General features: G+C 72.2%; 57 protein-coding genes, 1 tRNA gene and 1 riboswitch (2 of these 59 running past the window's edge). Of the genes, 34 read left to right on the top strand and 24 right to left on the bottom strand.

Annotated features, from left to right (window positions below):
- The 4 genes from AB0E91_RS19975 to AB0E91_RS19990 all read left to right on the top strand — a co-directional run.
- A protein-coding gene (locus tag AB0E91_RS19975) for an MFS transporter (RefSeq protein ID WP_361783272.1) crosses the window boundary here: on the top strand, window positions 1–994 show its 3' portion. 752 nt of this gene lie to the left of the window's left edge; only the last 994 of its 1746 coding nucleotides appear in the window; its start codon lies beyond the left edge, outside the window; its stop codon occupies window positions 992–994.
- A gap of 103 nt (window positions 995–1097) precedes the next feature.
- Complete coding sequence (locus AB0E91_RS19980; protein WP_361783275.1) at window positions 1098–1745, top strand: class I SAM-dependent methyltransferase; 648 nt, start codon at window positions 1098–1100, stop codon at window positions 1743–1745.
- 57 nt (window positions 1746–1802) lie between these two features.
- Window positions 1803–2711, top strand: coding sequence for an N-acetylmuramoyl-L-alanine amidase (locus tag AB0E91_RS19985; RefSeq protein ID WP_361783278.1), 909 nt, complete (start codon window positions 1803–1805; stop codon window positions 2709–2711).
- An 83-nt stretch (window positions 2712–2794) separates the two neighbouring features.
- Window positions 2795–3589 carry a hypothetical protein gene (locus tag AB0E91_RS19990; RefSeq protein ID WP_361783281.1) on the top strand — a complete coding sequence of 265 codons (795 nt, stop codon included), beginning with the start codon at window positions 2795–2797 and terminating at the stop codon, window positions 3587–3589.
- A gap of 82 nt (window positions 3590–3671) precedes the next feature.
- Here the strand turns inward: AB0E91_RS19990 and AB0E91_RS19995 are convergent, their stop codons facing one another.
- Window positions 3672–4217, bottom strand: coding sequence for a hypothetical protein (locus AB0E91_RS19995; protein ID WP_361783284.1), 546 nt, complete (start codon window positions 4215–4217; stop codon window positions 3672–3674).
- Window positions 4218–4388: 171 nt separating this feature from the next.
- Here AB0E91_RS19995 and AB0E91_RS20000 point away from each other — a divergent pair, with 171 nt between their 5' ends.
- The gene (locus AB0E91_RS20000; protein ID WP_026248484.1) at window positions 4389–4679 is read left to right on the top strand and encodes a hypothetical protein; all 291 of its coding nucleotides are present in this window, start codon (window positions 4389–4391) and stop codon (window positions 4677–4679) included.
- A 464-nt stretch (window positions 4680–5143) separates the two neighbouring features.
- Here AB0E91_RS20000 and AB0E91_RS20005 read toward each other — a convergent pair whose 3' ends face one another.
- The 3 genes from AB0E91_RS20005 to AB0E91_RS20015 are packed head-to-tail and all read right to left on the bottom strand — an operon-like array spanning window position 5144 to window position 8381.
- Window positions 5144–6214 carry a prenyltransferase/squalene oxidase repeat-containing protein gene (locus AB0E91_RS20005; RefSeq protein ID WP_361783287.1) on the bottom strand — a complete coding sequence of 357 codons (1071 nt, stop codon included), beginning with the start codon at window positions 6212–6214 and terminating at the stop codon, window positions 5144–5146.
- Complete coding sequence (locus AB0E91_RS20010; RefSeq protein WP_161179124.1) at window positions 6211–6951, bottom strand: class I SAM-dependent methyltransferase; 741 nt, start codon at window positions 6949–6951, stop codon at window positions 6211–6213. Before AB0E91_RS20010 ends, AB0E91_RS20005 begins: the two co-directional genes overlap by 4 nt.
- Window positions 6945–8381 (bottom strand): glycosyltransferase family 4 protein, encoded by a 1437-nt coding sequence (locus AB0E91_RS20015; protein ID WP_361783291.1) that lies wholly within the window; start codon window positions 8379–8381, stop codon window positions 6945–6947. The genes AB0E91_RS20010 and AB0E91_RS20015 overlap by 7 nt, the downstream gene beginning before the upstream one ends.
- Window positions 8382–8690: 309 nt before the next feature.
- Window positions 8691–8766: riboswitch (cobalamin riboswitch) on the top strand.
- A gap of 132 nt (window positions 8767–8898) precedes the next feature.
- Here AB0E91_RS20015 and AB0E91_RS20020 point away from each other — a divergent pair.
- The 7 genes from AB0E91_RS20020 (at window position 8899) to AB0E91_RS20050 (ending at window position 16044) form a co-directional block, all read left to right on the top strand.
- Entirely contained in the window at window positions 8899–10125 is a 1227-nt protein-coding gene (locus AB0E91_RS20020; RefSeq protein WP_361783294.1) for a prenyltransferase/squalene oxidase repeat-containing protein, read from the top strand.
- A complete protein-coding gene (locus AB0E91_RS20025; protein WP_361783297.1) occupies window positions 10122–10772 on the top strand; it encodes an SCO2322 family protein in 651 nt (216 codons plus the stop codon). Before AB0E91_RS20020 ends, AB0E91_RS20025 begins: the two co-directional genes overlap by 4 nt.
- Window positions 10765–11844: an energy-coupling factor transporter transmembrane component T gene (locus AB0E91_RS20030; protein ID WP_361783300.1), complete on the top strand. Its 1080-nt coding sequence runs from the start codon at window positions 10765–10767 to the stop codon at window positions 11842–11844. The genes AB0E91_RS20025 and AB0E91_RS20030 overlap by 8 nt, the downstream gene beginning before the upstream one ends.
- Complete coding sequence (locus AB0E91_RS20035) at window positions 11841–13517, top strand: ATP-binding cassette domain-containing protein (protein ID WP_361783303.1); 1677 nt, start codon at window positions 11841–11843, stop codon at window positions 13515–13517. The genes AB0E91_RS20030 and AB0E91_RS20035 overlap by 4 nt, the downstream gene beginning before the upstream one ends.
- The gene (locus AB0E91_RS20040; RefSeq protein WP_361783306.1) at window positions 13514–14389 is read left to right on the top strand and encodes an ECF transporter S component; all 876 of its coding nucleotides are present in this window, start codon (window positions 13514–13516) and stop codon (window positions 14387–14389) included. Before AB0E91_RS20035 ends, AB0E91_RS20040 begins: the two co-directional genes overlap by 4 nt.
- Window positions 14390–14753: 364 nt before the next feature.
- Window positions 14754–15167, top strand: a complete 414-nt coding sequence (locus AB0E91_RS20045) for a transglycosylase SLT domain-containing protein (RefSeq protein ID WP_361783309.1) — start codon at window positions 14754–14756, stop codon at window positions 15165–15167.
- A gap of 181 nt (window positions 15168–15348) precedes the next feature.
- Window positions 15349–16044, top strand: coding sequence for a YoaK family protein (locus AB0E91_RS20050; RefSeq protein ID WP_361783312.1), 696 nt, complete (start codon window positions 15349–15351; stop codon window positions 16042–16044).
- 230 nt (window positions 16045–16274) lie between these two features.
- Here AB0E91_RS20050 and AB0E91_RS20055 read toward each other — a convergent pair whose 3' ends face one another.
- Both AB0E91_RS20055 and AB0E91_RS20060 read right to left on the bottom strand, forming a co-directional pair.
- Window positions 16275–17762, bottom strand: a complete 1488-nt coding sequence (locus tag AB0E91_RS20055; protein WP_361783315.1) for a hypothetical protein — start codon at window positions 17760–17762, stop codon at window positions 16275–16277.
- Window positions 17763–17774: 12 nt separating this feature from the next.
- Window positions 17775–19838 (bottom strand): bifunctional glycosyltransferase 87/phosphatase PAP2 family protein, encoded by a 2064-nt coding sequence (locus tag AB0E91_RS20060; protein ID WP_361783318.1) that lies wholly within the window; start codon window positions 19836–19838, stop codon window positions 17775–17777.
- A gap of 393 nt (window positions 19839–20231) precedes the next feature.
- Here AB0E91_RS20060 and proP point away from each other — a divergent pair, with 393 nt between their 5' ends.
- Both proP and AB0E91_RS20070 read left to right on the top strand, forming a co-directional pair.
- The gene (gene proP, locus AB0E91_RS20065) at window positions 20232–21605 is read left to right on the top strand and encodes a glycine betaine/L-proline transporter ProP (protein WP_361783321.1); all 1374 of its coding nucleotides are present in this window, start codon (window positions 20232–20234) and stop codon (window positions 21603–21605) included.
- A 165-nt stretch (window positions 21606–21770) separates the two neighbouring features.
- Window positions 21771–22442 carry an O-methyltransferase gene (locus AB0E91_RS20070; RefSeq protein WP_361783324.1) on the top strand — a complete coding sequence of 224 codons (672 nt, stop codon included), beginning with the start codon at window positions 21771–21773 and terminating at the stop codon, window positions 22440–22442.
- Window positions 22443–22545: 103 nt separating this feature from the next.
- Here the strand turns inward: AB0E91_RS20070 and AB0E91_RS20075 are convergent, their stop codons facing one another.
- Window positions 22546–22938 carry an FHA domain-containing protein gene (locus tag AB0E91_RS20075; protein ID WP_161178470.1) on the bottom strand — a complete coding sequence of 131 codons (393 nt, stop codon included), beginning with the start codon at window positions 22936–22938 and terminating at the stop codon, window positions 22546–22548.
- A 97-nt stretch (window positions 22939–23035) separates the two neighbouring features.
- On the opposite strand from AB0E91_RS20075, the gene AB0E91_RS20080 reads away from it, so the two are divergent.
- Both AB0E91_RS20080 and AB0E91_RS20085 read left to right on the top strand, forming a co-directional pair.
- Window positions 23036–23452: a DUF1992 domain-containing protein gene (locus tag AB0E91_RS20080; protein WP_361783327.1), complete on the top strand. Its 417-nt coding sequence runs from the start codon at window positions 23036–23038 to the stop codon at window positions 23450–23452.
- A gap of 58 nt (window positions 23453–23510) precedes the next feature.
- On the top strand, window positions 23511–24014 hold the full coding sequence (locus tag AB0E91_RS20085) for a GNAT family N-acetyltransferase (RefSeq protein ID WP_361783330.1): 504 nt from the start codon (window positions 23511–23513) through the stop codon (window positions 24012–24014).
- Window positions 24015–24026: 12 nt separating this feature from the next.
- On the opposite strand, the gene AB0E91_RS20090 is transcribed toward AB0E91_RS20085, so the two are convergent.
- Window positions 24027–26066, bottom strand: coding sequence for an MDR family MFS transporter (locus tag AB0E91_RS20090; RefSeq protein ID WP_361783333.1), 2040 nt, complete (start codon window positions 26064–26066; stop codon window positions 24027–24029).
- Between the two features lie 128 nt (window positions 26067–26194).
- On the opposite strand from AB0E91_RS20090, the gene AB0E91_RS20095 reads away from it, so the two are divergent.
- The gene (locus AB0E91_RS20095; RefSeq protein WP_361783336.1) at window positions 26195–26482 is read left to right on the top strand and encodes a type II toxin-antitoxin system prevent-host-death family antitoxin; all 288 of its coding nucleotides are present in this window, start codon (window positions 26195–26197) and stop codon (window positions 26480–26482) included.
- A gap of 78 nt (window positions 26483–26560) precedes the next feature.
- Here AB0E91_RS20095 and AB0E91_RS20100 read toward each other — a convergent pair whose 3' ends face one another.
- The 3 genes from AB0E91_RS20100 to AB0E91_RS20110 form a co-directional block, all read right to left on the bottom strand.
- Window positions 26561–27280 carry a hypothetical protein gene (locus AB0E91_RS20100; RefSeq protein WP_361783339.1) on the bottom strand — a complete coding sequence of 240 codons (720 nt, stop codon included), beginning with the start codon at window positions 27278–27280 and terminating at the stop codon, window positions 26561–26563.
- Between the two features lie 240 nt (window positions 27281–27520).
- A complete protein-coding gene (locus tag AB0E91_RS20105; RefSeq protein WP_361783342.1) occupies window positions 27521–28189 on the bottom strand; it encodes an HAD-IA family hydrolase in 669 nt (222 codons plus the stop codon).
- A 320-nt stretch (window positions 28190–28509) separates the two neighbouring features.
- Window positions 28510–29091 (bottom strand): TMEM165/GDT1 family protein, encoded by a 582-nt coding sequence (locus tag AB0E91_RS20110; RefSeq protein WP_361107516.1) that lies wholly within the window; start codon window positions 29089–29091, stop codon window positions 28510–28512.
- A gap of 418 nt (window positions 29092–29509) precedes the next feature.
- Between AB0E91_RS20110 and AB0E91_RS20115 the strand changes: the two genes are divergently transcribed.
- Window positions 29510–30154: an HNH endonuclease family protein gene (locus tag AB0E91_RS20115; protein WP_361783568.1), complete on the top strand. Its 645-nt coding sequence runs from the start codon at window positions 29510–29512 to the stop codon at window positions 30152–30154.
- 299 nt (window positions 30155–30453) lie between these two features.
- Entirely contained in the window at window positions 30454–30915 is a 462-nt protein-coding gene (locus AB0E91_RS20120; protein ID WP_361783345.1) for a DoxX family protein, read from the top strand.
- A 252-nt stretch (window positions 30916–31167) separates the two neighbouring features.
- Here AB0E91_RS20120 and AB0E91_RS20125 read toward each other — a convergent pair whose 3' ends face one another.
- The gene (locus AB0E91_RS20125) at window positions 31168–31704 is read right to left on the bottom strand and encodes a superoxide dismutase family protein (RefSeq protein WP_361783348.1); all 537 of its coding nucleotides are present in this window, start codon (window positions 31702–31704) and stop codon (window positions 31168–31170) included.
- 312 nt (window positions 31705–32016) lie between these two features.
- On the opposite strand from AB0E91_RS20125, the gene AB0E91_RS20130 reads away from it, so the two are divergent.
- On the top strand, window positions 32017–32634 hold the full coding sequence (locus AB0E91_RS20130; RefSeq protein WP_361783571.1) for a VTT domain-containing protein: 618 nt from the start codon (window positions 32017–32019) through the stop codon (window positions 32632–32634).
- Between the two features lie 173 nt (window positions 32635–32807).
- Here AB0E91_RS20130 and AB0E91_RS20135 read toward each other — a convergent pair whose 3' ends face one another.
- Window positions 32808–33041, bottom strand: coding sequence for a DUF2277 domain-containing protein (locus AB0E91_RS20135; RefSeq protein WP_361783351.1), 234 nt, complete (start codon window positions 33039–33041; stop codon window positions 32808–32810).
- 139 nt (window positions 33042–33180) lie between these two features.
- Between AB0E91_RS20135 and AB0E91_RS20140 the strand changes: the two genes are divergently transcribed.
- The 3 genes from AB0E91_RS20140 to AB0E91_RS20150 all read left to right on the top strand — a co-directional run bounded on the left by AB0E91_RS20140 (window position 33181) and on the right by AB0E91_RS20150 (window position 35351).
- Window positions 33181–34086, top strand: coding sequence for a 2-dehydropantoate 2-reductase (locus AB0E91_RS20140; RefSeq protein WP_361783354.1), 906 nt, complete (start codon window positions 33181–33183; stop codon window positions 34084–34086).
- A gap of 166 nt (window positions 34087–34252) precedes the next feature.
- The gene (locus AB0E91_RS20145; RefSeq protein ID WP_361783357.1) at window positions 34253–34591 is read left to right on the top strand and encodes a hypothetical protein; all 339 of its coding nucleotides are present in this window, start codon (window positions 34253–34255) and stop codon (window positions 34589–34591) included.
- A gap of 97 nt (window positions 34592–34688) precedes the next feature.
- A complete protein-coding gene (locus AB0E91_RS20150; RefSeq protein ID WP_361783360.1) occupies window positions 34689–35351 on the top strand; it encodes an HAD family hydrolase in 663 nt (220 codons plus the stop codon).
- On the opposite strand, the gene AB0E91_RS20155 is transcribed toward AB0E91_RS20150, so the two are convergent.
- Window positions 35332–36531: a helix-turn-helix transcriptional regulator gene (locus AB0E91_RS20155; RefSeq protein ID WP_361783363.1), complete on the bottom strand. Its 1200-nt coding sequence runs from the start codon at window positions 36529–36531 to the stop codon at window positions 35332–35334. The two genes, AB0E91_RS20150 and AB0E91_RS20155, sit on opposite strands and share 20 nt — an antisense overlap.
- A 212-nt stretch (window positions 36532–36743) precedes the next feature.
- Between AB0E91_RS20155 and AB0E91_RS20160 the strand changes: the two genes are divergently transcribed.
- The 5 genes from AB0E91_RS20160 to AB0E91_RS20180 all read left to right on the top strand — a co-directional run bounded on the left by AB0E91_RS20160 (window position 36744) and on the right by AB0E91_RS20180 (window position 40601).
- Entirely contained in the window at window positions 36744–37136 is a 393-nt protein-coding gene (locus AB0E91_RS20160; protein ID WP_361783366.1) for a hypothetical protein, read from the top strand.
- Between the two features lie 660 nt (window positions 37137–37796).
- Window positions 37797–38093, top strand: coding sequence for a putative ATP-grasp-modified RiPP (gene tgmA / locus AB0E91_RS20165; RefSeq protein ID WP_361783369.1), 297 nt, complete (start codon window positions 37797–37799; stop codon window positions 38091–38093).
- The gene (gene tgmB, locus AB0E91_RS20170; protein WP_361783372.1) at window positions 38093–39058 is read left to right on the top strand and encodes an ATP-grasp ribosomal peptide maturase; all 966 of its coding nucleotides are present in this window, start codon (window positions 38093–38095) and stop codon (window positions 39056–39058) included. The genes tgmA and tgmB overlap by 1 nt, the downstream gene beginning before the upstream one ends.
- Window positions 39058–40194 (top strand): protein-L-isoaspartate(D-aspartate) O-methyltransferase, encoded by a 1137-nt coding sequence (locus tag AB0E91_RS20175; RefSeq protein ID WP_361783375.1) that lies wholly within the window; start codon window positions 39058–39060, stop codon window positions 40192–40194. The genes tgmB and AB0E91_RS20175 overlap by 1 nt, the downstream gene beginning before the upstream one ends.
- Before the next feature lie 65 nt (window positions 40195–40259).
- Window positions 40260–40601 carry a DUF6087 family protein gene (locus AB0E91_RS20180; RefSeq protein ID WP_361783378.1) on the top strand — a complete coding sequence of 114 codons (342 nt, stop codon included), beginning with the start codon at window positions 40260–40262 and terminating at the stop codon, window positions 40599–40601.
- Between the two features lie 93 nt (window positions 40602–40694).
- Here AB0E91_RS20180 and AB0E91_RS20185 read toward each other — a convergent pair.
- A tRNA-Val gene (locus tag AB0E91_RS20185) sits at window positions 40695–40766 on the bottom strand.
- A gap of 328 nt (window positions 40767–41094) precedes the next feature.
- Here AB0E91_RS20185 and AB0E91_RS20190 point away from each other — a divergent pair.
- From AB0E91_RS20190 to AB0E91_RS20200, 3 genes are all read left to right on the top strand, one after another.
- Window positions 41095–42423, top strand: a complete 1329-nt coding sequence (locus tag AB0E91_RS20190) for a hypothetical protein (RefSeq protein ID WP_361783574.1) — start codon at window positions 41095–41097, stop codon at window positions 42421–42423.
- Between the two features lie 96 nt (window positions 42424–42519).
- Entirely contained in the window at window positions 42520–43152 is a 633-nt protein-coding gene (locus AB0E91_RS20195; protein WP_361783381.1) for a DUF4383 domain-containing protein, read from the top strand.
- 38 nt (window positions 43153–43190) lie between these two features.
- Window positions 43191–43409, top strand: coding sequence for a zinc ribbon domain-containing protein (locus tag AB0E91_RS20200; RefSeq protein ID WP_361783384.1), 219 nt, complete (start codon window positions 43191–43193; stop codon window positions 43407–43409).
- A gap of 121 nt (window positions 43410–43530) precedes the next feature.
- On the opposite strand, the gene AB0E91_RS20205 is transcribed toward AB0E91_RS20200, so the two are convergent.
- From AB0E91_RS20205 to AB0E91_RS20215, 3 genes are all read right to left on the bottom strand, one after another.
- Window positions 43531–44448 carry an HAD family hydrolase gene (locus AB0E91_RS20205; RefSeq protein ID WP_361783387.1) on the bottom strand — a complete coding sequence of 306 codons (918 nt, stop codon included), beginning with the start codon at window positions 44446–44448 and terminating at the stop codon, window positions 43531–43533.
- Entirely contained in the window at window positions 44448–46943 is a 2496-nt protein-coding gene (locus AB0E91_RS20210; RefSeq protein WP_361783390.1) for a phosphoribosyltransferase, read from the bottom strand. The genes AB0E91_RS20205 and AB0E91_RS20210 overlap by 1 nt, the downstream gene beginning before the upstream one ends.
- A gap of 81 nt (window positions 46944–47024) precedes the next feature.
- Entirely contained in the window at window positions 47025–48191 is a 1167-nt protein-coding gene (locus AB0E91_RS20215) for an HpcH/HpaI aldolase/citrate lyase family protein (protein ID WP_361783393.1), read from the bottom strand.
- A gap of 175 nt (window positions 48192–48366) precedes the next feature.
- On the opposite strand from AB0E91_RS20215, the gene AB0E91_RS20220 reads away from it, so the two are divergent.
- Window positions 48367–49248: a TerD family protein gene (locus tag AB0E91_RS20220; protein WP_361783396.1), complete on the top strand. Its 882-nt coding sequence runs from the start codon at window positions 48367–48369 to the stop codon at window positions 49246–49248.
- Between the two features lie 10 nt (window positions 49249–49258).
- Window positions 49259–49696 (top strand): barstar family protein, encoded by a 438-nt coding sequence (locus AB0E91_RS20225; protein WP_361783399.1) that lies wholly within the window; start codon window positions 49259–49261, stop codon window positions 49694–49696.
- Here AB0E91_RS20225 and AB0E91_RS20230 read toward each other — a convergent pair.
- The 6 genes from AB0E91_RS20230 to AB0E91_RS20255 form a co-directional block, all read right to left on the bottom strand.
- Window positions 49656–50393: a Tellurium resistance gene (locus AB0E91_RS20230; RefSeq protein ID WP_361783402.1), complete on the bottom strand. Its 738-nt coding sequence runs from the start codon at window positions 50391–50393 to the stop codon at window positions 49656–49658. The genes AB0E91_RS20225 and AB0E91_RS20230 overlap by 41 nt on opposite strands.
- Window positions 50394–50586: 193 nt before the next feature.
- Entirely contained in the window at window positions 50587–51732 is a 1146-nt protein-coding gene (locus AB0E91_RS20235; protein ID WP_361783405.1) for a DUF475 domain-containing protein, read from the bottom strand.
- A gap of 76 nt (window positions 51733–51808) precedes the next feature.
- Window positions 51809–52387 carry a TerD family protein gene (locus AB0E91_RS20240; RefSeq protein WP_361107475.1) on the bottom strand — a complete coding sequence of 193 codons (579 nt, stop codon included), beginning with the start codon at window positions 52385–52387 and terminating at the stop codon, window positions 51809–51811.
- Between the two features lie 93 nt (window positions 52388–52480).
- Window positions 52481–53056 (bottom strand): TerD family protein, encoded by a 576-nt coding sequence (locus tag AB0E91_RS20245; RefSeq protein WP_361783408.1) that lies wholly within the window; start codon window positions 53054–53056, stop codon window positions 52481–52483.
- 155 nt (window positions 53057–53211) lie between these two features.
- The gene (locus tag AB0E91_RS20250) at window positions 53212–53670 is read right to left on the bottom strand and encodes a peroxiredoxin (RefSeq protein WP_361107471.1); all 459 of its coding nucleotides are present in this window, start codon (window positions 53668–53670) and stop codon (window positions 53212–53214) included.
- Between the two features lie 159 nt (window positions 53671–53829).
- On the bottom strand, window positions 53830–54270 hold the full coding sequence (locus tag AB0E91_RS20255; RefSeq protein ID WP_343245678.1) for a DUF3052 domain-containing protein: 441 nt from the start codon (window positions 54268–54270) through the stop codon (window positions 53830–53832).
- Window positions 54271–54694: 424 nt separating this feature from the next.
- On the opposite strand from AB0E91_RS20255, the gene aceE reads away from it, so the two are divergent.
- Window positions 54695–55345: the 5' end (the start) of a pyruvate dehydrogenase (acetyl-transferring), homodimeric type gene (aceE, locus tag AB0E91_RS20260; protein WP_361783412.1), read on the top strand. Its footprint extends 2097 nt past the window's final position; the window shows 651 of its 2748 coding nt (coding positions 1–651); it begins with the start codon at window positions 54695–54697; its stop codon lies beyond the right edge, outside the window.

A 55345-nucleotide genomic window follows, 5' to 3' on the forward strand; every position in this document is an offset into this window, starting at 1 on the left:
GCGCACCGCGGCGCCGCTGGTCGACCTGCGCACCACCGCCCGCCGCGAGGTGCTGCTCACCAACCTCGCCTCGATCATGGTCGGCGTCAGCTTCTACGTCGTCTCGCTGGTCCTGCCCCAGCTGCTCCAGCTGCCCACCGCCACCGGGTACGGCCTCGGCCAGTCCATGGTGGTCGCGGGCCTGTGCGTGGCCCCGCTGGGCCTGACGATGATGTTCACCGCGCCGGTCTACGCCCGGCTGTCCGCGCGCTACGGCCCGCGTACGACCCTGATCATCGGCCTGCTGGTCATCGCCGTCGGCTACGCGGGCGGCCTCGGCCTGATGCACGCCGCCTGGCAGACCATCATCACCTCGGTGGTGCTCGGCGCGGGCATCGGCCTCGCCTACTCCTCGCTGCCCGCGCTGATCGTGGGCGCGGTCCCGGCCTCGGAGACCGGTGCGGCCAACGGCCTCAACACGCTGATGCGGTCCATCGGCACCTCCGTCTCCAGCGCGGTCATCGGCATGGTCCTCGCCAACACCGCGCAGCCGATCGGCGGCGGCCTCGCGATCCCGACCATGCACGGCTTCCGGGTGTCCTTCCTGATCGCCACGGCCGCCGTCCTGGTGGGCATCACGCTCGCGTTCTTCCTGCCGCGCACCCCGCGCCCGGCCGGGCAGCACACCCAGCTGCGGGCCAGCAGCGAGGAGGACGCGAACCTGGAGCACGCCCGCGCGGTGCTGCGCGGCTTCACCGGCCGGGTGCTGGACGCCGGGGGCGCCCCGGTCGCGCGGGCCAAGGTCACCCTGATCGACCGCCGGGGCCGCCAGGCCGGGGCCACGCTCTCCGGCCCCGACGGCGGCTACGCCCTCGCGGTCCCGGCCGGGGGCGCCTACGTCCTGGCCGCCAGGGCCGACGGACACGGCCCGCTGGCCTCCTCGGCGACGCACACCGGGGACGAGCTGGCCGTGGAGCTGGACCTCGCGCTGCCGGAGGAGACCGTCAGCGCCTGACCGGCCCTGTGAGATCCCCCCGCACCGCACCCCCCGCCGGCTCCCGGCGGGGGGTGCGGCAGCATGGGGCGCCTGATCAGCCGTACGACCGGGAGGAACCCCCATGTCCGCACCGAAGCCCGAGATCCTGGCCGCGTTCGAGGCGGCGAAGGGCTTCATGCCCGTGGACGAGGGGCTGGCGCTGTACGCGGCCGCCCTGGAGGCGGGGCGGCTCGGGCTGCCGCTGCTCGAGGTGGGCACGTACTGCGGGCGCTCGACGGTGCTGCTCGCGGACGCGGCCCGGCAGAGCGGCACCCTCGCACTGACCGTCGACCACCACCGGGGCAGCGAGGAGCAGCAGCCGGGCTGGGACTACCACGACCCGGAGACAGTCGACCCCGAGGTCGGCCTGATGGACACCCTGCCCACCTTCCGCCGGACCCTGCACAAGGCCGGTCTGGAGGACCACGTGATCGCCCTGGTCGGCCGGTCCCCGCAGATCGCCGCCCTGTGGGGCAGGCCGCTCGGCCTGGTCTTCGTGGATGGCGGCCACACCGACGAGCACGCGAGCGCCGACTACGAGGGCTGGGCGCCGCATGTCGCCGAGGGCGGGCTGCTGGTCGTGCACGACGTGTTCCCGGAGCCCGAGGACGAGTTCACCGGGCAGGCGCCGTACCGGGTGTATCTGCGGGCGCTGGAGTCCGGGGCGTTCACGGAGATCTCGGTGACCGGGTCGCTGCGGGTGCTGAAGCGCACCGGGGTCGGAATCTGACGTTCCGTCAGGTGGGCGGGGTCGGGAGCGGTCCGGCGTTTCGTTAGGGTGGCAGGCGTGTCGTACGCAGGCCCGGAATTCGAACCCCCTACGCCCCGCCGCTCCCGGCGCCGTCCGCTGACCGTGACGCTGGCCGCGCTGGTGCCGGTGGCGCTGCTCGGCTGGGCGGCCTGGGCACACCTCGGCCGCCCGGGCGGGGACGCGCACGCGACGGGGACGGCGTCGCCGTCGGTCCCCGCGCCCGGCTTCGGCGACGGCAAGGGCGCCTCGCCGTCCGCCTCCGCGTTGCCGCTCAAGGGCAAGGTGGTCGTCATCGACCCCGGGCACAACCCGGGCAACTTCCGGCACACTGCCGAGATCGCCCGCCAGGTGAACGTCGGCAACGGCCACAAGGAGTGCGACACCACGGGTACGGAGACCAACGCCGGTTACCCGGAGGCCAAGTTCACCCTCGATGTGTCCCACCGGGTGCGCACGCTGCTGGAGAAGCAGGGCGCGACCGTGCGGTTCACCCACGACGAGGACGGCCCGGCCTGGGGCCCGTGCGTGGACGAGCGGGCCGCGATCGGCAACAGGGCGCACGCCGACGCGGCGCTCTCCATCCACGCGGACGGCTCGGCACCGGGCAACCGGGGCTTCCACGTCATCCTGCCCGGTGCCGTGCACGCGGGCGGCGCGGACACCCGCCCCATCACCGGCCCCTCCCGCGACCTCGGCGAGCGGGTGGCCTCGGGCTACCGGCACGCGACCGGCGAGCCGTTCTCCAACTACCTGGGCCACGGCACCGGGTTGGTGACCCGGACGGACCTGGGCGGGCTCAACCTGTCCACGGTTCCCAAGGTCTTCATCGAATGCGGCAACATGCGCGACGCCACCGACGCGGCCGAACTGACCAGCGCCGACTGGCGGCAGAAAGCCGCGCAAGGGATCTCTGAGGGAATCGTGAGTTTCCTGCGCGAGTCGTGACCGGCACGTGGAAGAGGACGGACAGCCGGACAACGCGGACGGTACTGTCTACCGACGACGAGACGACCTACGAAGGACCTGAAGTGAATATCCGCTCCCTCACTAGAGGCGACGGCGTGGTGATCGGAGCAGCGGTGTTGCTGTTCATCGCGTCGTTCTTCGACAACTACGCGTACGACGGGCTGCCGGACGACGTCCTGCCGAACCTCTGGGTGAACGGACCGGTTCTGCTGAGCGTCGTACTCGCGGGGCTGATCGCGGCCGGGCTCGTCGTCACGGCCCGCGCGCTGCCGCAGCCGCTCAAGGTGGCCGGTATCGAACTCGGCTCCTTCGGCGTGGCGTTCGCGGTGTTCGCGGCGTGGAGCGCGCTGGGCAACCTCATCGACCCGGTCGGCGGTCTGGACAACCTCGAGGGCGCCTCCGACCGGAGTCCGAGCGCGGGCACCGGCCTGATCCTCGCCTTCGTCGCGACGCTGATCATCGCGGCGGCCGCCGTCGCCACCCCGCTGGTCCCGGCCCTCCAGGGCTCGCTGATCCCGGCCCCGAAGCCGGTCACCCCGCAGCCCTACGGCGCGCAGCCGCCCGCCGGTTACGGCTACCCGGGCGCGCAGCCCCAGCAGACGTACGGGGCGCAGCAGCAGCCTCAGCAGCAGTACGCGCAGCAGCCGCCCGTGGCGGAGTTCTCGCCGTTCTGGTTCGCGGTGCCGGTGACCCGGCCGCTGTTCTCGGAGGACGGTTCGCCGGCCCCGGTGGCTGAACTGGCTCCGGGTACCTGGTACTTGGCGGTCGAGCAGCGCGGCGCCGCACTGGTGGCGCAGACGCAGGACGGACGCCGGGGCGTGCTCCAGGACACGACGGGCATCCAGCGCGGCAGCTAGCGGCCCTCGCACGCAAGGCCCCTCGCCCCTCATGGGCGGGGGGCCTTCGTCATGTCCGGCTCTGTCCAAGGGTGTTGGGCCGCTAGCCCTTGTTCAGGTCGGAGGTGGAGGGGACCTGGTCCTTGACCGGTGCGCCCGCGCTCTGGCCCGCGTCCTTCACCTGACTGATGATCTGGTCGAAGGAACTCGCCGCGTTGGTGTCGCCGTTGCGCAGTTTGGCGGGCAGGTCCTTGAGGGCGTTGATGCCCGCGGTGAGCGGGGCGAGTGCCTTGGCGAGGAGGGGGTCGCCCTGGGCGTTCTTCTGGGCGGCCTTGAGCCGGTTGTAGGCGAAGGCCCCGGCGAGACCGGCCTTGACGAGGGCGACCTTGCGGCCGTCGGCGCCCTTCTTGAACGTGCCCGCCTTCCAGGGCTTCACGATCCACTGGTAGGTGGCCCCGGCGGCGAGACCGGCGTTCGCCACGAAGCGGGTCTTGGCGAACTTCTGCTTCTCTGCGGACGTGCTGGGGCTGGGCGAGGACGCGCTGCTGGACTGCTTGCCGGCGTCGTCCCCGCCGCAGCCGGCGGTACCGGCCATCAACACGCAGGACACCATGAGCGCCACGAACAGGCGCCGTATCGGAACGGGCACGCGGTCCTCCGGACGTATCTCCCCGAGCGGCTGCTTCCATGGGCAGCCTCACCCGACCCCGGGCTCTCCGCCAGCCGGGCGACGCCGTCCGGGGTCCGGGGCCGCGCCCGTGGGGCGGCCGGTTCGCGCCGGGCCCGGTTTCACGGGGCGCGCAGCGGCAATCCGGAGTTCATGTCGAGATATCGCAGAGGCGGGAACGAGGCGGGAACGGTGATCGCCGTGATCGCCGACGTCATGGCCGGAATCATCGGCCTGTGGATTCTGATGTACCTGCTGGACGCCAACCGGGCCAACGACCTGGTGGAGTTCGTCCACGACGCGGCCGCCTGGCTCGCCGGGTGGTCCCACGACCTGTTCACCTTCGACGAAGCCTGGGCGCGGGTGGTCTGCGGCTACGGCCTGGCCGCGGTGGTCTACCTCTTCGTGGGCCACGCGATAGCGGGGCGGCTGCACCGGCACTGACGCCCTGGCGGGCGGGCCTTGCCGGGCTGCCGTGCCAGGCTCCCTGACGGGCATCGCCCGCACGGCGGCCCACCCTCAGCGCCGTGCGCGCGCTGTCCCGGCGGGGTGGCTCGGCGGGGCAGCCCGACGGGGTGGCTCGGCGCGGCAGCCCGGCAAGGCGGTTCGGCGGGGCGGCGCGGCGACCGGCGCGGCGCCCCGGCACAGCGACCCAGCGGGGCAGCCCGGCACGGCGGCCCGGCGGCGCGGTAGCCCGGCAAGGCAGTTCGGCGGGACGACCCGGCGACCGGCGCGGCGCCCCGGCGGCGCGGCTCGGCGCGGCAACCCGGCGCGTCCCGTGAAGCGACGCCCCGGGCGGGCGCGGAGTCCGGCTTCCCGAAAGGTACCGGGCTCCCGCAGGGGGTTCAGCCGAAGGGGCGGTCACCAGCACGGAGTTCGGCACCGGTGACGAGGTCCACGGCCGGAGGCTACTCGCAGCAGTCCGGGGTGAGGCCTGCCGGGAGGCGTTCGCCGCCGAAGACGGCGCAGGTGGCGTCGTGGCCGCCGAGGGCGGCGACGGCGAGCAGCAGGGAACCGGCGGTCCAGGCGGTGAGTTCGCGGGGCCAGATCGCGTCGTCGTCGAAGACGTAGCCGGTCCAGTACAGGCCGCTGTCCGCGTCCCGCAGGTGCTGGACGGACTGGAGGATCTCCAGGGCCCGGTCGGACTCGCCCGTCGCCCAGAGCGCGAGGGCGAGTTCACAGGACTCGCCGCCGGTCACCCAGGGGTTGGGGACCACGCAGCGCACCCCGAGGCCGGGGACGACGAAGCGGTCCCAGCCGGACTCGACGCGCTCCTTGGCCTCGGCGCCGGTGAGGGCGCCGCCGAGGACCGGGTAGTACCAGTCCATCGAGTAGCGGTCCTTGTCGAGGAACCGCTCGGGGTGGCGGCGGATCGCGTGACGCAGCGCGCCGACCGCCAACTCCCAGTCCGGCTGCGGCTCTTCACGCTGCTCGGCGATGGCGAGCGCACAGCGCAGGGCGTGGTGGATCGACGAGCTGCCGGTGAGCAGCGCGTCGCCGGTCGCCGCGCCGTCCGCGTCCACGCGCCAGCCGATCTGGCCGCCGGGCTGCTGAAGCCGCAGCACCCATTCGACCGCCGCGTAGACGACGGGCCACATCCGGTCCAGGAAGGTGTCGTCGCCGGTGGAGAGGTAGTGGTGCCAGACGCCGACGGCTATGTAGGCGACGAAGTTCGACTCCAGCGAGGGGTCGGTGACGTCGTCGTGGGCGCCGTCTGCGTAGGCGGCGTACCAGGAGCCGTCCTCGTTCTGGTGCCGCGCGAGCCACTCGTAGGCGCGCTCGGCGGCCTCGTGCTCGCCCGCCGCGTCGAGCGCCATGGCGGCCTCGGTGTGGTCCCACGGGTCGAGGTGGTGGCCGCGGAACCAGGGGATCGCGCCGTCCTCGCGCTGGACGGCGAGGACGCCCCGGACGGTCGCGGTGGCCTGCTCGGCGGTGAGCACCCCGGGCAGGACGAGGTGGTCGGTCCGGGGCGTGGTCACTCGGCGGCCGCCTCGGCGCGCGGCAGGTGCGGCTTGGTCGCGTACGCCACGAAGCTCTTGCCGATGAGCGGGTTCAGCGCCTGCTCGGCGACCCGGGTGGCCAGCGGCTTCTTCATGATGTCCCAGACCAGGAGCTTGTGGTACGCCTTGACCGGCAGCGCCTTGTCGTTGTCCACGCCGAAGGCGCACTTGAGCCACCAGTACGGCGAGTGCAGCGCGTGCGCGTGGTGCGTGCCGTAGGGGCGCAGGCCCGCCTCGCGCATCTTGGCGAGGAGTTCGTCGGCCTTGTAGATGCGGATGTGGCCGCCCTCGACCTCGTGGTAGGCGTCCGAGAGGGCCCAGCAGACCTTCTCGGGGCCGTAGCGCGGGACGGTGACGGCGATGCGGCCGCCGGGCTTGAGCACGCGGACCATCTCGGCGAGCACGCCCTTGTCGTCGGGGATGTGCTCCATCACCTCGGAGATGATGACGACGTCGAAGGACTCGTCGGGGAAGGGCAGCGCGAGCGCGTCGCCCTCCATCGCCGTGGCGGTGGCACCGGCGGGCGCCTCTCCGGCCTCCTTCATCGCGGCGAACCACTTGGCGACCTCGCGGATCTCCTCGCCGTTCTGGTCGAGGGCCACGACCTGCGCGCCGCGCCGGTAGCACTCGAAGGCGTGCCGGCCGGCCCCGCAGCCGAGGTCCAGGACACGGTCGCCCGGGGCGAGCGGGAACCGGGAGAAGTCGACGGTCAGCACGTGGCCCTGCTTTCGGAGGATGCGGAGGGTATGCCCGCGACGGGGGCGGGGGCGGCGGCCGGGAGCGCGGGTCCGCCCGCGGTGCGCGGGGCGGTGCGGGCGGCCGTACGCGGACCGGTGCGGGCGCTGTCGATCGCCTCGCGGTAGCGGGCCACCGTGCCCTCGGCGGCGCGGGCCCAGGTGAAGCGCGCGAGCACCCGCTCGCGTCCGGCCGCGCCGAGCCGGGCGCGCAGGTCGGGGTCGCCGAGCAGCCGGGTGAGGGCGGCGGCCAGCGCGCCCGCGTCGCCGGTGGGTACGGCGAGGCAGGTCTCGCCGTCGCGGCCCGCGACCTCGGGGATCGCGCCGCCGGTGGTGGCGACGAGCGGGGTGCCGGTGGCCATGGCCTCGGCGGCGGGCAGCGAGAAGCCCTCGTACAACGAGGGGACACAGGCGACCTCGGCCGAGCGGATCAGGTCGACCAGCTCGGCGTCGGAGATGCCCTTGACGAACTCGACGGCGCCTTCGAGGCCGTAGCGCTCGACGGCCTGGGCGACCGGGCCCTCCTCGGGGCGCTTGCCGACGACGACCAGGTGGGCGTCGGGGTGCTCGGTGCGGACCTTGGCGAGGGCCTCGACGAGGAACACCAGGCCCTTGAGCGGGACATCGGCGCTGGAGGTGGTGACGATCCGCCCCGGCACCTCGGCCACGGCCGGGTCGGGGGCGAACAGGCCGGTGTCGGCGCCGATGTGGACGACGTGCACGCGGTCGTCGCGGACGCCGAGGTGGTCCACGATCTCCTGGCGGGAGCTGCCGGAGACGGTGAGCACGGAGGGCAGCCGGCGGGCGACGCGCTTCTGCATCCGCGTGAAGGCGTACCAGCGGCGCACGGACAGGCGGCGCTGACGGCTCTCGGCGGCGTCCAGCTCCAACTGCCGGTCCACGGTGATGGGGTGGTGGATCGTGGTGACGAGCGGCGCGCCGACATCACCCAACAGCCCGTATCCCAGGGTCTGGTTGTCGTGCACGACGTCGAACTCGCCGCGTCTGGCGCGCAGATGTCGGCGGGCGCGCAGCGAGAAGGTCAGCGGCTCGGGGAAGCCGCCGGTCCACATCGTGGCGACCTCCAGGGCGTCGACCCAGTCCCGGTACTCGTCCCGCTTCGGGGTGCGGAAGGGGTCGGGCTGGCGGTAGAGGTCGAGGCTGGGCAGCTCGGTCAGGCTCAGCCGGCCGTCGTAGTCCTCGTGTTCGTCGAGCACGGGGTACGGCTGCGAGCCGATGACCTCCACGCGGTGCCCGAGCCGGGCCAGCTCGCGGGAGAGATGGCGCACGTAGACGCCCTGTCCGCCGCAGAAGGGGTTGCCCTTGTAGGTGAGGAGCGCGATGTCCAGCGGTGTCCCGCCGTCGGCAGCCGGGTCCTGTCGGGAACCCGTCTGACTGGCCTCAGCGGTCACTCCGGGCCCCCTTCTCCCTGCGCGGTCCCGCGAGACTACGACGGGACGTCAATGTGGAACAAGTTTCAGCTGATCATCCAGGAGGCTCCGAATCTACCGGCTGGTAGGGCGGCTGTGGCCGGTCGACCAGGTGATTCGCGCCACGACCGGAGACCCGGCCGCGATGTCCGGGCCGGGAGGGCTCACCCGCAGGAGCCACTTTGCGGACACGGCCTGGTGCCCGTCCTCACCCGGCCGGTGTGGCCCCGGCCACTCCTCGGGGGGTGGGGGCGCCGGGTAAAGTGGCCGGGTCGTCATACACCCGTACGGGGGGAAGCCGGTGCGATTCCGGCGCTGAGCCCGCAACCGTGAGCCGTCCCGCAGGGGGCGGCGAGCCGGAGCGCCCCGGCGGGATGTGACCGGCTCACGTGTGTGGCGCCCCTGCCGCGCACGGCACCGTCGAGGTCTACGGAGCCGAGCCGCCCGGGGGTTCCCCGTGCGCTGCCCGGCTTCCCTGCAGGAGAGGCAGTCGCCGACCATGAACGTCCGCCGCAGTGCAGCGGCTCTCGCCGCGATAGGCGTGCTGGCCGCCGCCGCGCCCGCCATGGCCGCCGACGCGACCCCGTCGCCGTCCCCGACGGTGCCGGTCCCGGCCGGGCTGTTCGGCAAGGCCGACCCCACCTACGACGGCGTCTGGCGCCAGTCGCTGGCCCTGCTCGCCCAGCACACCGTCGGTGAGCGCCCCGCCGCCTCCGCCGTGCAGTGGCTCACCGGCCAGCAGTGCGCCGACGGCGGTTTCGCCGCCTTCCGCGCCGACACCGCCACGCCGTGCGGCGGCAAGGGCCCGCTGGCCGACACCAACAGCACCGCCGCCGCCGTCCAGGCGCTCGCCGCGCTCGGCGGCCACGACGACGTGGTCGGCAAGGCCACGAAGTGGCTGACGGGACAGCAGAACAAGGACGGCGGCTGGGGCTACTCCCCCGGCTCCCCGAGCGACGCCAACTCCACCTCCGTGGTCGTCGGCGCGCTGGCCGCCGCCGGTCTGGACCCGGCGAAGCAGCACGCCAAGGGCAAGGCCCCGGCCGAGGCGCTGGCCGCCCTGGCGATCCCGTGCGGGAAGGACGGCGGGGGCGCCTTCGCCTACCAGCCGGACAAGAAGGGCAAGCTCGCCGCCAACGCCGACGCCACCGCGGCCGCCGTGCTCGGCGCGCTCGGCAAGGGCTTCGTGGTGGAGCCCGCCAAGGCCCGCGACAAGGCCCCCGCCTGCACGGACTCCGGCAAGGCCACCCCCGGCCGGGCGGCCGACAACGCCGCCGCGTACCTGGCCGGTGCCGTCGCCAAGAGCGGCCACCTGATGTCGGCGATGCCCGGCGCCGAGGACCAGCCGGACTTCGGCAACACCGCCGACACAGTGGTCGCGCTCGCCGCCGACGGCTGGAGCGCGCAGGCGAAGGCTCCGTACGCCTGGCTGGAGAAGAACGCCGGTCCGTGGGCGCAGCAGAGCGGCCCCGCCGCCTACGCCCAGCTGATCCTGGCCGCACACGCGCTCGGCGAGAACCCGAAGGAATTCGGCGGCACCAACCTGGTCCAGGTGCTGGACAAGCAGGGCCCGGCGCCCGAGCAGGCGAAGAAGGCCGCCGCCGCCCACAAGGCCGAGGAGAAGAAGGAGTCGAACCACGAGGTGTGGTGGTTCGTCGGGTCCTGCCTCTTCGCGGGCATCGGCGCCGGCTTCCTGGCCAGCGGCCGGAAGAAGAACCGGACGTGACCGTCGTCCGCCGTGCCGCGACGCTCCTGGTCGCGGCCCTGCTCCTCGTGGCCGGGGCCGCCCAGGCCCACGCCACCGGCTACCGGTACTGGTCCTTCTGGGACCGCTCCGGCGGCCGGTGGACGTACGCGACCCAGGGGCCCTCGACGACCCGTCCCGAGGACGGCGACGTGCAGGGCTTCCGGTTCGCGGTCAGCGAGGACTCCGCGGACGCGACCCGTCCGCGCGGCACGGCGGACTTCGCCACCATCTGCGCCCGCACGCCCGCGAAGCAGGGCACCAAGCGGGTCGCGCTCGTCATCGACTTCGGCACCCCGGCCGACGCGCCCTCCGGCGAGAAGCCGCCGCCCGTCCGTACGGCCTGCGCCCGCGTCGACCCCGACGCGACCAGCGCCGAGGCCCTGGCCGCGACCGCCAAGCCGCTGCGCTACGACACCAACGCCCTGCTGTGTGCCATCTCCGGTTATCCGCACCAGGGTTGCGGGGAGCAGGTCGCGGCGGACGGCGGCAAGAAGCCTGCGAAGCAGGACAAGCCCGCGGAGAAGGACTCCGGCGGCCCCTCCCTCGGGCTGCCCGTCGGCGCGGGTGTGATCGCCGTCCTCGCCGGGGCGGCGGTGTGGCAGGCCCGGCGGCGCCGGAATGCCTGAGCGGTCCCCCCAACTCCACCCCGGCGCCTGGTGGTTGTGGGCCCTCGGGCTCGGCACCGCCGCCACCCGCACCACCAACCCGCTGCTGCTCGCCCTGCTCGTCGCCGCGTCCGGCTATGTGGTGGCCACCCACCGCTCCTCCGCGCCCTGGGCCCGCTCCTACGCGGCCTTCGCCAAGCTGGCCGTCGCCGTGCTGTGCGTACGCCTCGCCTTCACGGTCCTGCTCGGCTCTCCGGTGCCCGGTACGCATGTGCTGTTCACGCTGCCCGAACTCCCCTTGCCCGACTGGGCGCAGGGCATCCGGCTCGGCGGCCCGGTCACGGCCGAGGCGCTGCTCTTCTCCGGCTACAACGGCCTGAAGCTGGCCGCCCTGCTGATCTGCGTCGGCGCGGCCAACGCCCTGTCCAGCCCGGCGCGGCTGCTGAAGTCGCTGCCGGGCGCGCTGTACGAGGCGGGCGTCGCCGTGGTCGTCGCGCTCACCTTCGCACCCCATCTCATCGCGGACGTACGGCGGTTGCGCGCGGCCCGGCGGCTGCGCGGGCGCCCGGACCGGGGCGTGCGGGGACTGCTCCAGGTCGGACTGCCGGTGCTGGAGGGCGCGTTGGAGCGCTCGGTCGCGCTGGCCGCCGCGATGGACGCGCGCGGCTTCGGCCGCACGGCCGAGGTCCCCGCGCGGGTACGGCGTACGACCGCCGCGCTCACCCTCGGCGGACTGCTGGGCGTGTGCGCGGGGACGTACGGCCTGCTCACCGCCGAGGGCGGCACCTACGGGCTGCCCGTGCTGCTCGCCGGGACCGCCGCCGCGCTGGCCGGGCTGCGCCTCGGCGGCCGTCGTTCGCCGCGCACCCGGTACCGTCCGGCACCGTGGGGCGTGCGGGCGTGGCTGGTCGCGGGCTCGGGCGCCGCGGTCGCCGCACTGCTCACCCTCGCCGCCGCGCGCGAGCCGGACGCGCTGAACCCGGGTGTCGTACCGCTCGCCGCGCCCGCGCTGCCGCTGTGGCCCGCCGCGTCGGTGCTGCTCGCGCTGCTGCCCGCCTTCGTCGTCCCCCAGGAACCCAGGGAGCGCGCGTGATCCGCTTCGAGAAGGTCGCCGTCACCTACGAGGGCGCGGCCGAACCGACCGTACGGGACGTGGACTTCGAGGTGCCCGAGGGCGAACTCGTGCTGCTCGTCGGCCCGTCGGGGGTGGGCAAGTCGACCGTGCTGAACGCGGTGTGCGGTCTGGTGCCGCACTTCACCGGGGGCACGCTGAGCGGCCGGGTCACGGTCGCGGGCCGGGACACCCGCACCCACCGGCCGCGTGAACTGGCCGACGTGGTGGGCACGGTGGGGCAGGACCCGCTGGCGCACTTCGTGACGGACACGGTCGAGGACGAACTCGCCTACGGCATGGAGTCGTTGGGCCTCGCCCCCGAGGTCATGCGGCGCCGGGTGGAGGAGACCTTGGACCTCCTGGGGCTGGCCGACCTCCGTGACCGCCCCATCGCCACGCTCTCCGGCGGCCAGCGTCAACGGGTCGCCATCGGCTCGGTGCTGACCCCGCACCCCCGGGTCCTGGTCCTCGACGAGCCGACCTCGGCGCTCGATCCGGCCGCCGCCGAGGAGGTCCTGGCCGTCCTCCAGCGCCTGGTCCACGACCTCGGCACGACGGTCCTGCTCGCGGAACACCGTCTGGAGCGCGTGATCCAGTACGCCGACCGCGTCGTCCTCCTCCCCGCCCCGGGCGAGCCCCCGCTGACGGGCACCCCGGCCGAGATCATGGCCGTCTCCCCGGTGTACCCGCCGGTGGTGGAGCTGGGGCGCCTGGCGGACTGGTCACCGCTTCCTCTCACCGTGCGGGACGCCCGCCGCAGGGCTCCGGCGCTGCGGGAGCGGCTGGCGGGGCTGGAGCCGTCCGGCGGCGCCGACGGGACGGCAACCGCCGTAGCGGCCCCCGCGCTGCCTTCCCCGCGCCGCCGCCTCTTCCGGCGCGCCGACGACTCCCCCGCCGCCCCCCAGGTCGCCGAGGTCCACGACCTCGCCGTCCGGCGCGGGCGGATACGCGCCCTGTCCGGGGTGAACCTCACCGTCCGCCCCGGCGAGACCGTCGCGCTCATGGGCCGCAACGGCGCCGGGAAGTCGACGCTGCTCGGCTCCCTGGTCGGACTGGTGGAGCCCACGGCGGGCTCGGTCCGGGTCGGCGGGGCCGTACCGCACCGGATCTCGCCACGGGAGCTCGTACAGAGGGTGGGCCTGGTCCCGCAGGAGCCGCGCGATCTGCTGTACGCCGACACGGTGGCCGCCGAGTGCGCCGCCGCCGACCGGGACGCGGGGGCCGGGCCGGGGACCTGCCGGGCGCTGGTGTCCGGGCTGCTGCCGGACATCACGGACGAGACCCACCCGCGCGACCTCTCCGAGGGCCAGCGGCTCGCACTGGCACTGGCCGTCGTCCTGACCGCGCGCCCGCCACTGCTCCTCCTTGACGAGCCGACGCGCGGCCTCGACTACGCGGCGAAGGCCCGTCTGGTCACGGTGCTGCGCGGCCTGGCGGCCGAGGGGCACGCGATCGTGCTGGCCACGCACGACGTGGAACTGGCCGCCGAGATCGCGCACCGGGTGGTGCTGCTGGCCGACGGCGAGGTCATCGCGGACGGCCCCACGGCGGACATCGTGGTCTCCTCCCCCTCCTTCGCCCCCCAGGTCACCAAGATCCTGGCCCCCCAGCCCTGGCTGACGGTCACCGAGGTCAGGAGGGCCCTGGCATGACGTCCACCCCCGCCCCGCCGGCCACCGCGGCGGAGCGGCCCCCGGTCCCGGCGCCGCCCCGCCCCACCCACGCCGTCCGGCTGGGCCCCCGTTCCCTCGCCGCCCTCGTCCTCGTCAGCGCGGTCGGCGTCGTCGCCTTCGGGTGGCCCTTCCTCGCGCCGCCCGCCTCGCAGCTGAGCGCGCACGCCGAGGACGCGCCCTGGCTGTTCGCGGGGCTGCTGGTGCTGCTGGTCGCGGTGGTGGCGGCGACGATCTCCGAGTCGGGCCTCGGCCCGAAGGCGGTCGCGATGCTGGGCGTGCTGGCGGCGACGGGCGCGGCGCTGCGTCCCATCGGCGCGGGTACGGCGGGCATCGAGCCGATGTTCTTCCTGCTGGTGCTCAGCGGCCGCGTCCTCGGTCCCGGCTTCGGCTTCGTGCTCGGCTCGGTGACGATGTTCGCCTCCGCGCTGCTGACTGGCGGGGTCGGGCCGTGGATGCCGTTCCAGATGCTGGCGATGGGCTGGTTCGCCATGGGCGCGGGCCTGCTGCCGGGCCGCTCCCGGCTGCGCGGCCGGGCCGAGCTGCTGCTCCTGGGCGGCTACGGCTTCGTCGCCGCGTTCGCCTACGGCACGGTGATGAACCTGGCCGGCTGGCCGTTCATGGGCACCATGGCCTCGGACATCGCCTTCGACCCGCACGCCTCCGTGCCCGCCAACCTGGCCCGTTTCCTCGCCTACTGCCTGGCCACCTCCATGGGCTGGGACCTGGGCCGGGCCGTCTGCACGGTCGTCCTCACCCTGGCCCTCGGCCCGGCGGTGCTGCGCGCGCTGCGCCGGGCCACGAGGCGGGCCGCCTTCGAGACGGCGGTCACGTTCGACGCACCCGGAGCGTGAGGGGGCGCATCCGGTGGGTCGGCGCCGAGGTGGTTGCCCGGTGAAGCACCCCACATGACGCAGGTCACCTACGATGCGGCTTCGTAGACTTAAATGTCCGATACATCCGCATTTGCACCCCTCCCGACCTGCAGTTTGAGACGCCGGTCACACGGGGGGTCGATGCCGTCGATCCGGCCACAACTAGTAAAAGGGGTCATTGCGGACATCCCGGAATCCTGTTTCTCTGGATGACGTCGCCAGGCGCCACGAGCCCTCACGGGCCGCGGCGCCGACGTATGTGACCGGCGGGTGAAGCGCATGAAGCGCGGAGCACGGCCGGAACGTACGAGGCGTCGCCCTGTACCCAAGCAAAAGGATTTACATGTCTTTCTCGTTCATTCGTCGCATCGCCACTCCGAAGAAGGCCGTCACCGTCGCCGCCCTGGCCGCCGCCACCGCCGGCATCGCGCTCGGCACCGCGCCCGCCCAGGCCGCGCCGATGTCGTCCTCCTCGGCTCAGTCGATCGCGCACAAGATGATTCCGAACTCGGCGCAGTACGCCGCGTTCAACAAGATCGTGTCGCACGAGAGCGGCTGGAACCCCTCGGCCACCAACAGCTCCTCCGGTGCTTACGGTCTGGTCCAGGCCCTGCCCGCCTCCAAGATGTCTTCCGCCGGTTCCGACTGGAAGACCAACCCGGCCACCCAGATCAAGTGGGGCCTCAACTACATGAACTCGCGCTACGGCAGCCCCGTTCAGGCCTGGAACTTCTGGCAGTCCCACGGCTGGTACTGAGCCGTAACCACTGAATCCGCCACTGGACCCAGGGGTCCAGCGACGCCCGGCCGGACCGGCCGGGACGCATTACCCCGATATCCGCACCCTTGCCCGCGAGGCGAGGGTGCTTACGCATGTCTGGCCCCACCCCCGTGATCCACTGGTCCCGCCCCGCCCGCGCGGACGACCGGAGGTACGGATGGCGACGCCCACGACCGGTTCGACACCGCTGCCGCGACCGCGCGGGATGCGGCTCACGGTCGTGCTTCTGCTGCTGACCGTGGTGAGCGGGCTGATCGACGCGGTCGGCTATCTGGGCCTCGGCCGGGTCTTCACCGCCAACATGACCGGCAACGTGGTCGTCCTCGGCTTCGCCGCCGTCGGCGCGCCCGGCTTCTCCGTGCCCCACATCACCACGTCACTGGTCTGCTTCCTGATCGGCGCGGCGGCCGGAGGCAGGCTGACGAACCGCCTCGGCGAACAGGCCCGGCGCGCCCGGACCCGGCTGACGCTGGTGGTGGAGGCGCTGCTGGTCGGCGCCTCGGCGGCCCTCGCCTTCGCCTGGCCGGACACCCCCGGCACCCGCTACGCGCTGATCGCCCTCACCGCCCTCGCGATGGGCCTGCGCAACGCCACCGTCCGCAAACTGGGCATCCCCGACCTCACCACCACGGTCCTCACCATGACCCTGACCGGCCTCGCCTCCGACTCCCGCCTCGGCGACGCCACGGCCCCGCCCCGCCGCTCCCCCCGCCGCGCGGCCGCCGTGATCGCCATGTTCGCGGGCGCCTGCCTCGGCGCCTGGCTGGTCCTCCACTACGGCCTGGGCCCACCCCTCCTCGTGGCGGCGGTGGCCTCCGGCGGCCTGGCGGTGGCGGCGTCGGACCGGGACTGATGCCTCCGGCGGATCGGCGGCAGTGGCGTCGACCGCGCCTGACCAGCGCCCGCACCTCAGGAGCCGCCCCGACCGCTACGGCACCCGCTCACACGGCAGACCCGCCCTGGGCACATCGCATCGCCCCAGGGCCCCCGGCCGCCACCCCGCCCGCCCACGCGCCGGACTCACCCGGCCACAACGCCTCGCCCCGCCACCCGCCACCCGCCACCGGCAGCGGCAGCCACCCGTCAGCCCCCGCACCCCCCGCCCCGCACATACACCACCACCTGCCCGCCCCACACCCGCTCCCGCGCACACTCCCGGAACCCCTCCGCCAGCGTGCGCCGCTTGACCACCTCCCGCTCGAAGGGGTCCAGCGGCTGCCCCTCGGAGTCCGTCAGGGCTATCACCCTGTCCGCCGACAGCAAGCGGTCCCGGACCGTGCCGGGAGGCAGCTCCGTGCCCTGGAGGGTGCGGGAGGCGGCCGGGGTGCGGGCGAGGGCGATGTCGTCGAGGCGGGCGTAGAGCGCGGGGTAGGACATCAGCCACTCCCGGCGCCGCGCGGGCAGGAACAGCACCGCGTCGCCCGGCCGGGCGTGCCGGGCGACGGCGTGGGCGATCGCCGCCGTGTCGTCCTTCCGGCTCTGCGGCGTGCGGACCGCCAGGGAGGCGGGCAGCCAGGCGGCGGTCACGGCGACGGCCGTGAGGCAGGCGAGCGGCACCCGCACGCGCGGGGTCAGCCGCCCCGCGCCCGTCAGCACCCGGTCGAGACCCAGGCCGCCGAGCAGCGCGAGACCCGCGAGGGAGTAGAGGACGTACCGGTCCACGTACCAGGGCTTGAGCAGCGAGGCCGTCATCAGCAGCCCCGGCGGGGCTATCAGCAGCGGCAGCGCGAACGCGGAGACGGCCCGCCCCTGTGCGGCACGGCGCGTGAGACGGCACAGCAGCACCCCCAGCGCCGAGACCCCCGCGAACTGGAGCCACATCGCCGCGCCCGGCCGACCCAGCCAGCCCAGTTGCTGTTCCGCCTGCCCCGCGCTGAGCACCGCCAGCGGGAGCACACCGGCCAGCGCCGCGCCCGCCGCCGTACCCCAGCGCAGCCAGGTACCGCGCGGCACCCGCAGCCACACCAGGGTGAGCCCGTGGGCCACGAGGGCCAGGGCCGCGAACTCGTGCAGCCAGCAGGACAGACAGAGGACGACGCCGTACGCCGGCCACCTCCCGCGCCGGAAGAAATACGTGCCCCAGACGACCCCGGCGGTGACCAGGGCGTAGGAGCGGCCTTCCTGGGCGTACTGCTGGGTCGCCGGGAGCAGGGTGAAGAGGACGCCCGCGAGGACACCGGCCCGGCGTCCCGCCAGCCGGGCGCCCAGCGCGCCCACCCCGGCGGCGGCGAGCGCGGTGGCCAGGACCGAGGGGAGGCGCAGCGCGACCAGGCCGCCGTCCCAGAGGGCGAAGACGCCGTGCATGAGGAGGTAGTAGAGCCCGTGCACGGCGTCTATCCGGCCGAGCAGTGCGACGAGGTCGTCGAGCGGACGGTGGGCGACCTGCCAGGTCACCGACTCGTCCCGCCACAGGCTGCCCTGCCGGGTGAGCCCCCACAGCCCGAGGAGCAGTGCGGTGAGCGCGGGCAGGACCAGGGGGGCGGTGGTGAGCGGGCGGCACGCGCCGCGCTCCGGGGTGGGAGCGGGCGGGCGGTCCGCCGCCCGCTCCCGTATCGGTAACTGGCTGGTCACCCGGTCCCCCGGTCAGCTCGTCGTGAGGGACCGTTCCTGGTCCGGGGCCTTCCGTTGCCCCGGCGGCCGCCCCACACCCCCGGCGGGCGTCGAGGCCAGCACCCCGCGCGGCCCGATCAGCAGATAGCCGAGCGCGAACCCGCCGCCCACCACGATCGCGCCGCCCACCGCGTCCAGCACCCAGTGGTTGGCGGTGGCGACGATCGCGGTGACCGTGAAGAGGGGGTGGAGGAGACCCAGCGCCTTCATCCACCAGCGCGGGGCCAGGATCGCGATGACCACCCCGCACCACAGGGACCAGCCGAAGTGCAGCGAGGGCATCGCCGCGTACTGGTTGGTGATCGCGGTCATCGCGCCGTAGTCCGGGTGGGCGAGATCCTGCACGCCGTGCACGGTGTCGACGAAGCCGAGCCCCGGCATCAGGCGCGGCGGGGCCAGCGGGAAGAGCCAGAAGCCGATGAGGGCGAGCAGGGTGGCGAAGCCGAGGGAGGTGCGGGCCCAGCGGTAGTCGACCGGGCGGCGCCAGTAGAGGACGGCGAGGACGGTCAGCGGGAGGACGAAGTGGAAGGACTCGTAGTAGAAGTCGAGGAAGTTCCGCAGCCAGCCGACCCGCACGACCGCGTGGTTGACGGCGTGCTCGATGTCGAGGTGCAGGAACCGCTCGGTGTCGAGGATGATCCGCCCGTGGTGCTCGGCGGTCGCCCGCGCGAGTTCGTTGCTGCCGCCGGTCGCCGCGAGCCGTACCTGCTGGTAGGCGGCGTAGGTGACGCGGATGAGCAGCAGCTCCAGGAGCAGGTTGGGGCGGGTGAGCGAGCGGCGCAGGAAGGGCAGCAGCGGTACGTGCCGCCAGCGGGCCGGGAGCTGCCGGGCGTAGTCGGTGGGCACGGGAGCCGCGTAATAAGGGGAGCAGCACGGCAGGAAGGGCACGGCCACGGCGGCGGCGAGGGCCGCGAGCAGGACGAGGTTGTCGCGCAGCGGGAAGAGCACCGGCGTGTTCGGCAGCATCATCTTCGCCGGGAGGATGGTGACGAGGACCACCGCGACCGGCCAGACAGTACGGTCGGCGGCCCGCGTGCCGACCCGCCCGACGACCGCGAGCAGCAGCCACAGCAACTGGTGCTGCCAGCTGGTCGGGGACACGGCGACCGCCGCGCAACCGGTGACGGCGACGGCGAGCAGGAGCTGTCCGTCGCGGGCGTAGCGGACGGCGCGGCGCAGCGCGAGGACGGCGACGGCGGCGCCGAGCAGCAGGAAGAGCGCGATCTCCAGCGGGCCGGTGAGGCCGAGGCGGAGCAGGGCGCCGTGCAGGGACTGGTTGGCGAGCCCGTCGGCCTCGCCGCCGAGCCCGGCCCCGGCCACATGGTGGACCCAGTAGGTGTACGAGTCGTGCGGCATCGCGGCCCAGGCGAGCGCGGTGCCTCCGGCGAAGGTGATCCCGGTGCTCACCGCGGCCCGGCGGCGCCCGGTGAACCACAGCAGCGGCACGAAGAGCAGCACGGTCGGCTGGAGCGCGGCGGCGAGACCGACGAGCAGCCCGCTCGCGCGTTCGTCGCGCACGGCGAGGCAGCCGAGCAGGACCAGCAGGACCGGGATGACGCTGGTCTGGCCGAGCCAGAGCGTGTTGCGCACCGGCAGCGAGAGCATCAGCAGACTGATGGCGACCGGGGCGGCGAGCAGCGCCGTACGGCGGCTCACCGGCTGGGGCAGCGCGCGGGCCGCGACCAGGCCGAGCGCGACGACAAGGAGCAGGGTGCCGAAGGTCCAGCCCCAGCCGAGGGCGTCCTCCGCCGCACGGGTGAGGGGCTTGAGGACGAGGCCCGCGAAGGGGGTGCCGGTGAAGCGGGTCGAGTCGTAGAGCGACCCGTTGACGTGGAGGACGCCCTGCGGTCCGACCCAGGTCTCCAGGTCGGTGAGGCGTTTGCCGCTCGGGCTGGTGAGGACGGCCGTCATCTGCCGTACCGCGAGGATCGCCGCCACCGCCCACAGCGCGAGCCGGGCCGCGCGCAGCCGCGCTCCGGGCCCGTCCGCCGGGCCGAGGGCGTCCGCCGGTCGTCCGCTGTGCTCCACATTCACCACGCCCCGTCGGCCTCCCGCCCCGTCACCCCGGGCGCCAGTGCCCGAGAGTTCCCCCGCGAACACTATGCGCTCACGGCCCCCTCGGGGCAGGACGCGGGCAACCCCCGCTCCACCTGCCGTCCCGACCCCGTTTTATCCGGATGACGATAGTCCGGGAAGGGTGCGGTTGCGCCCTGATCGAGCGATAAGGATCACAGTTCGGGCCGGGATCACCTGCGGCTTTGCGGGCAGACGTCCCTGCGTACACAAGGTTTACGTGCTCTATGCAATGACTTGTGCACAGGACGTAAGGGGCCGAAGTCCTCCTATCGTCGCTTTTCTGCCCGGTGCACAGCGTCGCCGCCGTTCGTCCGGGCCTGTCCTGTTCCCGTCGAAAGGTAGGCGAGCCCCGTTTTGGCGACCGCCACTGCTGTCAGTCCCCGCCCGCAGACCCGCCGGACCTCCAAGGCCCGGAACGTCACGGTCACCGACCCCGCGCTCGTCAAGCGCGCCGTGAAGGCGGCCGCGCTCGGCAACGCGATGGAATGGTTCGACTTCGGTGTCTACAGCTACATCGCGGTCACCCTGGGCAAGGTCTTCTTCCCCTCGGGCAACCCGACCGCGCAACTGCTTTCCACCTTCGGCGCCTTCGCCGCGGCCTTCCTGGTCCGGCCGCTCGGCGGCATGGTCTTCGGACCGCTGGGCGACCGCGTCGGCCGCCAGAAGGTCCTCGCCGTCACGATGATCATGATGGCGGCGGGCACCTTCGCCATCGGCCTGATCCCGTCGTACGCCACGATCGGCGTCGGCGCGCCGCTGCTCCTGCTGGCGGCCCGCCTGGTGCAGGGCTTCTCCACCGGCGGTGAGTACGCGGGTGCCTCCACCTTCATCGCCGAGTACGCCCCCGACAAGAAGCGCGGCTTCTTCGGCAGCTGGCTCGAGTTCGGCACGCTGGCCGGCTACATCGGCGGCGCGGGCCTGGTCACGCTGATGACGGCCCTGCTCTCCTCGGCCGACCTGCTCTCCTGGGGCTGGCGCATCCCGTTCCTGATCGCCGGTCCGATGGGCATCATCGGCCTCTACCTGCGGATGCGCCTGGAGGAGACCCCGGCCTTCGCCGCCCAGGTCGAGAAGGCCGAGGCCGCCCGCCCGAAGGTCCCGCTGCGCGACATGGTCACGGGCCAGTGGAAGTCGCTGCTGCTGTGCATGGGCCTGGTGCTGGTCTTCAACGTCACCGACTACATGCTGCTGTCGTACATGCCGAGCTTCCTCACCAGTGAGCTGAAGTACGACGAGACGCACGGTCTGCTGGTCGTGCTCGGTGTCATGGCGCTGATGATGATCGTCCAGCCGTTCGCCGGTGCCCTGACCGACCGGGTCGGCCGCCGTCCGGTCATCGCCGCGGGCTGCGCGGGCTTCCTGTTCCTGTCGATCCCGGCGGTCCTGCTGATCCGCCAGGGCAGCCTGCTCGCCGTCGCCCTCGGCATGGGCGCGCTCGGCCTGCTGCTGGTCTGCTTCACCGCGGCCATGCCCGCCGCTCTCCCGGCGCTCTTCCCGACCAAGGTGCGCTACGGCTCGCTGTCCATCGGCTTCAACGTCTCCGTGTCGCTGTTCGGCGGTACGACCCCGCTGGTGGTCACGGCGCTGATCGGCGCGACCGGCAACCTGATGATGCCCGCGTACTACATGATGGCGGCCGCCGTCATCGGCGGTTTCGCGGTGTGGCGGATGAGCGAGTCCGCGGGCCGTCCGCTGCCGGGGTCGCCGCCGTCGGTGGAGCGGGTCTGATCCATCGGCTGGTCACCGGCGGCCCGGCGTGAGCCGTGGGCGCCCGGGGTGGGTGCGGGAAACCGATCACAAGGTTCCCCGCGCCCACTTCGCCGTTTTCGCACCGTTCCCGGGGAGACTTGGCCTGAAGGGCTTGAGCGGACACTCGGGAAGGACGGCAGGCGCATGGGCGACTCGCAGGTGTGGGACGACGTGGAACGCTACTTCACCAGTCGGCTGGCGGCGGACGACGACGTACTGCGCGCGGCCCTGCGCGACAGCGACGCGGCCGGACTGCCACCCATCGCCGTCACCCCCACCCAGGGCAAGCTCCTCCAGCTCCTCGCCCAGATCCAGGGCGCCCGTACGGTCCTGGAGATCGGCACCCTGGGCGGGTACAGCACGATCTGGCTGGCCCGCGCCCTGCCCTCCGACGGCCGGCTGATCACCCTGGAGTACAACCCCAAACACGCCGAGATCGCCACCCGCAACATCGCCCGCGCCGAGCTGGACGGCATCGTCGAGGTCCGCACCGGCCCGGCCCTGGACTCCCTCCCCCACCTGGCCGACGAGAACCCGCCCCCCTTCGACCTGGTCTTCATCGACGCCGACAAGGCCAACACCCCCCACTACGTGGAGTGGGCCCTCCGCCTCTCCCGGGCCGGCAGCCTCATCGTCATCGACAACGTGGTCCGCCAGGGCCAGGTGTCCGACCCCACCACCACCGACCCCGACATCCTCGGCACCCGGGCCACCATCGACCTCATCGCCACCCACCCCCGCCTGACGGGCACGGCCCTGCAGACGGTGGGGCCGAAGGGGTACGACGGGTTCGCGCTGGCGCGGGTGCTGGGGTAGGCGGCCCGGGGCTCGGCCCCGGGGGCCGAGCGGTCGGGGGGCGTGCGGTCGTGCGGTCGTACGGCCTTACGGTCATGCCGTCATGGCGTCGTGCCGTCGTGGATCACGCCTCGTGATAGAAGCCCACGTTCACGCTCCGCGGCGCCGTCCGGTCCTGGACGACCAGTTCGCCGCCCGTGCCGTGCGGGAGGCGGACGGTGCCGCCGTAGGGGAGGGTCTGGGCGTAGTCGCCGATGGTGAGGCGGACCTCGGAGGAGGGGTCGGGCTGGGAGCCGCGGAGCCAGGTGACCTGCCAGACGCCGTCGGGGCCGCAGAGGAACTCGAGGTGGACGCGGGAGACGAACAGCCAGTCCTCCGGTGTGACCAGCCGGCACACCGCCGCGTCCCGGCCCACCCGCAGCACGGCACCCGGCTCGCTGGGTGCCTCCGCCATGACCATGCCGGCCGTGGCGCCCGCTTCCTCCCTGGAGACGGAAGCCATGGTGAGTTCGAGCACGCGCGTTTCCCCCTACGTCCGGTGCGTACGCCGGTCGCCGCACACCGCCGCCGCATGATAGAACGCCCGGCCCTGCCGCGTCCGGCACAATGGCCTCATGACCGAGCGAAAGCCACCGGCCGTGCCGTTCGAGTCCTGGGTGGACCACCAGATCGCCGCCGCTCAGCGACGCGGCGAGTTCGACCGCCTCCCGGGCGCGGGTGAACCCCTTCCCGCCGGTCTCGACTCCTCGTACGACGACCTGTGGTGGATCAAACGGAAGATGGCCCGCGAGGGACTGACCGCCCTGCCCCCGGCCCTCGCCCTGCGCAAGGAGGCCGAGGACGCGCTGGAGGCGGCGTACGCGGCCCCCTCCGAGGCCACCGCCCGCCGGATCGTCACCGACGTCAACGTCAAGATCCGCGCCATGATGTTCCGTCCCCCGCCCGGCCCGCCGCTCGGCAAGAAGCCGTACGACGTGGAAGAGGTCGTACGGGAGTGGCACCGACGCCGCGAGCAGGACACCGGCCGCTGACCCCCGGCGCCCGATAACCGCTTGCGCGCCCCCGCCGCCCTCCGCTGGCATACCCGCCATGACGACGTGGACCATCACCCCGGAGCCGTACGACTCCCCCGCCGCCACCGCCCTCTGGCGGGCGTACTACACCGAGGTCAGCGACCGCTGGTATCTGCTGCACCGAGGCCACCGCACCGACCCCGCCGAACTGGAACGTGGGATCGCCTCCCGCTCCGGCGCCGAACTCACCCCACCGAACGGCCAGTTGCTGATCGCCCGGTACGACGGTGAACCCGCGGGCTCGGCAGGCGTACGGCTCCTCGACCCCCGAACCGCCGAACTCACCCGGGTGTTCGTGCACGCACACCTGCGCGGCCGGGGCGCGGCCCAACTCCTCGTCACCGCAGCCGAGTCGGCGGCCCGCGACCTGGGCGCCCATCACCTGATCCTGGACACCAGAGGCGACTTGACCGAGGCCCGCGCCCTGTACGCCCGCCTCGGCTACACCGAGACCGCCCCGCACAACACCGACGTCTACGCCGAACACTGGTTCAGGAAAGACCTGTTGACCACCTGTTGACCACCGAAGAGATCAACTCGTCCTCCTGACCGACCCGTTGTGCGGCCGCTCGCTCGTCGCCCCGCACATCTCGGACGTCAACTCCTTGACCAGCTTCGTGAGATCGGTGGACCGTCCCGGCTTCCACCAGTCCCCGAGCAGCTCGGACAGCGAATCCTCACGCGCGGCGGCGAGCCGTTCCGCCGCCACCCGCCCGGCCTCGGTGAGCGTGAGATCCAGCCCCTGCCGGTCGACCAGCCGCCGCTCCTCCACCTGCCGCTCGGCGGCGAGCACCGTCTGCAACGGCACCGGACTGCGCTCGGCGAGCACGTACGGCTCCACCGACCCGTACCGCCGGATGCGCAGCAGCAGCCAGCTCGCCGCGGGCAGCAGGTCGTACCCGGCCCGCGCGGTGATGTCCTCGTACACCTCCCGGCGCCCCTCCCGCGTGCCGAGCAGGGACAGCGCGCGGCACACCTCGTCGTAGGACGAGCGCTGGACAGGGTTGGGCGGGATCGTCTCGGAGGCGTCCGGCGCGGTGACCGAGCCGCGCAGCCGGTCCTCCTTGAGGAACCAGGCGAGCACGAAGCCGACCGCCGCCACGGGGGCGGCGTAGAGGAACACGTCGGTGATCGCGGAGGAGAACGCGTGCAGCGCGGGCGGCCGCAGCGCGGCGGGCAGCGCGCCGATGCCGCGCGGGTCCGCCTCCAGGCCGCCGAGCGAGACCCCGGGCGGCAGCCGTACGCCCTGGAAGGCGTCGGCCAGCTTGTCGCCGAGGCGGCTGGAGAAGACGGTGCCGAAGATGGCGACGCCGAAGGAGGCGCCGATGGAGCGGAAGAAGGTCGCGCCGGAGGTGGCGACGCCGAGGTCCTCGTAGGAGACCGCGTTCTGCACGATGAGGATGAGCACCTGGAGCACGAGACCGAGCCCGAGACCGAAGACGAAGAAGTAGAGGCTCATCTCGGCGGTCGAGCTGTGCTCGTCCAGCCGGTGCAGCAGGAGCAGCCCGATCGCGGTGACGGCCGTACCGGCCACGGGGAACATCTTCCAGCGGCCGGTCCGGCTGACGATCTGCCCGGACATGGTCGAGGTCAGCAGCAGCCCGATCACCATCGGCAGCATGTGCACGCCCGACATGGTGGGCGAGATGCCGTGCACGACCTGGAGGAACGTCGGCAGATAGGTCATCGCGCCGAACATCGCGAACCCCATGATGAAGCTGATCACGGCCGACAGGCTGAAGGTCCGGATGCGGAACAGCTTCAGCGGCAGCACGGGCTCGGCGGCCCGCCGCTCCACCCCGACGAACACGACGGCGAGGACCACGCCGAGCACCGCGAGCCCGATGATCTGCCCCGAGGCCCACGGCCAGGTCGTACCGCCGAGCGAGGCCACCAGCACCAGACAGGTGGCGACGGCGGCGATGAGGAACGTACCGAGGTAGTCGATCCGGTGCCGCGACGTACGGCGCGGGATGTGCAGCGCGGCGGCGATCACGGCGAGGGCGACGATCCCGAGCGGCAGATTGACGTAGAACACCCACCGCCAGCTCAGCTGCTCGGTGAACAGCCCCCCGAGCAGCGGCCCCAGCACACTGGTCGCCCCGAAGACGGCCCCGAAGAGCCCCTGGTACTTCCCCCGCTCCCGCGGCGGCACGATGTCCCCCACGATCGCCATGGACAACACCATCAGCCCACCGCCCCCGAGCCCCTGCAACGCCCGGAACCCGATCAGCTCCCCCATGTTCTGCGCCATCCCGCACAGCGCGGACCCGACCAGAAAGATGACGATGGCCAGCTGATACAGCCGCTTCCGCCCGTACTGGTCCCCCAGCTTCCCCCACAACGGCGTCGCCGCCGTGGCCGCCAGCAGATAGGCGGTCACCACCCAGGACAGATGCTCGAGCCCGCCCAGCTCACTGACGATCGTCGGCAACGCCGTCGCCACGATCGTCTGATCCAACGCCGCCAGCAACAACCCGAGCAGCAGCGCCCCGATGGACACGAGCACGTTCGCCCCCACATGCCCACCACCCCGCACGTCCCGCACCGCACCGTGCGTATCCAGGGCCATATGACCTCCCGGACTCCCGGACTCGAATACCCACCTTCCATGGTCGGGGGTGGGGGCGGTTACGGCCTGTCGAGGGGTGGGGCGGGGGCGGGCGGCAGGCGCTGGCGCACGGCCCTAACCTGGCCGGTATGAGCGTTCAGCCCGAAATCACCCAGCGGGATCTGCGCAACCGTTCTCGAGAGATCCTGGACGCCCTGCAGGAGGGCCAGTCGTTCACCGTCACCCGCGACGGCCATCCGATCGGCGAGCTCGTCCCGCTCCGTCGGCGCCGTCGTTTCGTCTCCCGCGAAAGGTTCGCCACGACGTCCCGGACCGCCCCGGGCGTCGAGCTCGACGCCTTCCGTGCCGACCAGGACGCGATGGCGGACCTCTACCTGAACGAGCCCTGGGCCACGGCAACCGCACGGCGTACGTGACCCCGACGACCGGCATCATGCGGCGGCAGCGGTGACTTCACGACCGCTGCCGCCATCGCCCGGCTCGCGAAGGCCGACCTACGCGTCCACCGGTGCGGGGTGCTGCGAGCGCACCTGCGCGACGGCTTCGGGGATGAACGACAGGAGCGTGTCCGCCTCGGCCCGAGTCGCTACGACGCACCGGAGAACGATGAGGGTGCTGCCCTCGCGCACGACCAGCGCATCGTTGTACTGGACCTCCCGGGGGCGGTTGCTCCAGATCATGGTGGCCCGTACCCGGATGCTGTCGTCGCCCAGGCGGGGCCCGGAGAGGGCTGCGAACCGCGCCGTGGAGCCGGGCGAATCGCTTGCGGATGTGACCACCTTCGCGCACTCGGCCGCCAGCTGCCGTATGCGGCGCATCGCTTGGGCGGCGCCGTCTCCGGAGAACGAATACAGAGTCTCCCCACCGGCCATGACCCCGCCTCCGGCGCTGTGTCCCCCGCTGAACGAGGCCGTCGCGGACGCCACCGCGGCCGTGGCTCCCGCATCCGCCAGGTCTCCGCCGCCCGGGAAAGCGCAGCCGGCTTCGCTGTTCGCGGCACTGCCCGGCCCCGGATCGGCCGGATCGGCCTGGGAGGTCCAGCCTTTCGGCAGGACAGCGGGCAGCAGATGCGTACGCAACTGTGCCGCGGACATCGGCCGAACGATCTTGGCCTTGCTCGCGGCGACGGGCTGGGCGCTACTCGTACAGGCCGCGGCGGACGCCACGGCCAGGATGCCGGCCGCGAACCGGATGACAACGGCAGTGCGCACCACGTCTCCCCCTCAACATGATCAAAACGCTGCAGGTTAACAGGGCGTCTACCGCGCGACCGGACCACCCCGGGGGCCAGTGGCCGTACACCTGCGACACCCGCTTCAGGAGAGCGGTGCTCCATCCTCTTGACGCAGCCGACGCGGCCGACGCGGCCGACGTCCGACGCCTCGTCGAGACGCCGACCGCGATACGCGTCACCGAGCGACGAGTTCCACAGACCCCCGTCCAGAACCCCCCCGTCACCCCACCGTCAGTCGAATCCCACCGTCCGCAGACGCCTCCACCTTCACCGAGGTGAGGTCAGGCACCGCCACGTCCGGCCCGTGCTGCCCGGCCCGCTCGCCGATGCCCACCACTCGCATCCCAGCGGCGCGACCAGCCGCGATTCCGGCGCCGGAGTCCTCGAAGACCACACAGTCGGAGGGGTCGATGCCCAAAGCCGCCGCCGCCTTGAGAAAACCCTCCGGGTCCGGCTTGCTCGCGCCGACGGACTCCGCGGTGATGCGGAGGTCGGGGAGGGGAAGCCCGGCCGCGGCCATGCGGGCCGTGGAAAGGGCGACGTCGGCAGAGGTGACGAGCGCGTGCGGGAGATCGCGCAGGGCGTCGAGGAAGACGGCCGCGCCGGGGACCTCGATCACGCCGTCCATGTCGGCGGTCTCCTCGGCGAGCATGCGGGCGTTGTCCGCGAGGTTCTCCTCGCGGGGACGGTCGGGCAGGAGGAGTGCCATGGAGGCGTGGCCCTGCCTGCCGTGGACGACCTTCATGGTCGCGTCGCCGTCCAGCCCGTGCTCCGCGGCCCAGCGCCGCCAGATGCGCTCGACCACGGCGTCGGAGTTGACGAGGGTGCCGTCCATGTCGAGCAGGAGGGCGCGGGCGTTGAGGACGACGGGCGTGGTGGTGACCGGCATCGGCAGCTCCAAAGACGCGGGGCCCCGGTCGAAGGGGGCCCGAGAGGGACAAGGCGGCCCCGCCCACCGGTCAGGGGATGCGGGCGGGAGCCACTTTGTTCCTCCACGGTACAAAACTGCGCCCACATCCCGCCACCGCCCCGCAGAAGCGTTCACCGCGCGTTCGCCCGCGTTCGCCCCCGGGGACGCGGCGAGGCCGCAGGGCGACAGAGCGACAGGACAGCAGGGCGGCAGGGCGGCCGGGCGGCAGGGCCCATCCACCCGGACCCCGCCCCGCCGCCCTACTCCCCCCACCCCACCTCACCTCACCCCACCAGGCATCAACCCGCGATCGCCTCGTACAGACTCCAAACACCCAGCCCCACCATCAGCAGCGCGGCAATCTGCGTGATCAACCGCAGCGGCACCCGCTTCATCAGCGCCTTGCCGCCCACGATGCCGAGCCCGGCCACCGCCCACAGCCCCAGCACCGCGCCGAGGCCGACCGAGAGCGGGTCGTCGTAACGGGCGGCGAGGTTGGCGGTCATGATCTGGGTGAGGTCGCCGAACTCGGCGACGAGGATGAGCATGAAGCCGGTGCCCGCGACCTTCCAGAAGGACTGGTCGGCGGGCTTCTTGATCTCCTCCTCGCCCTCGTCCTTCTTCAGCAGCAGCACGGCGGCCCCGCCGAGGAAGAGGACACCGGTGAGGGCATGGACGATCTGTTGCGGCAGCAGCGTCAGCACACTGCCGGCCGCGACGGCCATGACGACATGCAGGGTGAAGGCGGCGGCGACGCCGACGAAGACGTACGAGGCGCGGTAGCGGGCACCGAGGACGAGACCGGCGAGCGCGGTCTTGTCGGGCAGTTCGGCGAGGAAGATGACGCCGAAGACGAGCGCCGTCACGGTGATGCTGATCAAGGTTCCTCAATCGGTCGGGACTGCCCCGCCGAGATGGCTGCACCTCACAAGGGAGACCTCGGCACGGCAGCACACACGGACACCCGTGCCACAAGGCACAGGCGTGCACTGCTTGCCGAAGGTCTCGCTGGGCGGTCCCACCAGGGACCCGCCTCCGGGCGCCGGCTCAGGCTGGCTGAGCAGTATGTCGACGGTCCGGCGAAGAGCTACTCCCCTTCTGCACCGTCCATCGTACGTGACGTGAAAGTTCGGTCGGCAATCTTGTTCTGTCATGACCGCGTCATTAGCTTCTAACCGAGCGCTCACCCCACAGCAACACCGCACCGCGAGCATTCCCTCGCGCACGTCCGTCACACCCCGGTCCGGACCCCCAAAACCCTCACCCCACAAGGGAGTTCAGATGTTCCGTATGCCCCGTATGCCTCGGTTCTACGCGCGTCGACGGCTGGCCACGCTCGCGGCCGCCACCGGCCTGCTCGCCTCCGCCGCGCTGTTCAACTCCCCCACCGCCTCCGCCGCCCTGCCGACCCCGGTCAGCGGCGCGACCGCCCGCAGCTACCTCTCCCAGCTGACCGTGGCCACCGAGAACCGCACCGGCTACAACCGGGACCTCTTCCCGACCTGGATCACCATCAGCGGCACCTGCAACACGCGCGAGTACATCCTGAAGCGGGACGGTACGAACGTGACCACCGACTCCGCGTGCGTCTCCACCAGCGGCAGCTGGTACTCCCCGTACGACGGCGCGACCTGGAGCGCGGCCTCGGACGTGGACATCGACCACCTGGTGCCGCTCGCCGAGGCGTGGGACTCGGGCGCGAGCCAGTGGACCACCGCGCAGCGCCAGTCGTTCGCCAACGACGTGACCCGCCCGCAGCTCCTCGCCGTCACCGACAACGTCAACCAGTCCAAGGGCGACCAGGACCCGGCGACCTGGATGCCGTCCCTGACCTCGTACCGCTGCACCTACGTCCGCGCCTGGGTGCAGGTGAAGTACTACTACAACCTCTCGGTCGACTCCGCCGAGAAGAGCGCGCTGACGAGCTACCTCTCCGGCTGCTGACGACCTCGCCGGGCCATCGGCGCGGCCCGGCGACGGAATCAGGACACACCGACGGCCCGCCCGCGAGGGCGGGCCGCCGCCATTCCCGCCCAGAAACACCCAGACCCACCCGCCCCTTATGTCGAGCACATGACACGACGTGACCATGGCCGAATGTTGAACTTGCAAGCACAAATTAGGTTCACCTAACCTTCCCCTCGTTCGGTACCCGCCGCCCCCACACCACCGGCCCGGCGGCCCCCGCCCGGCACCGTCGCCGGACGCGCGGGCGCGCCGTAAACCGAAGAGGAGAACCCCCCATGTCCGCTCGGCTCAACGCCGCCCAGCCCTACGCCCTCGGGCTCTTCCGCGGCGTCGTCGGCCTGCTGTTCGCCGTGCACGGCGCGGCCTCGCTCTTCGGCGTCCTCGGCGGCGCCGTCGGCACCCAGGGCGGCACGGTCCCGGCCGGCAGCTGGCCCGGCTGGTACGCGGCCGTCATCCAGCTCGTCGCGGGCGCCCTCGTCCTGCTCGGCCTCGGCACCCGGGGCGCCGCGCTGATCGCCTCCGGCTCGATGGCGTACGCCTACTTCGACGTCCACCAGCAGAACGCCTTCTGGCCCATCCAGAACGGCGGCGAACTCTCCGTCCTCTTCTGCTGGTCCTTCTTCCTCCTCGTCTTCACCGGCTCGGGCGCCTTCGCCACCGAGGACCTGCTGCCCCGCCGTACGGCGACGACGACGGCGACGGAACCTGCCGCGGAGGAGGCGGCGGTGGCCGCGTGAGGCCGCGTCCCTGAGCGAACGCGCCCATGAACGAGCGTGCCTCTGAACGAACGCGCCCCTGAACGAGCTTGCCCCGGCCGGGACTTGATCCCGCCGGGGCACGCGCGTCGCCGGACGGCCTCGCCGCGCGGTACCGCCCACCGCGTACCGCACACTGCCCGGCGAACGCCTGTTACGACCCAAGGAGTTGGGCCAGTACCCGCTTCCGGCCGGGCCGAGCGGAAGATGAACGGCAGGGCAGCGCGGTGGCTGTCACGACATCCCGGTGACCCAGCCGAACGGCACGGTGAAGCAGGCGACGCGCCGGACGCCCACCGTGCCGGGGCGGTCCTGGATCACGACGGAGGCGGCCTCGCCCCGCCGGAACCCCCAGCCGTGCCGCACGCTCGCCGCACCCGCGCCCCGGGCGTCGGTGTTGAACCCGAGCCGGACCTCGTTGGCGGCGGTCGACCCGGCAGCCGCGTCGTTCCGGTACCGCTCACCCGCGTCGGCCCCGGTGGAACCGCAGGCACGCTGATGGACGTAAGCACCGTACGTACGGCCCGGCTTCAGCCCGCTCACCCGCAACTCGACGGTCGTGGCCGCCCCCGGCCCCGCCAACTGCCGCACCCGAATCGTCCCGGCCGCCGGCACGAGCGCCTGGTCGTACGTCACCGCCGCCGACGGCACGAAGGCAGTCGGCGGCGCGAACCGCCCCTCCGCGTCGACGGTGTACCCGTCGGCGACGGCGGGGGCGGCCGCCAGCACCACCACGGCCGCGGCCCCCGCCCACAGAGCAGCTCCCACCATCTCGCACACCTCGCCTTCTCCCGGCCCTCGGCAGCACGGCGCTTCCGCCGCGCGGGCCTCTCCCTTTTGGTACGGCACGGGAGCAGGGGCGGCGCGGTGGGCGCGCCGGGCGGGTGACGGGGGGGGATACCTGTGCGGTGGTGCGGCCGACACACCCGGTGTCCGTGACGCCTACCCCCCGCCGCCCACCGCGACACCAGCGGAGCGCCACCGTGAACATGTCGTGTCGTTCCCTTGATCCTCTTGTGAACCATCCGTCACTCCGTCAGGCGTACGCTGTATGGCCGACGTCGGGGGAGCGAGGGAGTCGTGGTGCTGGAGAGCGTGGGGTCACTGGCGGGCGGTCCCTGGATCTACGCCATGGTGGCCGTGTCGGTTCTGCTCGACGTCTTCGTACCCGTACTGCCCAGCGGAGTGCTGGTCATCACGGCGGCCACGGCGGCCGCGGCGGGTACGGGCGCGGCGGCGGGCGGCGTGCCGCACGACGTGCCCGACACCGTCGCGCTGATCGTCTGCGCCGCCGTCGCCTCGGTCGCGGGCGACCTGGCCGCGTACCGCCTGGCCTGGCGCGGCGGCGAACGCCTCGACCGCGCCATCGCCCGCTCCCGGCGCCTGACCAGCGCGCAGGAACGTCTCGGGGAGGCCCTCGCACGGGGCGGCGGCGCGCTGGTGGTGCTGGCGCGGTTCGCCCCGGCGGGCCGCTCGGTCGTCTCCTTCTGCGCGGGCGCCGCCCACCGCCGCGCCCGCGACTTCCTCCCCTGGTCCGCCCTCGCGGGCCTGTCCTGGGCGGCCTACAGCGTGGCCCTCGGCTACTACGGCGCCCGCTGGCTGGGCGCGACCTGGCTGGCGACTGGGGTGTCGGTGGCGGCGCTGTGCGCGGCGGGGTCGGGGGCGGCGTATCTGATGCGGCGGCGCCCGGCGGCGGGGTGAGGCCGGGCGGCGGGGCCTTGGGGCAGGACGGCAGGGCCTCGCGGCAGGGCTGAGACTTCCTTCGCCGGACCGGTTGCCCGCGCGGCGCCGCTGCGGCCGGGCCCCGGGGAAGGTCTGAGACCCGAGGCGCCACTGCCGTGCGCGGGGCCGGGGCCGGGGCCGGTTCCCGGTGCTCAGTCCGAGGCGGGCGGCTTCTTCTGTCCCCGTACCTCCAGGCTGTCCAGCAGTTCGGCGGTGGCCTCGGCGACGGCCGCGACCGCACGGTCGAACGCCTCGCGGTTGTGCGCGGCGGGCGCACGGAAACCCGAGATCTTCCGTACGTACTGCAGCGCGGCGGCGTGGATGTCGTCCTCGGTGGCCTCACCGGGCAGGACGGGCGGGCGCAGCGTTTTGATACTCCGGCACATGGGTCAAGTGTGGCGCGGCGGCCCGGGGTTCGCCGTACGGACGGGTATGCGGCCCCTCCCCTCCCCCGCGCCCCCATGTCATGATCACCCCACGGCGGCCACCGATACCCGGGGCCGACCCCTGACAGGAGTCAACCTCATGACGATCAAGCCCACTGTTGCCGTACTCGGTCCCGGCGGAGTCGGCGGACTGCTCGCCGCGCTGCTGTCCCGCTCCGGACACCGGGTCATCTGCCTGGCGCGCGCGAGCACGGCGGAGTCGCTGCGCAAGGACGGAATCCAGGTCCGCAGCCGCCAGTTCGGGGAGTTCACCGCGCCCGTGGAGGCGGACACCGAGCTTCGCGAGCCGGTCGACGCCTGTCTGATCGCCGTCAAGCAGACGGGCCTGGACGCCGCCCTGTCCCGCGTCCCGGCTCAGGCGCTGGGCGACGCCCTCCTCGTACCGTTCTTGAACGGCGTCGAGCACCCGGCAGCCCTGCGCGCCCGTTACGGCTCCGGCCACGTGGCCCCGGCGGCGATCCGGGTGGAGTCGACGCGGGTCTCGGCGGACCCGGTGGTGATCGCACAGGGCAGCCCGTTCGTGGAGGTGGACCTCGCGAGCGCGACGGCACCCCGCGACCGTCTCGACGCCCTCGCGGCCGCGCTCACCGCCTCGGGCGTGACGGCCCGGGTGACCGGGGACGAGACGGCGACGCTGTGGACGAAGCTGGCCTTCCTCGCCCCGTTCGCCCTGCTCACCACGCGACACGCCGCCCCGCTGGACGTGGTGCTCGACCGGCACCGTACGGAACTGGAGGCGCTGGTCGCGGAGACGGCGGCCGTCGGCCGGGCGTGCGGCGCCCCGACGGACGCGGCTCAACTGCTCGCGCGGTACGGCTCCTTCCTGCCCGGTACGAAGTCCTCGATGCAGCGGGACGCGGAGGAGGGCCGGCCGCTGGAGCTGGACGCGATCGGCGGCGCGCTGCTGCGGGCGGCGGAGACGCGGGGCGTGGCGGTGCCGGTGGCCGCGCGGGTGGTGGAGGAGTTGCGGGCGGCGGGGCACTGAGGGAACCGGGGCGGCGCGGCGGGCCCTGAGGAAGCCGGGGGGGGGCAGGGTCGCGGGGCTGGTGGGGGCCGTGGTCCGTCAACTCACCACCCCCAAGGAACGCTCGTTCGACTGAACCGGCCTCAGGAACGCGCCGTACGAATTCGAACAGGCGTACCATTGCCGCGTGGCTACGACCCCCGAATTCCCCAGTGACCTCCTCGCCGGGCAGGCGGAGCTGCACCAGGTCCGGGCCGAGCTGTCGGCCCTGCTCAAGCGGCTCCCCTGGTCGGTGGAGCCGTTGGACGGCTTCAGCGACGCCACCGGCTGGCGCAGGATCGAGCGCCCGGCCTCCCCCGGCTGGACACCCGACGAACAGGCCGAGGTGGAGAAACTCCGCCGCCGCGAACACGAACTCGCGGTCTTCGTCACCGGCCACCGGTTCTGGTCCGAGATATCCCCGGCGGACCGGGTGGACGCACGCTCGAAGCTGAAGCACGCGGAGGAGGAGCAGCCGCCTGCCTGATGGGCGGGCGGAAGTTCGCGGGGTGGGGCCCGCAGCACTTCCCTCCCACCCCGCGAATCCCCTCCACCGGACGACGGCCGCTGGATACGCTGCCCCCATGATTCGCGCTGTGATCTTCGACGTGGGCGAGTGCCTCGTGGACGAGACGACGGAGTACGGCACCTGGGCCGACTGGCTCGGAGTACCCCGGCACACCTTCGCCGCCATGTTCGGCGCCGTCATCGCACAGGGCCGCGACTACCGAGAGACCTTCCAGGAGTTCCAGCCCGGCTTCGACCTCGCCGAACAGCGCGAGGCCCGTGCGGCGGCCGGGCAGCCCGAGGCGTTCGGCGAGGAGGACCTCTACCCCGATGTCCGGGACACGCTCGCCACGCTCCGCGCGGACGGCCTGTGGCTGGGCATCGCCGGGAACCAGACCACCCGGGCCGGCCGCCTCCTGCGCGAACTGTTCGCCGCCGATGTCGACCTCATCGGCACCAGCGACGACTGGGGCGCGAGCAAGCCCGACCCCGCCTTCTTCGAGCGCGTCGCGCAAATCGTCCCCGCCGAGCCCCACGAGATGCTCTACGTGGGCGACCGCCTCGACAACGACATCCGCCCCGCCGCGGCCGCCGGCCTGCACACCGCGCTCGTACGACGCGGCCCCTGGGCCACCGTCCAGTGGCACAGCAAGGAAGCGACGAAGACCCCTACTTTCAGGCTGGAGAGCCTCCTCGAACTCTCCGGCCTGATCCGCCACTTCAACGAGCGAGCGCGCTGACTGTCGTCGTCCATCCGTACAGCCGGTCGTCCAGATCACGCACGCACCGTTCGTTCTGGTGCGGCGCGAGCGTCCGTCGTACATCGCGGACTCGCTCCATGCCCGTCGCGTACCAGGTCCGCTCCAGTTGATCCAGTGCGCGGATCGCGTACTCACACGCGGCCTCTGGGTTACCTGCCGAGGCCTCGACCGCGGCCAGGTCGCCGAGGACGACGGTGGCCTGCTTCTCCTCGGAAGGATCGAGCGCGCCCAGGACACCAAGCAGGGTGGTCCGCGCCTGCGGAAGGTGACCGGCCTTGAGCTGGGTGTTTCCCTTGAAGGCAGCCAGCCGTACGGCGCTGAACCAGTCCAGCCACTGTGGGCTCGGATGCTCGCTTCCACGGGCGAGAACGTCCTCCGCGTGTCCGATCAAATGCAGTGCCGTTCGTGTGTTGCCACAGCGGGTCTCGCACTCCGCCTCGACGGCGTCCAGCCACGCGAGCAGTTCGGCGGAGGCAGGCCCGCGCCGGGCGTAGGTTCGCGCGGCCACCATCCGCTCGACGGCCGCGTCGCGGTCACCTGCCCAGGCGGGAGCGAACGCGGTGTGAGCGAGAACAGCGGCGCCCAGCAGAGGATCGTCGGCCTCACCCGCCGCTTGAAGCGCGCGCAAGAGCGTGTGCCCGGCACGCTCGGGCTCCCGCAGGTCGAAGAACTCGATCCGGGCGGCAAGCAGCCAAGTCTCCGCCAGGGCTGCTGCGATCCGCGCGCGCGTCTGACCGGCGGTCTCGGGGAGCAGGGCACAGCCCAGCCCAGCGTGCGCGAACGCCGCCGGATGGAGGGTGGACGGCGCGACCGACCAGTAAAGCCGCCGGTGTGACTGGGTCACGGCCTCGAAGTCGACGGCCGCGGTCGCCGGTTGGACGGCGACCGCCTGCGTGGGCACTGCGGCCAGCCCTACGGCTGTTGCAGGCGCGACGAGCACGGTACGCCGTACGCGATCGGCGGTGACACCGTCTGAAGGCGTGAAGCCCAGTGCTTCCAAGTCCTGCCCCAATACGCGCGTGAGCGCCCGCTCTTGTTCGGGCTGCGGCCACGGCGGCGTCGCGGATTCCCATCGGCGGACCTGGCGTACCCCCACACCGAGGGCGTCGGCAAGCTCCTGCTGCGACCGGTAGCCGGCGGCGATCCGTGCCGCACGCAACCTGGCGTTCCCTGTCCCCACGTGCCCACCTCCATAGCCGTAGTCTCCGCAACAAGTGTCCTCACGAGCCCTCCTGCTGACCAGCCATCACCCATAAGCCGTATGAAAAGCCCGCTTTTCCGCACCAGAAAGGCCGCTGAAAGTCCTCGGTAAACAGGGACAGCAGGGCCACCCTTGACTCGCAGATCAACAGTTGCGACAAGGAGCCTTCCATGCCGACCCCGCGCTTACCGGCCACAGCGGGAGCCAGCCTTCTCGATGCCGGGCACGACTGGGACGCGATCCGCATGTCGCGGCCCCTCAGTCTCACCGTCATGGGCATCCTGGGCGCCCACTGTGGCGCCGTACTCGAAGATCCACTCACCTCCGGCGGAGTCCTCTACTTCTTCACCCCCGCCGGCACATCCCGGACCTGGGACGTCGACGGCACTCGCTCGCTCGGTCTGGGCGCGTCAGTAGTGATCCCACCCACGCTCCGGATGGAGGGGCCCGGTCCGTACTGGCGAATCCGCCCGGGCCCGGACTATTGGTTCACCGCCCCCTCCCTCCTGGCTTTCGCGATTGTCGCCGCGAGCGACCGACAGGCGCTGGAGCAGGCCGGATGACCGCCCCGGTAAGCCGCGAGGGGATCACAAGTGCGCGCCCCCCGACGGATTTCCCGCCCGAACTGGTTCCCTACCTCAGCCTCCCGGAACTCGGCCGCCTTCCGAAGGACCAGGTCGCCGGACGGGTGTGCGTATGGGGTGGGGGCAGGCTGACGCTCGGGAGCGCCGTTCATCTCGGGGAGCCGGTGAACGGCGACGGGACACGATGCTTTCCGCAGAGTTGCTGGCCGTGTCTCGTCGTCCGGGCCCGCCGTGCGTATCTCGATCACTATCCCGGATGTCCCACGTGCAGCGGCGGCGAGTCGAAGGAATGCGTAGTCGGATACGGCCTGCACAACTTGTACAAGCGCGCCTGCCGCATGGAGGGGAACAGCTGTCAATGATCTGCCACCACTGCGGCACCCGAATTCAGGGCGCCCCCAAGGTCATCTCCGTGGAGACCGGGACCGGTGCCTCCGCCACCATCTACGTCTGCCGGGACCCATGTCGTTCGCCTATCCGTAGGCGGACCGTCCCCGGAACGCGACCTAACTGATCGGGAGGTGCAGAGCGCAGCCCCCGGCGCAGCGCGCATCGCCCGAAGCATCCACCGCGGCAGAGCCGCCGCTCCGTGCCAGGTCGTCCCACACCCATGCACCACCAACCCGATGGGAGAAGCATGTGACCACCGCCCTCGACCGCGAGGCGTTCCCGCTCACACCGCCCGGAGGACGCATCCCGCACAGCCAGGAGACGCCGTCCGGTCCGAAGACCCGCCCGTGGGCACTCCGGTTCGCGCGCGTCCCCGACTCGGCCAACGCCATCCGCGTACCTGAGCACGTCTACGACCGTGACCGGCAGGTCAACCTGTCTTACGACGGGGGCCTGTTGACCTGCATGGCGAACACGCACACGCCGACCGTGCCGGACGGCAACGTCAAGAACCCGCCGCCGCTGGACGAGGGGGCGAAGGACTGATGAGCGCGCCCGTCCTGATCATCGCGGCCGACGACGACTGGCCCACGGACCGCATCGTCACAGAGCTGACCGGGCGGGGTGTCGAGGTGTTCCGCATGGACACCGCCGACTTCCCGCAGCAGCTCGCCCTGGCCGCGCGGATCGACCAGTCAACTGGGTGGACGGGCGAACTCTCCACCGAGCACCGGACGGTGGACCTGTCCCGGGTCGGCGCGGTCTACTACCGCGCCCCCGGGGCGTTCCGGTTCCCTAAGAACATGTCCGGCCCGGAGGAGAGGTTTGCCGCCGCCCAGGCACGCGCAGGTCTCGGCGGGGTCCTGTCGGCGCTGGAGTGCCGCTGGGTGAACCATCCCACCGCCATGGCCCGCGCCGAGTACAAGCCCGTACAACTCGCCGCCGCCCGCGCGTGTGGACTGGCCGTCCCGCCAACGCTGCTCACCAACATCCCGGAGGCGGTGCGCCACTTCGCCGCCCGGGCGGACGGCGACATCGTGTGCAAGCCGGTCGCCTCACCCATCCTCATTGAGGACGGAGAACTCAAGTCCGTCTACACCCATCGGCTGACCACAGACGACCTCGCCGACCTGGACGGCGTCGACACCACCGCGCACCTGTTCCAGGCGTGGGTGCCGAAGGCGCACGAAGTCCGGCTGACCGTGGTCGGGCGCCGGATGTTCGCGGCCGCGATCCACGCGGGCAGCGACGCCTCCCACGAGGACTGGCGCAGCGACTACGGTTCCCTCAGCTACTCCATCACCGCCGTGCCCGGCGACGTGGCCGCAGGGATGGGCCGCCTCATGTGTCGGCTCAAACTGACGTACGGCGCGGCCGACTTCGTGGTCGGCCCCGACGGCGCGTGGACGTTTCTGGAGGTCAACCCGTGTGGGCAGTGGGACTGGATCCAGGCCGAGACCGGCCTGCCGATCGTCCGGGCACTCGCCGACGAGCTGCAAGGAGTCAGCTGATGCACCTCGACTGGAAGCCGTACGCCGCCGGCCTCGCAGCTGAAGCCACCCATCCCTCCTCGCACTGGTGGGCGCCCGTCACCGCGACCCCGCGCCACGTCTTCGTCCCGCGCTGGTACACGCCGGGCGGAGGCGGCTGGACCACCGTGGACGGCCCCGCCGACGAGGAGACGTGGCTGAAGACCACGTACTCGGACACCACGCTCGTCACCCGCGTCGGACCCGTCCACGCCGACCACACCCCCGGCGGGCACCTGGTGACCGGGCACCCCACGTCGTCGTCCACGCTGCCCGGCCTGGTCGTCTCGATGCTCGAACACGGTCGCATCACCCCGGGCAACAGGCTGCTCGACCTGGCCACCGGCTCCGGATACAGCGCCGCCCTCGCCTGTCACCTGCTCGGCGACGAGCGGGTGACCACCCTGGACATCGACCCCTACCTCACCGAAGCCGCCGCCGACCGCCTCGACTTCATCGGCCTGCACCCGGACGTGCGCACCGGCGACGCCCACGGCGAACTCCCCGGCGTCTTCGACCGGATCGTGTCCATGGTGTCCATGCCCCGCATCCCCGCCACCTGGCTCCAGGCCCTCGCGCCGGGCGGCCGCCTGGTGACCACCATCGCGGGCACCGGCCTGATCATCACCGCCGACAAGACCCCCGACGGCGGCGCGGCCGGGCAGGTCGAATGGGACCGCGCGGGATTCATGACGACCCGCACCGACGACGACTACCCGCCCGCGCTCAACGACCTGTTCACCACGGCGTGTACCGACGACGGCGAGGTCACCACGTCACCCTTCCCCGTCCTGGACGTGATGCAGGCATGGGAGGTGTGGTCCATGCTCTCCCTGACCGCACCCGGCATCGAACACCGCAACGGCACCGACGACGACGGCGCCCGCACGACCTGGATGCTGCACCCCGACGGCTCCTGGTCCCGCGCCCGCACCGCCCCCGGCGAGCACACGGCGACCGTCCACCAGGGCGGCCCGCGCCGCCTGTACGACGTCCTCGACAAGATCCGCCGACGCTGGCTGGAGCACGGCGAACTCCCGGTGTACGGCGCGAAGGTCACCGTCACACCCGACGGCCGGACCACACTGGGACGTGGCGAATGGAAGGCCACTTTCTGAACAGGGCTCCCGAACACCGCGTCTAGCCGCCAGGCTGGAACGGACTCTTGGAAAGGGAGCATCGGATGGCAGACGACCACGAGCCCCTGGAACAGTGGGCCGAGCGGCGTGCTGCCCGCCGTCCTCGGCAGGGCGAGCGCCGCCCGATCTCTCTCGGTGACGAACCTCAGCACGGCGTCCACGTCCACCCGGACGCACCACGCGGCATCGAGGAATGGGACGGCCAGGACTGGGTGCCGTCCGGGACAGCCACGAACCTCGCAGCGGCGGCCGCCGCGACCGGCGAGGACGCAGTCGTCCGCGCCCGGAGAGTGCCGCTTCCCGAGTTCGGGCGACTCCCGAAGATGCCTGATCCGTATCGGCCGACCATCCCGTTCCATCGGCTGATCAAGCCCTCAGCCGACTGACGACGGGAAGGCCGCAGAGATGATCTCCTAAATTTCCCCAGAATGAACGGGAAGAGGCCCCTCACCGATCAGGCAAGGGGCCTCTGAACTGCGTGGGCGCGGACGGTTTCGAACCGCCGACATCCTGCTTGTAAGGCAGGCGCTCTACCCCTGAGCTACGCACCCGTGAAGACCGGCACGTGGCCGGGTCGAGCGACAGCTTACCTTGACTGCGCCAGGTGACCGCAAACCCGTAATGCGAGGCAGGGGGCCGGGTGGAGGCAACTGACCGGCCCGTGTGTTCGTCCTTGACGGGTGGGAGAATGACTCCACCCAGGGCGCCGCAGGACAGCACGGGAGAGGGATTGTGACGGGGACACCGGGCACGCCGTCAGGTTCGCAGCCGTATCCGCCGTCGGCCGCACGGGTCCGGCACCGGTACCGCGCCCCGCGCGACAACACCCCGCCCCCGCGAGACCACACCGCCCGGCGAGATGCCCCGCCCCCACGCGCCATCAGCACCGCCCTGCGCGACACCGCTCTCCTCCTCACCCTCCCCCTCCTCGCCGCCCTCGCGCTCCCCGCCGCCTTCGCCGGAGGCGGGACCCGTCGCTGGTTCGGGGGCCGGGCGGAGAGTCAGCGGGCCGAGGCGCAGGCGGCCAAGGACGCGGCGGCGGAGGCGTTCTACGAGCTGGACACCGCCCAGCGGGATCTGCTGATCGCCATCGAGACGATCAGCGCCGTGGACGACTCGGCCGACGCCCGCCGCGCCGTCGACGGCTTCGCCGCGCTCGGGCGTCGTATCGACGAGGCCAGCCACCGGTACATCGAGGCCGTGGACGCGCAGGATCTGGACCGGGACGACCTGGAGGCCGCCGTCGCGGCACGGGCGCGGACCGAGCTGACCGCCGCCAAGGACGGGCTGGTGCGGGTCAAGCAGGAGCTGGACCGGTTCGGGAGTTCGCTCGGGCCGCTGCTCGGGAAGGCGGAGACGCAGCTCGCGCGGCTCGCCCCGGCCGTGGAGCGGGCCCGGCAGGAGCTGCTGGGAGCGAGCAACGCGCTGGACGCCGTACGGGAGAAGCGGCTGCGGGCCGACGACCTCGCGGCGCGGCTCGCCGCGCTCTCCCCCGAGCTGACCAGGCTCAACCAGGGCGCCGGACAGCACGGCGTGGCCGCCACCCTGGAACGCGCCGAGCGGGTACGGCGGGAGGCCGGGGCGATCCGGGCCGAGGCCGAGCGGCTACCGGAGAAGGCCGCCGAGATCGACCGGAGACTGGTCAGCCTCGGCACCCGTGCCCAGGCGCTCACCACCCGCGCCGGACAGGTCGAGCCGATACTGAGCGAGTTGCGCCGCCGCTTCACCGCCGCCTGCTGGCAGGACCTCCAGCAGGTGCCCGCGCAGGCCGGGGAGAACGTACGGCAGGCCGAGCGCAAGCTCGCCGAGGCGCGCTCCGCGCGGGAGGCCCAGCGCTGGGCGGACGCCACTTCCCTGCTCTCGACCGTCCGCGCCCTGCTGAACACCACCGACGAGGCCGTCTCCGCCGCCGGTGACCGGCTGAACCGGCTCAACGCCGTCCAGAAGGACCCCCGCGCCGAGATCGAACGGGCCAGGTTCGCGCTCCGCGACGCCCAGCGGCTCGCCATGACCGGCCGTACGGCGCCGGACCCCCGGCACGCCCGGCCGCTCGACGACGCGGTGGCCCGCCTCGACCGGGCGATCGCCGGCCTGGACAGCGGCCGCCATCCCGACTACTGGCACTTCCTCACCGAGACGGAGGCCGTACGGGAGACGGCGTCCCGGGTCGTCTCGCAGATCCGCGAGGAGCGCGGCTCCGGGCACTGAGCGAGCGCCTACCGCCCTGTGTTGCCGCCACCGGCCCACCGGGCGGATATTGGGATGAACCGTATGGCCTGCCCCGACGCCCCGAGGGAGGCGGACATGGCCACACACGCAGAGCGCACCAGACACCGGCGCGGCAGCCGCATCCCGTTCGACGAGCATCTGCCCGTCGACCACCGGCTGAACAGGGTCTACCGGATCGGCGCCGGACTGATCGGGCTCTTCCTGCTGATCTTCGGCATCCTCGGGGTGGTCGACCACATCGGGCCCTTCAACACCGGCAGCGACACGGTGGCGGGCCTCAACACCAACGGCGCGCTGAGCGTGCTCTCGATCGTCGTCGGCCTGATCCTGCTCGCGGGCATGGTGATCGGCGGCAACTTCGCCTCGACGCTGAACATGGTCTTCGGCGTGCTGTTCATCCTGAACGGCTTCATCAATCTGGGCCTGCTGGGCACGGACAGCAACATCCTGGCGTTCAAGATCCAGAACGTGTACTTCACCTTCGTGGTCGGCCTGCTGCTGATGACCTTCGGCATGTACGGCCGGGTCGGCTCGGTCCTCCCGCACGACAACCCCTACTGGCGCCACCGGCACCCCGAGTACGCGGACGCGCAGCCCGCGCTCACCGGCGCGGACCGGCCCGCCCTCACCGGCCGGGAGGCGAAGGGAACGGACGCGAAAGGGACGGACACACGAGGGAGCGCGCACCCGGACACGACCTCCGAGTGACCCGCCGCGCCGCCCGGTCCGGCGGCTAACCTGTCCCCATGCCTCGCTACGAGTACCGCTGCCGGACCTGCGACGACACCTTCGAACTGAGCCGTCCCATGGCCGAGTCCGCCGCCCCCGCCGCCTGCCCCTCGGGCCACGACGACACGGTGAAGCTGCTCTCCGCGGTCGCGGTCGGCGGCACCTCCTCCGCCCCCGCCCCGGCCCCCGCGGGCGGCGGCGGTGGCGGCTGCTGCGGCGGAGGCTGCTGCGGCTGACCCCCGTCGGCGCGGCCCGGGGCCGCGTCCCGGCGCCGCATCCACCGCCCCCCGCCGACGCGACACACGCGGCACCCTCGCCGCAGCACATCGACCCACCGACCCATCGGCCCACCGGCCCCTACGGACGCACCTCGGCCGAAGCAGGGGCCGCCGAAGCCGACGCGGAACCGGGGGCCGAGGCCGGTCCCGGCACCGCCGCACCCGCACCCGCCCCCGCACCCGCACCCGCACCCGCACCCACCACCCCCAGGAACTCGCGAAGAATCCGCTCCCCCGCCAGCACCCCCCGGTCCGGCAGCGCGTCGACCGTCGGCGCCGTCCAGCCCGCCTCGGCCAGCTCCCCGTGCCCCGGCCGCCACGCGCGGTCGGCGGCGAGCAGCAGGTCGGCGTCGAGCAGCGAGTCACCGGCCGCGAGCGTCAGCTCCGCGCCGGTGCGCCGGGCGACCTCCCGCACGGCCGCGCTCTTGGTGAGCGGACCGGGGACGGCGTAGAGCTTGCGGCCCTGGAGCGAGACCGTCCAACCGCGCTCCGCCGCCCAGCCGGTCAGCTCGGCGACCCAGCTGTCGGGCGTCAGCTCGCGCTCCACGACCAGGTAGGCGAACAGGTCCTCGGCGACGCGCTGCTTGCGCACCCACAGCGGGTCGGCGATCACGGCGATGTGGTCCTGGATCTCCGCGAGCGGCGCGCACGCGGCGGCGAGCCGCGCCTGCACCCGGGCGTGCCAGTCCCGGTCCGTGACCCCGTCGACCAGCAGATGGCCGCCGTTGGCGCAGATCGCGTACGTCGGGAGCGGGCCCGGCAGGTTGATCCGCTGGTACTGCTTGCGGCTGCGGGTCGTCGTCGGCACGAACACCGCCGCGTCCCCGAGCGCGCTCAGCAGCCCGGCCGCCGTCTCCGTCATGAACGACAGCGGCCTGCTCTCGTGGACCTCCACGCACAGCAGCCGGGGCGCCCGGGCATCCGGCATGGTCAGCCCGAGGGCCGCCGCGGAGTAGATCAGCGTGCGGTCGAGGTCGCTCGCCACCATGACCGTCATCAGACGCTCACCGCCCGGCCGTCGGCGCCCGTCGCACCGCGGGTGTAGCGCGGGTGGATCAGGCCGACGCAGCTGTACGGCAGCTCGTCGACCTCCTCCACCGGCACCCCGCGCTGTTCGGCGAGCAGCCGGACGTGGTCGAGGTCGGCGCCCGCGCCCGCCTTGGCGAGGATCTTCCAGGGCACCCGGCGCAGCAGCACCCGGGTGGTCTCGCCGACGCCGGGCTTGACCAGGTTCACATCGTGGATGCCGTACTCCTCGCTGATCCGCTCCACGGCCCGCCAGCCCTCCCAGGTCGGGGCGCGGTCCCCGGCCAGCAGTTCCTTGACGGCCACGTCCACGCTCTCCTCGACCTCGGGGAAGCGGGCGGAGATGGCGTCGAGGAAGGCCACCGACACGTCGGCGCCCGCGAGTTCGCGGTAGAACTTCGCGCCGTGGAAGTCGTTCGGGCCGACCAGGTCCGCGCGCAGAACGGTGCGCGAAATCAGGCCGGAAACCGTCGAGTTGAGGCACGCGGAGGGTATGAGGAAGTCCTCGCGGGTGCCGTAGGTGCGTACGCAGGAGCCCGGGTCGGCCAGGACGGCGATCTCCGGGTCGAAGCCGGTGATGCCCTCCTCGCGCTCGAACTCCTCGATGGCGGCGGCGAGTTCGCGGGTGATGGCGCCCTTGCCGGTCCAGCCGTCGACGAAGACGACGTCACGCGGGTCGTGGTGGGCGGCCAGCCAGCGCAGCGCGTTGGCGTCGATGCCCCGGCCGCGCACGATCGAGACGGCGTAGTGCGGGAGTTGGAGGCCGTGGCGGTGCTGGGCCCAGCGGCGCATCAGCACGCCGACCGGGGTGCCCGCGCGGGCGAGGGAGACCAGCACCGGGCGAGGGGGCTCACCGGAGGCGCCGGGGCGCGGCCGGGCGGCGACCTCGGTGAGGACGGTCTCCGTGACCACGCCGACGGCCTGGGCGATCCGGGCGGCCGAGGTCTCCAGGGCCGCGTGGAACAGCTCCTGGTAGCGCTCGCTGGGCTGGTACTCCACCGGCAGCGACTCCGCGTAGTGCGCGCCGCCGCTCTGCACGGCCTCCTCGCGCTCCTCGGTCGGCGCCTCCAGGGTGACGCCCGAGAGGTCCTGGAGCAGCCAGCCGACCTCGTCGGGTGCGTACGAGGAGAAGACGGGGCCACGGAGGGGCTCGGGCAGCATGGGCGGCCTTTCGGGAGTGGCGAGGGGCTCGGGTACGTAGGACGGCACGACCGCGAGCAGGACGTTCGGGACATGGGCCGCGAGGCGGTCGAGGAGGCCGCCGGGGGCGTGCAGCCGGGGGGTGTCGGCGGCGGAGTCGACGACGGCGAGGACGGTGTCGAAGCCGCCGCCCGCGACGTTGTACGCGTACCGCTCGCCGGGGCCGTCGGCCGGGTCGTCGTGGTCGGGGAAGACCAGGCTGCTGCGTATCGCGTAGCCCGGGTCGTCCACGGCGAGCACCGGCGAGCGGGTGGTGGTCGAGAAGCGCACGTCGGCGGGGACGAGCTGCTCCAGCTCGCGGGCTATGCGCAGCGGGGCGTACATCAGCTCCTCGAAGCCGAGCACCAGCACCCGCTCCGCCTCCTCGGGCAGCGCCTCGGCGGCGCGGGCGGCCATCGCGGGCAGCGCGGCCTCCAGGCGGGCGCGGTGGGCGGGGGTGAACCCGTGCCGTCCGCCGTCGGGCAGCCCGCGCGGCCAGTACAGGTCGACGCGGGGGGTGCGGCCGGACGGCGCGCCGTGCGCCCGCACGTCCGGTCCCGACTCGGCGCTCTCGTGGCGCGCGACCAGTTCCCGCCCCTTCTCCAGCACGCCCTCCGGCAGCCGTACGGTCCCCGACGCGCCCGCCACCAGGTCCACGCGGGCGCCGATCCCGGCGGCGAACCGCTCCAGGCGTCCGGCGTCCTCGGGTGAGCGCATGTCGACCAGGGCGACCACCACGTACCGCCGCCTGGGGTGGCGTTCGTGCAGGTCGCGGATGGTGTTGAGGATCGTGTTGCCGGTGGAGAACTCGTCGTCCACCAGCACCAGCGGGCCGTCGCCCGCGAGCAGCGCGGGGTCGGACGGGAGCAGCAGGTGGGAGGTGGCGTGCGAGTGGGACTCCTCGAAGCCGCCCGCACGGTCCACCCCGGCCACCGGGCGGCGGGTGGAGTGCAGATACGGCGCGAGGCCCAGGCCGTCGGCGACGGCGTGGCCGAGGCCGGTGGCGGTCTCCGCGTAGCCCAGGACGACGGCCTCGGCGGCCTCCGTGTCGCCGAGCAGCGCGCGCACCCGGCGGCCGAGCCGGAAGCCGTGGCCGTAGACGACGGTGGGCGACTGGGGCACGTGCTTGCCGAGGACGTGCGAGACCAGCAGATGGGCCCGCTTGGGGTTGCGGCGCAGCGCGAGCCCGAGGAGGGCGGGCAGTTCGTCGTCGCCCTCCAGCTCGACACCGAGCCGCTCGGCGACCCAGCTGCCGGACCAGACGCCGTCGTTCACTGCGTTGTTCATGCGTTCCTTGGAGGTGGTGGGGGGAGGTCGGCCGGGTCGCCCCGGCGGGAGGGTCAGCCGGTCGCCCCGGCGGCGGGAGGGTCAGCCGGTGATGCCGGCGGCGAGCAGTTCCACGAAGCCGACGTCCTCGCCGGCCACGCCGAAGACCTCGGCGCGCAGCAGCGTGCGCTCGGCCCAGGCGCGGTGGGGCTTCACTTCGTTCATCTTGTTCGTGTAGGCCGACCGCAGCACACCCCCACCGCCGCGTTCCGGCCGCAGGATGTCCTGGGCGTCGCTGAACTCTTCGTGACTGACCACGGACAGCGCGTGGACGGGCATGACATGGGAGGGGTGGATGCAGGTCTTGCCGAGCAGGCCGTTGGCCTGGTCGAGGGAGATCTCCCGCAGGAGGCCGTCCATGGCGTGTTCGATCAGCTTCTCGCGCAGCTCGACGGCCCGCACCTCAAGGAAGGGACTCTGCCGCAGCTGCGGCTTGAAGACCCGCTCGGGGACGCGGAAGTACTCCCAGACCGGCCCGGTCACGGTGAACCCGGTGCCGTCGGCCCGGCCCAGCACGTTGACCACGTCGGCGATCACGGAGGCGACGATCTGGACGTCGTAGGCGGTCATGTCGGGGGCGCGGCGCAGGCCGTAGGAGGAGCAGAAGTCGGTGACGCCGAGGCGCAGGGCGAGCACCCGCTCACGGTACTTGCCGACCGCGTGGGCGATGCCCTCCAGGGTCTCCGCGCGGGACTCGCGGTAGATCAGCTCGGTCGACTCCAGGACGGGCATGGCGAAGAGCCGCCTGCCGCTCTCCTTCTCCGCCGCGCTCAGCGCCTCCAGGAACGGCATTCCGCGCTCGCCGGTGAACTTGGGCAGCACGAAGCCGGAGAGCAGCCGGGCGGTGGGGCCGAGGCGCCGGACCAGGTCGGGGATCTGGTCGGGGGTGCGGACCCGGATGAAGAGCAGCGGCGGCTCCTCCCCCGCGCGCGCGTCGAGCTCGGCGAACTGCCGGACGAGGTTGTCCTCCCCGGCCGGTACGTCCGCGTCGTCGATGGAGTCCTCCAGGCACAGCACCATGGAGACCACTCCGGCCCGGCGCTGCTTGAGGACGTCGTCGGCGAGGCGGGGGCGGGTGGCGGGGCTGTAGAGCGTGGCACCGAGGGCGGCGGACAGCAGCCGGGCCGGGGAGTCGGCGGTGAACTCGCACGGCTCCTGGTGGAACAGACGCTCCCGCACCTCGGGGGCGATGTGCCCGAAATGACGCATTGGACTCCCTCAAGGCATACGCGGGCCGGTGATTTCGGCAAAGGGTGGCCGGTAATAGTACGTAGAGATCCATGTCAGGGGTTCCCGGGAGGGCATGAATTTCCGGTAACCGAGGCGTGGCGACGCCGGGCACCCCGCATTGTCGTGCCCAGGACCGAGAAGGCAGGATGACCGCATGACGCACGCGATGCTGAAGGGGTCGAACATCCCGCTGGAGGCCACCACGGTTCGCGCCGTGCTGCGCTGGACGCCCGGGCAGGGCGTGCCGGACGTGGACGTCTCGGCGCTGCTGCTGGGTTCCGACGGCCGGGTGCGCTCCGACGAGGACTTCGTCTTCTACAACCAGCCCCGGCACCCCTCGGGCGCCGTGTGGCGCCTGGGCAAGAAGCGGGTCACCGAGGGCCTGGCCGACACCGTCCAGGCGGATCTGACCGGGATGGAGCCGGGCGTCAGCCGGGTGCTGCTGGTCGCCTCGGCGGACGGCGAGACCTTCGACCTCGTGCCCACGCTGTGCGTCCTGGTGTACGACGCGTCGACGCCCGACGCCGAGCCGCTGGCCCGTTTCGAGGTCACGCCGGAGACGGGTGCGGAGACGGCGCTGATCTGCGGTGAGCTGTACCGGCGCGGGGACGCCTGGAAGTTCCGCGCGCTCGGCGAGGGCTACTCGAACGGGCTGAAGGGGCTCGCCACCGACTTCGGCATCTCGGTGGACGAGTCGGAGGCGGTGGAGGAGCCGCCGCGCTCCGAGTCCCTGTCGCTGCCGCTGCCGCCCGAGCAGCCGGCGCCGGTCCCGGCGCAGGCACCCCCCGCCTACGGCTATCCACAGACGACCTCGGCGCTGCGGTCGGCCTACGGCTATCCCCAGCCGGCCACCGCCGCGCAGCCCGGCTACGGCTACCCGCAGCCCGCCGGTCCGCAGCACGCCACGGCCCAGCAGCCCCCGGCGACCCGGCAGCAGCCCGCCTACGGCTATCCGCAGCCGCAGCCCCTTCCGGCGGCGTCCCTGGACCCGGACTTCCGGCTCCCACCACAGGGCCCGCAGTTCCTGGGCCGGTGAGGCGAACACGGTGATCGACAGGGGCCTTCACGAGGTTTCCGGCGCGGACCTTCCCGGGATACTCGACGAGGCCGCCCGCCAGGGCATACCCGTGTTCACGCTCTCCACCGCCGGGCGGACCGACAAGGAGACGTTCTTCGGGGCGGTGCGGGAGACACTCCCGTTGGAGCCACCGCTCGGGACCTTCCGCATGGTGTGGGACGCCCTCGCCGATTCGGTCTGGGGCGGGCTCCACGAGCTGAAGTCTCCTTCCGTGGTCATCGTCTGGCCCGACGCCCGGCCCGTCGCGGGCGCCGAGGGCGATTTCCGGACCGCGCTGAGCATCCTCCGCGACGTGGCCGCGTCCCTCGCCGAGGCCCGGGACACCGGCGGAAGGCCGACCCAGGTCTCCGTCTGCATCGCCCCCGCTAGCGGTCCGCCTTGGACTTGTAGCCCCGGCCCCAGCTGAGCCCCCAGCCGTAGAGCCGGTCCAGCTCGCCCTGGAAGCCGTAGACGAACTTGACCTCGCGGCGGACGAGCAGCTCCCCCTTGACGTTCTCTATGAGCACCACCGCGCAGGAACGGGCCTGGGGGTGGCGCTCGTCCAGGTCGACCTCGATGCGGGGGCCGTTGCTCGGGTAGAGGGTGACCTTGGCCTGGGTACGGTCGAACGCCGGGGTCTGGTCGTAGATGTAGACGAAGACCAGCAGCCGTTTGATGGCGTCGCGGTGGTCGAGGTTGACGTACATGGTCTCGCCGGACGCCGAGCCGAAGCGGTCGTCGCCGCTGAGCTTGACGTACGGCGGGGCGTTCACGTCGCCGAAGTAGCCGCCGAGGGGCTGGACGACGCCCTTGGTGCCGTCCGTCAGCTCGTACAGGCACCCGAGGTCCAGGTCGACGTTGACCATGCTCTGGCCGTGGCCCATCACTTCCGGTGGCTTGAGCGCCTTGAAGGGGTGCCGGAAGAGACTCTCGCGCTGGATGCCGGCGATGTCGGAGGTCCGCATCTGCCAGGTCAGGTTGACCCGGAGGTGGCCGGTGGCCGCGTCCTGTTTGGTGAGGGACACCTGCTGGTGCCGCTTGGTCAGTTCGATCGCGTTGCTCGCGGAGCTGCCCGAGTCGAAGTCGGCGCCGCGTCCGCCCAGCAGTCCGTCGAAGAATCCCATTCCCGCCCCCTGGTGCCGATGCTCGTGGTGCTCGTGGTGCTCGTGGTGGAAAAGCCGTCGGGGCGGCCGACCACGTCGGCCGCCCCGTTCGAAGCGTTCCCTTCCGGCACCGGGCGCCACACCCCGCCCCGTCCCCGATCTTGCCCCTAGGGGGCACACCGGAGCATGGGGTTCACACCCCCGGCACCCGGGGTCACACCCCTGAGGAGATCTCCGTCTTCTCCGCCGAGCCCGCGTCGCCGCCCGCCGCCGCGAGGGCGCGGTTGCGGCGGACCGAGGACCAGAAGGACCAGGCGATCAGGACGACGCCGACGAGACCGGTGACGACCTCGTTGATCTCGTACTGGATGGTGACCATGAGGATCACGGCCAGGGCGCCGATCGCGTAGTGGGCGCCGTGCTCCAGGTAGACGTAGTCGTCGAGGGTGCCCTGGCGGACCAGGTAGACCGTCAGCGAACGGACGTACATCGCGCCGATGCCGAGGCCGAGCGCCATCAGGACGATGTCGTTGGTGATGGCGAAGGCGCCGATCACACCGTCGAAGGAGAAGGACGCGTCCAGGACTTCCAGGTACAGGAACATGAAGAACGCGGCCTGGCCGGCGAGCAGCACCGCCGAGCGTGGCTTGCCGGAGCGGGCGGCGGCTTCCTCGGCCTCGTGCTCACGCTCCTCCTCGGCCTCCAGCTTGTCCTCGAAGTAGCCGGAGAGGCCACCGACGATCATGTAGGTGATCAGACCCGCGACGCCCGCGATCAGCACCGTCTGCGCCTTGTCGGCGTGGGCGCCGCCGTGCTGGTGGGCGTGGGTGGCGAAGGTGAAGGAGGTGATCAGCAGAACGATCAGGGAGATGCAGACCGACAGCATGTCGACCTTGCCGAGCTTGGCCAGCGGCCGCTCGATCCAGCGCAGCCACTGGATGTCCCGGTCCTCGAAAATGAAGTCGAGGAAGATCATCAGCAGGAACATGCCACCGAAGGCGGCGATCGCCGGGTGGGCGTCGGTGACGAGTTCCTGGTAGCGGTCCTTGTTGTTCAGCGCGAGATTGACGGCCTCGATCGGGCCCATCTTGGCGCTGATCGCGACGATCACGACGGGGAAGACCAGGCGCATCCCGAATACCGCGATGAGCACGCCGACCGTGAGGAAGATCTTCTGCCAGAAGGCGTTCATCTTCTTCAGGATTCCGGCGTTGACCACCGCGTTGTCGAACGACAGCGAGATCTCGAGGATGGAGAGGATCGCCACGATGCCGAAGCCCTGCCACCCCCCGTAGAAGACCGCCGCGACCAGGCCGAGCGCGGTCACCGCGAACGACCAGCCGAAGGTTTTCAGAAGCACTGGCTAACCCCATCGTGTGTGGAGGGCCGTCCCAGAGCATGTCTGGGAGCGATTTTCCCCCGCGCCGTACCCGGCTTTACGAAACGTTGACTCCGAAGTCTAGAGCGATCCCCCGGAGTCCGGACGCGTACCCCTGTCCGACCGCGCGGAACTTCCACTCGCCCTGATACCGGTAGAGCTCGCCGAAGATCATCGCGGTTTCGGTGGAGGCGTCCTCGCTCAGGTCGTAGCGGGCGAGTTCCTGGTCGTCGGCGCGGTTGACCACGCGGATGAACGCATTGGACACCTGGCCGAATGACTGGCCCCGATCGTCCGCCATATGAATCGAGACGGGGAAGATGATCTTTTCGCACCGGTCGGGCACCCGGGAGAGATCCACCAGAATCGATTCGTCGTCGCCCTCGCCCTCACCGGTGAGATTGTCGCCGGTGTGCTCGACCGATCCGTCCGGGCTGGTGAGCTGGTTGTAGAAGACGAACCACTCGTCCCCCAGGACCCGGTTCCCGGCGCCGCACAGCAGGGCGCTGGCGTCGAGGTCGAAGGGGGCGCCGGTGGTGGACCGGGCGTCCCAGCCGAGCCCGATCATGACGTTGGTGAGATTCGGCGCGGCCTTGGAGAGGGAGACGTTGCCCCCCTTGGCAAGCGTGACACCCATATTGCTGCTCCTCCCCTGTGGTGCTTCCTGTGTCTCCTGCGCTTCCGGCGCCGCCCCTAAACGGGACGGCGCCGGACGGTGGAACGGATGGCGTCAGACGTTGACGCCGAAATCCTGGGCGATGCCGCGCAGTCCCGAGGCGTAGCCCTGGCCGATGGCGCGGAACTTCCACTCGGCGCCGTTGCGGTACAGCTCGCCGAAGACCATGGCGGTCTCGGTGGACGCGTCCTCGCTCAGGTCGTAGCGCGCCAGCTCCTGGCCGTTCGCCTGGTTCACCACGCGGATGAAGGCGTTGCGGACCTGGCCGAAGGACTGCTGACGGTTGTCGGCGTCGTAGATCGAGACCGGGAACACGATCTTGTCGACGTCCGGCGGCACCGTGACGAGGCTGACCTTGATCTGCTCGTCGTCGCCCTCGCCCTCACCGGTGAGGTTGTCGCCGGTGTGCTCGACCGATCCGTCCGGGCTCTTGAGGTTGTTGAAGAAGACGAAGTTCTGGTCGCTGCCGACCTTGCCGGCGTTGTTCAGCAGCAGCGCGCTGGCGTCGAGGTCGAAGTCGGTGCCGGTCGTGGTGCGCACGTCCCACCCCAGACCGACGATGACGTCGGTCAGGCCCGGGGCCTCCTTCGTCAGCGATACGTTGCCGCCCTTGCTGAGGCTGACTCCCACGGGTCCTCCATGTGGTGTCCAGGGGCGGGGAGCCCCGTCGTACTTCGGATACGGGATCAACGAGCCGATCCTAGTGACGGGTTCCCGCCCCTCGCAGACCCTGGACCCGAAGGATCACAGGTGTCGGGGCCCGGGGGCGCTCGCCCCGGACCGGCTCACAGCGCGTCGAGCGCCTTCACGTAGTCGTTGAGGTCGCGGGCGTCGGGAAGGCCGTTGACCACGGTCCACCGCACGACGCCCTCCTTGTCGATGACGAAGGTGCCCCGGACGGCGCAGCCCTTGTCCTCGTCGAAGACGCCGTAGGCGCGCGAGACGTTGCCGTGCGGCCAGAAGTCGCTCAGCAGCGGGTACTCCAGGCCCTCCTGCTCGGCGAAGACGCGCAGGGTGTGGATGGAGTCGTTGGACACGGCGAGGAGCTGGGTGTCGCGGTCCTCGAACTGCGGGAGGTGGTCACGCAGCTCGCACAGCTCACCGGTGCACACGCCGGTGAAGGCGAAGGGGTAGAAGAGCAGGACCACGTTCTTCTCGCCGCGGAAGTCCGAGAGCTTCACGGTGCGGCCGTGGTTGTCCTTGAGCTCGAAGTCGGGCGCCTTGTCGCCGGCCTGGATCGCCATCGTCCTTGCATCCCTTCGGTGGGCTGACGGGGGGTGGGCGGGAGTCCGCTCCCACCCACCCTACGCAGCACGCACCACGGGCTCCGTGGCGGGCCGGAGGTGTGTCCGGCCCGCCACGGAGCCCAGGGCCCGGCGGGTCTGCCGCTCGGCGGCGCTGTCCTACCGCTTGCCGGACTTGGCGGCCTTCGGCGTCGCCAGACGCGAGCCGCTCCAGTCCTTGCCGACGCTGACGCCCTTCGAGGCGGTCAGGCCTGCGGTCGTCGCGGCCTCCGAGATGTCGCTCGGCTCCACGTACCCCGTACGGCCGGTCTTCGGCGTCAGGAGCAGGATGGCACCGCCCTCTTCGATGTACGTGGTGGCATCCACCAGCACATCGGTGAGGTCGCCGTCGTCATCACGGAACCACAGCACGACGGCGTCGGCCACGTCGTCGTATTCCTCGTCCATCAGGTCGCCTTCGACGGCTTCCTCGATGGCCTCGCGGAGTTCCTGATCGACGTCCTCGTCGTAGCCGATCTCCTGGACCACCTGTCCGGGCTGGAAACCCAGCCTGGCGGCAGGGTTGGTCCGCTCCTCCGCGTGGTCCGCGGTCGCGCTCACGGGTTGCCTCCTGATCATGTCTTGGTGAAGTAACTCGGCTCCGCGCGTACGCGAAGCGTTGGCCGTAGTCCACACGGGCGGGACGGATCGCGCAAGTACCCGACCGTCCAGACCGCCGAAACGGTGACTGCGGCGGCGGCGCCGCAGCGGCTTATGGCACCGTATCCCGTTTGCCGGGGAACCACATCACACCGATGTGCCCGTTATGCCCCCTTCAGAATCATCCTTGGTTACGACAGTCGAACAAATTTGCCGAGCACGTCACACCGCGGGCGTATCGTCGCGTTTTGCCCCGGGCGAACGCCGCGACCGGGGTGACGCGGGCCGTGACGAGGTACACGATGGGGAACGTCCTTCACAGAAGAAGTCTCCCGAAGTCTTCAGAGAAGAAATGGCCCAGGCCCTCCGAAAGGTGAGGAACAGCGTGGCTTCCGGTTCCGATCGCAATCCGATCATCATTGGCGGCCTTCCGAGTCAGGTTCCTGACTTCGACCCCGAGGAAACGCAGGAGTGGCTCGACTCCCTCGATGCCGCCGTCGACGAGCGCGGCCGGGAGCGGGCCCGGTATCTCATGCTCCGGCTGATCGAGCGGGCCCGCGAGAAGCGCGTGGCCGTGCCCGAGATGCGCAGCACGGACTACGTCAACACCATCCCCACCAAGAGCGAGCCGTTCTTCCCGGGCAACGAGGAGATCGAGCGCCGCATCCTGAACGCGACCCGCTGGAACGCGGCCGTGATGGTCTCGCGCGCGCAGCGGCCCGGCATCGGCGTCGGCGGCCACATCGCCACCTTCGCCTCCTCCGCGTCCCTGTACGACGTGGGCTTCAACCACTTCTTCCGCGGCAAGGACGGCGGTGACGGCGGCGACCAGGTCTTCTTCCAGGGCCACGCCTCCCCCGGCATCTACGCCCGCGCCTATCTGCTCGACCGGCTCACCGAGAACCAGCTCGACGGCTTCCGCCAGGAGAAGTCGAAGTACCCCGACGGCCTATCCAGCTACCCGCACCCGCGCTCGATGCCGGACTTCTGGGAGTTCCCGACCGTCTCCATGGGCCTCGGCCCGCTCGGCGCGATC

The sequence above is a fragment of the Streptomyces sp. NPDC026659 genome, from assembly GCF_040638245.1.
In the GTDB taxonomy this organism is placed as follows: domain Bacteria; phylum Actinomycetota; class Actinomycetes; order Streptomycetales; family Streptomycetaceae; genus Streptomyces.

Excerpts from the sequence above, each read along its gene's own strand:
- AB0E91_RS20180 (WP_361783378.1), top strand. The coding sequence starts at position 40,260 with ATGGCAGACGACCACGAGCCCCTGGAACAGTGGGCCGAGCGGCGTGCT.
- AB0E91_RS20095 (WP_361783336.1), top strand. The coding sequence starts at position 26,195 with ATGAGCGTTCAGCCCGAAATCACCCAGCGGGATCTGCGCAACCGTTCT.
- AB0E91_RS20090 (WP_361783333.1), bottom strand. The coding sequence starts at position 26,066 with ATGGCCCTGGATACGCACGGTGCGGTGCGGGACGTGCGGGGTGGTGGG.
- AB0E91_RS20125 (WP_361783348.1), bottom strand. The coding sequence starts at position 31,704 with ATGGTGGGAGCTGCTCTGTGGGCGGGGGCCGCGGCCGTGGTGGTGCTG.
- AB0E91_RS20240 (WP_361107475.1), bottom strand. The coding sequence starts at position 52,387 with ATGGGTGTCACGCTTGCCAAGGGGGGCAACGTCTCCCTCTCCAAGGCC.
- AB0E91_RS20175 (WP_361783375.1), top strand. The coding sequence starts at position 39,058 with ATGCACCTCGACTGGAAGCCGTACGCCGCCGGCCTCGCAGCTGAAGCC.
- AB0E91_RS20020 (WP_361783294.1), top strand. The coding sequence starts at position 8,899 with ATGAACGTCCGCCGCAGTGCAGCGGCTCTCGCCGCGATAGGCGTGCTG.
- AB0E91_RS20120 (WP_361783345.1), top strand. The coding sequence starts at position 30,454 with ATGTCCGCTCGGCTCAACGCCGCCCAGCCCTACGCCCTCGGGCTCTTC.
- AB0E91_RS20115 (WP_361783568.1), top strand. The coding sequence starts at position 29,510 with ATGCCTCGGTTCTACGCGCGTCGACGGCTGGCCACGCTCGCGGCCGCC.
- AB0E91_RS20215 (WP_361783393.1), bottom strand. The coding sequence starts at position 48,191 with ATGCGTCATTTCGGGCACATCGCCCCCGAGGTGCGGGAGCGTCTGTTC.
- AB0E91_RS20195 (WP_361783381.1), top strand. The coding sequence starts at position 42,520 with ATGGCCACACACGCAGAGCGCACCAGACACCGGCGCGGCAGCCGCATC.
- AB0E91_RS20230 (WP_361783402.1), bottom strand. The coding sequence starts at position 50,393 with ATGGGATTCTTCGACGGACTGCTGGGCGGACGCGGCGCCGACTTCGAC.
- tgmB (WP_361783372.1), top strand. The coding sequence starts at position 38,093 with ATGAGCGCGCCCGTCCTGATCATCGCGGCCGACGACGACTGGCCCACG.
- AB0E91_RS20105 (WP_361783342.1), bottom strand. The coding sequence starts at position 28,189 with ATGCCGGTCACCACCACGCCCGTCGTCCTCAACGCCCGCGCCCTCCTG.
- AB0E91_RS20160 (WP_361783366.1), top strand. The coding sequence starts at position 36,744 with ATGCCGACCCCGCGCTTACCGGCCACAGCGGGAGCCAGCCTTCTCGAT.
- AB0E91_RS20080 (WP_361783327.1), top strand. The coding sequence starts at position 23,036 with ATGACCGAGCGAAAGCCACCGGCCGTGCCGTTCGAGTCCTGGGTGGAC.
- AB0E91_RS20000 (WP_026248484.1), top strand. The coding sequence starts at position 4,389 with ATGTCGAGATATCGCAGAGGCGGGAACGAGGCGGGAACGGTGATCGCC.
- AB0E91_RS20030 (WP_361783300.1), top strand. The coding sequence starts at position 10,765 with ATGCCTGAGCGGTCCCCCCAACTCCACCCCGGCGCCTGGTGGTTGTGG.
- AB0E91_RS20200 (WP_361783384.1), top strand. The coding sequence starts at position 43,191 with ATGCCTCGCTACGAGTACCGCTGCCGGACCTGCGACGACACCTTCGAA.
- AB0E91_RS20135 (WP_361783351.1), bottom strand. The coding sequence starts at position 33,041 with ATGTGCCGGAGTATCAAAACGCTGCGCCCGCCCGTCCTGCCCGGTGAG.
- AB0E91_RS20210 (WP_361783390.1), bottom strand. The coding sequence starts at position 46,943 with ATGAACAACGCAGTGAACGACGGCGTCTGGTCCGGCAGCTGGGTCGCC.
- AB0E91_RS20085 (WP_361783330.1), top strand. The coding sequence starts at position 23,511 with ATGACGACGTGGACCATCACCCCGGAGCCGTACGACTCCCCCGCCGCC.
- AB0E91_RS20045 (WP_361783309.1), top strand. The coding sequence starts at position 14,754 with ATGTCTTTCTCGTTCATTCGTCGCATCGCCACTCCGAAGAAGGCCGTC.
- AB0E91_RS20150 (WP_361783360.1), top strand. The coding sequence starts at position 34,689 with ATGATTCGCGCTGTGATCTTCGACGTGGGCGAGTGCCTCGTGGACGAG.
- AB0E91_RS20040 (WP_361783306.1), top strand. The coding sequence starts at position 13,514 with ATGACGTCCACCCCCGCCCCGCCGGCCACCGCGGCGGAGCGGCCCCCG.
- AB0E91_RS20050 (WP_361783312.1), top strand. The coding sequence starts at position 15,349 with ATGGCGACGCCCACGACCGGTTCGACACCGCTGCCGCGACCGCGCGGG.
- AB0E91_RS20070 (WP_361783324.1), top strand. The coding sequence starts at position 21,771 with ATGGGCGACTCGCAGGTGTGGGACGACGTGGAACGCTACTTCACCAGT.
- AB0E91_RS20220 (WP_361783396.1), top strand. The coding sequence starts at position 48,367 with ATGACGCACGCGATGCTGAAGGGGTCGAACATCCCGCTGGAGGCCACC.
- AB0E91_RS20140 (WP_361783354.1), top strand. The coding sequence starts at position 33,181 with ATGACGATCAAGCCCACTGTTGCCGTACTCGGTCCCGGCGGAGTCGGC.
- AB0E91_RS20205 (WP_361783387.1), bottom strand. The coding sequence starts at position 44,448 with ATGACGGTCATGGTGGCGAGCGACCTCGACCGCACGCTGATCTACTCC.
- AB0E91_RS19980 (WP_361783275.1), top strand. The coding sequence starts at position 1,098 with ATGTCCGCACCGAAGCCCGAGATCCTGGCCGCGTTCGAGGCGGCGAAG.
- AB0E91_RS20250 (WP_361107471.1), bottom strand. The coding sequence starts at position 53,670 with ATGGCGATCCAGGCCGGCGACAAGGCGCCCGACTTCGAGCTCAAGGAC.